Below are 57,671 nucleotides of genomic sequence, written 5' to 3' on the forward strand. Positions count from 1 at the left end.
TAACGGGCAGTAAGACCCCCACTGATTAAAAGTTTCACTTTATTAAAACGATTCGTATGTAACAAACTCACTAATCGGCTTTCGATATCCTCGTGGGCGAGTTTTAGTCGTATCACTTTTTCCTATCGTAATCATTAAAACAGGTACTATATGCTCCGGCATATTCAATTCACTTTGTACTGCTTTTTCATCGAAACCAATCATTGGACATGTATCATAGCCATAATATTTAGCTGCGTACATAAAAGTCATCGCGCTTAACGAAGCATTTCTAATCGCTTCATCCTCCATGAAACGCTCTCCTTTTCCTTCATATAAACCTTTCGTTTGCCTAATTGTATCTTCATATTCACATTCATCAATCATTTTTAAAACTTTCATACCGAAGTAAATATTTTCAACATTTTGGTATGCTTTTTTATCACCACAAACGAGCACTACCGCTGATGCACTCGATACTTTATATTGACCGAAAGCTAATTCTTTTAATCTTTCTTTTCGCTCTTGATCACGAATTACAACATAATGTGTGTGCTGCAAATTATAGCAAGATGGAGAAAGCTTAGTTAACTCAAATATTTTTTTAAAATCCTCATCAGGGATTTCTATACCTTGTATAAATTTCATTGCAGAACGTCTAGCAATTGCTAATTCTTCAAAGTTCACCATATATCCTCCTCGATAACTGTAAATTTAAATATATATTAATTTATACAAATAGATAAATCAAATAAAAACACTTTAAATCCGAATAATAATTATGATTAACAGCAAAAAAGACAAAAAGCTGAAACAATTAGTTCATACGAAATTCACACGAATCTATTACTATAGAAACTGTACATAGTGAACTTATTAACAATCACGTTTATTTATATAAAATCTTACTCGAAAGGAGTTGAAAGTATGAAAACTAAATATCGCTTTATGATCTCATCATTTGCTGCTTGCGCTTATATGATTTGGTATTTAGTATAATAACGACCTCACTTGCAAATAGGAAAAGGTGTGTATATAAATGGAATATAATCAATCAACAGTTAACTACTGGAAAGCTTTTGTATTACCATATACATTTGCTTTAGAAGAGTTAAAAACTAAATTTGAAATTATGAACCGGGAAGCTCAATTTCTAGAGGATTACAACCCGTTTGAACATATAAAAACAAGACTAAAACAACCTGAAAGTATTATTAAAAAACTAGAGCGCAAAAGCTTATTACCAACAGTTGAAAATGCTCAAACACATTTACAAGATATTATTGGTATTCGTATTACATGTTGCTTCGTAGAAGATATCTATCATTTGAAAGAAGTCATTCAAAAACGCGAGGATATGGAAGTCATAGAAGTAAAAGATTATATCGCTAACCCAAAACGAAACGGATATAAAAGTTTACACATGATCATTAAATACCCTTTGTCACTAAATTCTGGTACAAAAGATGTATTTGCAGAAATTCAGTTACGTACACTGGCAATGGACTTTTGGGCAAGTTTAGAACACAAACTTTATTATAAATATGAAGGAAAAATACCGGAGTATTTAAAAGATGAACTACATGATGCAGCAATGAAAGCTGAAGATCTGGATAATAAAATGGCCACAATTCGTCAAGATATTGATGATATTGAGGCATGTTCAAATCAAATTATGCTACCACTATAAAAAAAGGTTCTCGCCAATGAGAACCTTTTTTATATCATTTTTTGGAAGTACGACTCCACACTTATTAAAGTTTCACGTTATTTTTTCTCTATTGTTCGAACCTCTTCAATCTTCCATTTACCCTCTTCTTTTCCAAGGGCATACTGTACTTTCTTTTGAAGAGTAATACTGTCGTCTACTTCCTTTTCTTTCGTTTCAACAATAACATACCCTACTTTACTAACTTTCATATCTATATGTTCCAATTCAATTTTCTTATTTCCCTTTTGAAATGCGGCTTCTTTTTGTGTTTTTAAGTCCTCAGCACTAGGCATCTTCTTTGAAAATAACTCCATATGTTCTGCAAGATTTTTTTCATTGGTCGTTCGCACAAATGTATGAATAACATCTTGAATAGATTTCTCTTCTTCTTTTGTTATTTGTACCTTTTCCTCAGTTTTTTTAGTAGTAGATTTTTGTGCTACATTATTCTCTTCTTGTTGACATCCAACTAGTAATACTACAAATGCTAGAAGGAATCTTAATTTCGCAAATATTTTTTTCATATTTCCAACTCCTAAAAAGAAAAGCGAGGCAGTTCGCCTCACTTTCGCTCTTAATTAGCGTCTTCCTTTATTCGGATCACCACCGCCAACAATATCAAAGACACGTTTCGCTATATTTGTATTCTCTTGAACGCCAGAGAACAAGTATTTACCTGGACCAAATGCATACACGTTCACATCTTCCCCTGTATGTCCACCTGTTGTCCAGCCTGTAACCGAGCGCTTATTGAAAATATCTTCAATTGCATTATCAATCTTTGTTACATCTTTTGACGGAGCTATATCATTTACAGCTTGAATTTCTTCTGGAGTTAATTGTAAATCAATATACTTTTTCAATGTTTCTTCTACATTTGCACCTTTTGCAATCTCATTTGCCATAAAGTCTGGTGTGCGTTTTGCAGCTTTAATTGGATCTACTTTAAAGTTATACTCGCCATTGGCACCTAAAGATAAGCCACCCGTAGCGTGATCTGCCGTTGCAACAACTAACGTATTTTTATCTTTTTTCGCAAACTCAATCGCTGCTTTGAAAGCTTTTTCGAAGTCTTCCATTTCACTCATTGCACCAACAATATCATTATCATGTCCAGCCCAGTCGATTTGACTTCCTTCCACCATTAAGAAGAAACCATTTTTATTTTTGTTCAAACGCTCAATTGCTGCATTAGTCATTTCTTCTAATGAAGGTGTTTTCTCATTGCGGTCAATCATTTTATCTAATCCACCTGGTGCAAATAAACCAAGAATTTGATCATTTTTATCATTTAACAATTGATCTCGATCCGTTACATAGCTATAACCAGATTTCTTAAACTCTTCTGTAAGATTACGATCTTTTCTAACAAAGTTCTTTACGCCGCCGCCAAGCATAACATCTACCTTATGCTTCCCTTTAATTTTCTCATCAAAATAATCATTTGCAATTGCGTCCATATTTTTACGGCTAATGTCATGCGCACCGAAAGCAGCTGGTGTTGCATGTGTAATTTCAGAAGTTGCAACGAGTCCCGTTGATTTCCCTTTTTCTTTCGCTTGCTCAAGAACTGTTTTCACTTCCGCTTTATCATTATCAACTGCAATTGCAGCATTATATGTTTTAATTCCTGCTGACATAGCTGTTGCTGCCGATGCAGAGTCTGTAATATTTTCATGTTCATCTTCTGGGTATGTTTTTTGTGTTCCTACAAGATGCTTATCAAATTCTGTAGATTCCATTTCAAAGGTTTTTGGATTATCTTTCATATAACGGTGAGCCGTCATATATGAAGGGCCCATACCATCCCCAATTAATACGATAACATTTTTAATCTTTGCATTGCTTCCGTTCTCATCTGCATTAACCTCACTAGAACGAGTAAAATTCCATGTTGCTACCGAAGTAACTGCTAATGATGCCACAACTGCAAATGGCCATGCTTTTTTCACAAACTTTTTCACTGTCTTGTCCCCCTAATTAGGTTATTCATTTCCCACTATCAAATTTAATGGAAGACTATTAAGAGAAAATTAGCTGTATGTAAATTTTTTGTTAACTTATGTAAATATCAGTTATAATTTGTATAAGTTTGTCTTTTTGTATCAATCATTCCGCCCTTTACAATTTAAATATAAACAAGTTGGATTTCATTTAACGTAAATCTCTTTTTTTACATTTTGACTCTATGTTTATGAAAATAAATAGAAATGCGGTGAGCCTTTATGAAAATAGTAAAGCTAAATGAATCTTTTATTTTTGAATTACTTAATCTTTGCAAATCTGTTGGATGGTTACACGATGAAATTTTTATGAAAAAACAATTCGAAATGTATCTTTCTATCGGCACACTTGTAGGTTACATTCATGAAAACAAACTCATTGCGACTGGAGGAGTATTTCCCTTTACAAGTAACTTCGCTTCCATTGGTATGTTAATCGTTCACCCTAATTTTCAAGGACGCGGAATAGGGCGCATGTTGCTAAATCATTGCTTGGAACAAATTCATCCAAAACAACCCATTGCACTTATTGCGACAAAAGCTGGCGAACCTCTATACACATCATGCGGATTTCAAACAGCAACAACGATTCATCGTTTTGAAAAGCAAACTATTAAGACGTACCCTTCTCACTTACAACAAGTACAAGAAGAAGACCTTATATCTGTTACTTCTCTGGATCAAATTGCAACTGGTATGAATCGTTCTCTACTTTACTCTTTGCTATTACCAAGGGCCGTACACTCTTTTAAAATTGAAAGAAATAACTGTATAGAAGCTTTTTCATTATGCATACAAAAGGGCAATATATTATGTATCAATCCACTTATCGCCAAGCAAGAAGAAGATGCTATCCAATTATTAAAAAAGATATGTGAATGTTGGAATGGTATAGTACGAATTGATGTTCCACACTCACAATTTACATTTCGTCAATTTCTTCAAACAGAAAATTTCCAAGAAACGCTCCTTTCACCTCTTATGATAAAAAATGGTAGCCAACTTCCTGGAAATCGTAATATGCTATTTGCTATGATAGATACAGCGTTATGTTAGAAAGGAGACACCTAATTGAAGCGATTTAGCTATTTTATGGTAGGTTGTCTTACTCTTACACTATTAGTAGGATGTAGTGCAGCAGAAAAGCCAGTAGAACAAGTAAAACAAGTTAAAAATACAATTACAGCGAAACTAGCTACCGAGGAAAAAATGGTAGAAATAGATGGTCAAACCATTTACTTTAAAAAGATTGGTAATGAAAAACCACCTTTACTTATGATTCATGGCTTTGGAGGGTCATCAGATGGTTTTCAAAAGATTTACTCCGATCTAGCAAAAGATCATACAATTATTTCTGTAGATGCTTTAGGATTCGGGCGCTCATCTAAGCCAATGGATTTTTATTATTCTTTTCCAACTCATGCAAATTTGTATTATAAATTAATGAAAAAACTAGGGTATGATTCATTCGCAATACTGGGGCATTCCATGGGGGGAGAAATTTCTCTAAATTTAACATATTTATATCCTGAAGCAGTTACTCACCTTATTTTAACTGATGCTACAGGTGGCCCTCATACATTCGTTAATAAACAAGGCTCACCAAAACCACAATTGTCGACTGATTTAAATGCCGTTTCTTCTATTACAGATTATGATGAAAGCAAAGTGAAATTCAAACGTAATGATGAAGAGCATTATAATAAAATGAAATTATGGCCTAGACGTCTTAAAATTAATGCAAATGAAATAAAACAGCCAACTTTAATTATATGGGGCAGAAATGATAGTAGCGTTTCCTGGAAAGAAGGAGAAACGTATCATCAATTCTTAAAAAATAGCACTTTACATATTATTGAAAAAGGTTATCATGCACCATTTCGCCAAGAACCACAAGAATTTGTCGGGTATGTAAAAGATTTCTTTAAGAACAATCCGATTAAAGTTGAAAAATAACATAAACGGGTATCTCAAAATGAGATACCCGTTTTCATATATTAAGCAGCTTGCTTTTGGCGTTTTGGAGTTTTTGATCCTAATACTTTCGGGATAACGAAGCCATCCATTCCAAATTTCCCAGCGTTCATACCGGAAACAAGAACAAACATAGATAAGATAACCATCTCAGGGTTCACACCAATTGACCCACTAAACATATAGGAAAAGTTCATTACAAGACCAAAAAAGACCGCTGTTTTTGTTAAACAGCCTACAATTAAACCAATTCCGACTAAAATTTCTCCCCATGTTACAAGTGTATTAAACAAATCTACATTTGGAATTGCAAATTCTTGTAAGAATGATGCCCACCAAGATTGAACAGCCGGTTGTGCACCTTTAGATTTTTCAATTGCCCCTTGCAAATAACCTGTTGCATCGAATCCTTTTCCTTGTAGTTTACCTATTCCAGCCATTAACCATGTGTAACCAAGATATACTCGAATTACTGCTAATGCAAAAGAAACTGCTTTGTTTTCTCTTAAAAATTGAATAACCATATCTTCCTCCTAAAGTTGTAATTAAGTTAGTTACAGATAATATAATAACATTAGTTACTTATTTTTCAAACGTTAATTATGAATAATCTGTGACATGCGTATGAAACATTAAAAACTAACGTTTATATAGTAACTTTTATTACCTGTAAAAACTTGAACATATCATACCACAAGTGATAACCATTTTCATTGAAAAAAATGTAAAAAAAATGTGAGTTAAATGTGAAACACGTTTATTCGAATATAGAATAAACGTGTTTCACACTAATTATAGAATCGAAATGTATGTGTCTCCTCATCAATTAAACTCGCTTCTTGAAACGCTTCTTCTAACGTTTTCCCATGGTTAATAACCCCATAAAATAAGCGTATAGTAAACATAAGTGCTGCATTTCCATCTACATAATCAATCGATCCAATATATGATTTCGCACCACTATGTAAAAAAGATTTTGCTAGATTTTGCTCCCCTAACGTACACCCGCTATTTACAATATGTGTATTATGCAATTTTGCATATTTATAAATTTCTTCTGTACCAAAATACCCTCTCGGTTCATCTTGTTCATATACTTCTTCGCCTAACTCTTCCATGACAAACTTCCCTTCTTCACCATGAAAGCAAAAAATAATATAATTAATATTGTTAAATAAGTTCTTTCCAGAAAGAACTTCCACAAAATCTTTCGGTCTACCAATCCAATATGTCACAACCCTTGCACCAAAATATTCAAGAGATGCTCGGATTGATTGCGCCTCTAAATCCGAATTAAAACCAACTACTAATGCAATATTCAACATACAACCCCCATCCTATAATCAGCCCTTATCAATCAGAATTTTATGGGATAAATCCATTTCATATATGCCCGTTTCTTTCAAAAAATCTGATCTAGTTAAAACGACTTTCTGTAAATATTGCCTATATGCTGTAATTGTTCCATCGTGAGATACAATGCAAATTCTTTCAGCACCCAGTTCATAACACCAAAGAAGAAATTTATCTACTATTTGCTGAAAACTATTCTCTGAAATAGTGTTTATACCTTCCTTCCATAACTGATTATTTGAGCTTTTCTCTATCGAAAAATGCGGAAATAACTTTGTTATCATTCCCTGATCTACTATATAATCGCACGGTAATGTTTTCGCTCCTTCTCGATAAGGAAAAATACGTGGGGATACATATGGATGGACTAGTTTTTGACAAGCAACTTTCGCACTCCATATTGTCGCCGTTTGCAAAGTTCTAAGTGTAGGACTAGCAATTAATATATCCGTCTCTTGCAATGGCACATTGCATTGAAGTAATTTAGCTTGAGCCTTTCCTACTCTCGTCAATGGTGGGTCAAACACTTGTAAACTTTCTGGTAAATCCGTTGTATGTTCACCTTCACCATGCCGAACAAAAACGATTTTCATATTCAGCCTCCTCTTACTATAAAATCCTCACACATATTTCTTCCCTATTGCATTCTTTATTCCTGCTGTATAAAAACCGATATGTAAAAAACATTTGACACTAATCTTTGTAAAATATTACAATATTACATGTAAAATACTTTTTACACCGAAAGGAGAATTACATATATGAAATGGATAATTGTCTTTATTGGAATGATTGTATGGGGATATATAAACGGCTTCTTTAGTAGTGATCAAACTGCTAATCCCTGGATTACAGATGATGAACGTGAAACAAAAATTAAACAAAAAGCAATTACGGCAAGCTGGTCCGGTGTTTTTATGTTTTGTCCCATTAGCCTCTTAAATAAATGGTTAGGTTTAAGCACAAACGATAAATCACCGTACTTACCAGACCCTATCGCAGCTATTTTAAAGGAAAATGTAGAGTTACAAGTTTTACTCATGCTATTTGTTATGTATGGAATATTTTACTTACATTATCGAAGAAAATTAAGTGCCTAACTTCTAACTCATGATTATCCTCCTAAATGGTTATAGTAATTAGGACGAAATGAAAGGAGCGATAGAAAAATGAGTAACTCGAATGAATTTTTAGATACACTACATGAAAAACAAGCAAAAGATGAACAAAATAGAAAGCGCCAAGGGAACGGAAACCCAGCGAAAAAAAAGCCAAATAAAACGCATAAATAGCAATAAAAAACTGCCTAAAATGATCTTTTAGGCAGTTTTTTATTGTTATTTCACCGAGATGACATTTTCCCAATTCCATTTCTCATAATACCACGCTGGTACATCTATATTTTCAATCCACTTCTTTTCCTGTTTCCCATCTTTATGAGCAAGCCATACATCCGCTTTCTTACGGTCTGAACGTATCCAAATTAATTGATTACTCTTCTTCATGAAGATCGGGTGGTAATCCCCTTGCCTGTTCTTTTTCTTTGTGATTTGATGCTGTGCATTACTTGTACTATCGACCTCATACAAAGATGGTAGTGGCCTTTTTTCTGGTGGAGTTTCTATCCCTGCCTCCTTTGCTCGTGAAACGATAATTACTCTATCGTTCTTCCATACAAAATCCCAATCAACATATCCTTTCGGCGTAAATATGTTCTGCTGAAGTGCTGGCAATTCCTTTACTTTTAAATGCTTATTTTCTAATGCAACTCTTCCGCTCCCTTCAATATAAGCTAATATATTTTTTGATGGTGCCCATTGAAACCATTGTGCGTTTAGTAACATTTGATCTACTTTTTCAAACCGACTGCCATCTGCACGAACTAAGCAAAGCGTATTACTATCAGCTGACCATGAAGCTGTCGGTACTGCTAAAAATGAAATCCACTTTTGATCTGGTGACCACTTAAAGCCACTTGCTACTAGCGCTAGGAAATCATCATGTTCATTTGGCAATGCATACAAATGCTTCATTTTGTGAGGATTCATATGTGCATCTTTTTGCACTTCATATAGCTGAGCCCCTGTCCATCCTGTTGGAAGTAAGTGCGCTTCAGAGGATACAAGAAAGTTCTTTCCATCGGGGTACCATTCATAATCCCCTACACCAGCCGATACATTTTCAAAATCTGCATTCTTTTTTTCTACATCAAATGTATTTAATGTACCTGTAAATATAAATGCAATTATATTTTCTGTTGGTGACCATTGATAATTCGATGCTTCTGAGTGAAACGGCGTAACTTTCTTTCCATCTTTCAGCCGATATAACTCAAGAATATTTTGTTTCTTCCCTTTTACATATGCCAGCCATTCTCCATCATGTGACCACTTTGGCCCTGTTATGTTCTCTCCTTTTGTAAGTTGTTTTTCTTTCCCCTCAACTTTAATCCAAAGGTTATGATGACGAATAAAAGCAACTTTCACACTATTATTTTCTGCGCTAGTAATAGTGATAGAACACAAAAACATAAACAACACTACACTACCACTTACTATTAGCCTTTTCATACCATCACTCCATTTCCCTCATAGCATTCCTCACTTTCTTCCTACAATATGTGAAAAATATCGATTCGACATAATCAGAAAAAATTTCCCAAGAAATTTTCAATTCATAGAGGATTGGTATGAATTATGTCGAAAGTATAGTTTAGCCAACATTTATATTTATAAGTTATAACTAAAATGTAAGATTTTATTTCTGAATATTGGCGCTTTTTATCAGGGGGGAGTATCAATGAAAAAAACTACATCTACACTATTAAGCATGGCGCTTGTCTTTTCTAGTTTTGGAGCTTTAAGCGCTCATGCTGAATCACTACAAAAGGAGAAGCAATTTAGTCCATAATTAAAAACAACGATTGAACAGTGGAGAGAACATAAAATTGCTCAAAATGTTGAAACGAAAACAACAAAAGAAATATCAGTAATTGTAGAATTGCAACATGCACCTCTCGCTGCTCAAAGTAATATTCAGCATGCTCCAGATTTACAAAATAGTAATGCTCAGTCTTATCATGCTGAGCTAAAAAAAGCACAAGAAGATACGACTAAGAAAATAAAAGAAAAAGCACCTGGTGCAAAAATTAAAGAAGTGTATAATACGTTATTTTCCGGATTCTCTATTTCAGTTCCTGGAGATCAAATTACCTCTCTTGCCTCTTTACCTGAAGTAAAAGCAGTCTATCCGAACTTAACATATAAATTGCATGAAACATCAAAAAGTACTACTAACGAAGAAGCACCAAATATCGGTGGACCGACAATTGGTGCACCTGAAGCGTGGAATTTAAAAGATCCATCTGGCAAACCGCTTGATGGAAAAGGCATGAAAGTAGCCATTATCGACTCTGGCGTAGACTATACACACCCTGACTTAAAGGCAAATTATATCGGTGGATATGACACGGTTGATGAAGATAGCGATCCAATGGATGGTAACGTACATGGTACTCATGTAGCTGGAATTATTGCGGGTAATGGAAAAATTAAAGGCGTTGCTCCAAACGCTTCTATTCTAGCCTATCGTGTAATGAATGACGGTGGAACTGGTACAACAGATGATATTATCCAAGGGATTGAGCGAGCGATTCAAGATGGTGCGGATGTGTTAAACCTCTCCCTTGGGCAAGATTTAAATGTACCTGATCAGCCTGTAACATTAACGTTAGAACGAGCAGCGAAACTTGGTGTTACTACTGTCGTTTCAAATGGAAATGACGGACCAAAACCTTGGTCTGTTGATGCTCCCGGTAACGCAAGTAGTGTCATTTCTGTTGGAGCATCTACGGTTTCTATCCCGTTTCCAACATTCCAAGTAGCTGGTTCCAGCAAAACATATCAAGGGTTACCGTTATCAAAATCCGATTTTCCAATAGGAAATGATTCCCCTCTTGTATATGTTGGTTATGGCAATCCAAGTGATTATGCAAAACAAGATGTGAAAGGGAAATTCGCACTTATTTTACAAGGTACTTCTAGTACATTAGTAAAAGCAGAACAAGCGAAGCAAGCTGGGGCACTTGGTGTGTTATTAATCTCTAACGAAAAAGAAATTAATATGGTGCCGGAATATTTTTCACGTGAACATCTGGCTATCCCAGTAATGCAATTATCAAATACAAATGGGGAAGAATTAAAAACTTTAATCACAAAACGAAAGAAAAATATAAAAATTGGACAACCAAAGCAAACAGAACTTATCGGTAACTTTAGTTCAAGAGGACCATCACAAGGAAGTTGGCTAATAAAGCCTGATGTTGTTGCACCTGGAGTACAAATTACTAGTACAGTACCGCGAGGCGGCTATGAATCGCATAACGGAACAAGTATGGCTGCTCCGCAAGTAGCTGGAGCGGTTGCCCTCTTGCGTCAAATGCATCCGGATTGGACGACAGAACAATTGAAAGCGGCTCTTGCTAACAATGCAAAAACATTACATGATGTCAATGAAAATACATACCCTGTTATGGCACAAGGATCTGGTTTAATTAACATTCCGAAAGCAGCTCAAACAAATGTATTAGTAAAACCTAACAATGTCAGCTTTGGTCTTATTAAGCCAAATAGCGGAAAAGTAAAACTGACGCAAAATGTTACATTACAAAACCTTTCTAGTAAAAAGAAAAGTTTTTCAACTCGTGTGGAATTACTAGATGCCAACACAAAAACAAAAGTAAAAGCTTCTGTCCCTTCATCGATTAGCATACAACCGAATAGTAGTACCGAAAAACCATTTACTATCACGGTAGATAGCTCACTACCACAAGGTGTGTATACTGGAAATGTATATGTAAAAGAACAAGGGGCAAAAGAAGAAATTCGAATTCCATTCACATTTAGTATCGATCCTAAAGATTATAAACGTATCGATGGACTTGAAATTATTAATTCTACTTTTAGCCCAAATGGCGACCACGTACTAGATGATAATCTCATCAACTACTATTTAGTTGCGCCTGTGGATGATGTAACATTACATGCAAATTTAGTTACGAAAGAACGTGTAACGTATCAAGGGATTATCCATCAAGCTAAAAATGCAACTCCTGGATACAAACCTTTCAAATGGAATGGTACAAAAGCAGATGGCACTCCTTTAGCTGACGGGCTATATCAAATCGAAGCAGTTGCTTCTAATTCTGGTGGAGAAACAAAACAAACAGCTGCTGTATTTCTTGATCGAACTGCACCTAAGTTAACACACGAAGTTGACCAAGAAAATCTCGTAATTAGAGGAAAAGTTGATGATATTCTACTAGATTGGATGTCAGAATCTGGTTGGATAGCACCTGGTATTCCAGTGAGAATGCAATATGAAATTAACGGAAATGGTGTATGGGAACAGGCATTCCTGAACCCTTGGGAGAAAAGCTATGACATTTATTTCGATCGCACTCAATTACACGAAGAAAAAAATACTATTCACATTGTAGCAACTGATGCAGCTGGCAATACCTCTAATTTAACTGTTAATTTAGAAGTGAAATAAAGTGAAGCCTTAATCAGTAGAGATTTTGTTCATCCCCACTGATTATTAGCCTTCACCAATCGGGGGTTACGGGCAGTTATTCTCCCACCGAATTTTGAGGTAGGAATTTTACTGCTCATTAACACGGGATAAAAAATTTTTGTTGACAATTTTTTTAATATAGTTTTATAATACAAAACATAGTTTAGTTGAACGAATTATATATCGGCTTTGAAGGAATGCTAGTAGCGACTTATATCACTGTCCCAGAGAACTGATGGTTGGTGCGAATCAGTACATATACAAGCGTGAATTACAATTCTGGAGCTTCTTTCCCGTAATGCTTTTTATGCATGAAGAGAAAGACGGATCTTTCCGTTATCGTAAAGTGAGTGGTAAACAATTAGTTGTTTACAAATAGGGTGGTACCGCGATTTTTATCGTCCCTATCGGATTTTCCGATAGGGACTTTTTTGCATCCATCCTCTTACACAATTTCATATATACGCGTTGAAAGAATCGCAGTAGTATCTTATATCCCTGTTACAGAGAGCTAATGGTCGGTGGAAATTAGCACATATATAAGTATGAATTACAATTCTGGAGCTTCTTTTTCGTAGTGCTTTTATGCATGAAGGAAAAGACGGAATTTTTCCGTTATCATTAATTGAGATGTAAGTATATTTTCACTTACAAATAGGGTGGTACCGCGATTCTTTCGCCCCTATCGGATTTTCCGATAGGGGCTTTTTCTATTTATCACAGAAACATATGTTAAATAATTCCGAATCTTATGATAAAATTTTATAAGCGCTTACAAAAAATGAAAGGGGGTGATACAAGCTATACGAAATCAATATTCAATTTTATTGAAAAAAAGGAGGATGTCTAAATGACAAAGAAAACAGAAATTCCATCGCATTTAAAACCATTTGTATCCACACAACATTATGATCAATACACACCGGTGAATCACGCTGTGTGGCGTTATATTATGAGACAAAATCATAGCTTCTTAAAAGACGTTGCTCATCCAGCCTATGTGAACGGACTACAATCATCTGGTATTAATATAGATGCAATTCCAAAAGTAGAAGAAATGAATGAGTGTTTGGCACCAAGCGGCTGGGGCGCTGTAACAATTGACGGACTTATTCCTGGCGTAGCATTCTTCGATTTTCAAGGACACGGATTACTACCGATTGCAACAGATATCCGGAAAGTAGAAAATATCGAGTACACACCAGCTCCAGATATCGTACATGAAGCCGCAGGACACGCACCGATTTTACTTGATCCTACATATGCAAAATATGTGAAACGTTTTGGGCAAATTGGTGCAAAAGCTTTCTCTACAAAAGAAGAACATGATGCATTTGAAGCTGTTCGTACATTAACGATAGTAAAAGAAAGCCCTACTTCTACTCCTGATGAAGTTAAGGCTGCTGAAAATGCTGTAATTGAAAAACAAAACTTAGTTTCTGGTTTATCGGAAGCTGAACAAATTTCACGTCTTTTCTGGTGGACAGTAGAATATGGATTGATCGGAAATATAGATGATCCAAAGATATATGGTGCTGGTCTCCTTTCTTCTGTTGGCGAAAGCAAACATTGCTTAACAGACGCTGTAGAAAAGGTTCCATTCTCTATAGAGGCATGTACAAGTACAACTTATGACGTAACAAAAATGCAACCACAACTATTTGTTTGCGAATCATTTGAAGAATTAACAGAAGCACTTGAGAAATTCTCTGAAACGATGGCCTTTAAAACTGGTGGTAAAGAAGGATTAGAAAAAGCAATTCGCTCTGAGAACTATGCAACAGCTGAGCTAAATAGTGGATTACAAATTACAGGTACATTTAGTGAGACAATTGAAAACGATGCAGGTGAATTAATTTACATGCGAACAAATTCGCCAACGGCATTAGCGCTTCATAATAAACAGTTAGCGAATCATTCTACTTCTGTACACAATGACGGATTTGGAACACCGATTGGATTACTTACTGAAAATATTGCATTAGAAAATTGTACAGACGAACAACTACAATCATTAGGAATTACAATTGGAACTATCGCTGAGTTTACTTTTGCAAGTGGTATTCATGTAAAAGGAACAGTAACAGATATTGTGAAAAATGATAAGAAAATTGCTCTTATTTCCTTTATCGATTGCACAGTTACTTATAACGCCCGCGTTTTATTTGATGCTTCATGGGGCGCATTTGATATGGCTGTTGGCTCACAAATCACTTCAGTATTCCCAGGTGCCGCAGATGCTGCAGCATTCTTCCCAATGGATGAAGAAATTCAAGAAATTCCTGCTCCACTTGTGCTGAATGAACTTGAACGTATGTATCAAACAGTTCGAGATATTCGAAGTGAGGGGATTTTACACGACGCGCATATCGATCAATTAGTAGCAATCCAAGAAGTATTAAATAAATTTTATGCGAAAGAATGGTTGCTGCGCCTTGAAGTATTAGAGTTACTTTTAGAGCATAACAAAGGGCATGAAACATCTGCAGCATTACTACATCAACTTTCTACTTTCACAACTGACGAAGCTGTAACACGCCTTATTAACAATGGTCTTGCGTTACTTCCAATAAAGGATGTGAAAAATGATGCTAAGATTAACTGAAGAAGAAGTTCACGAGGAATTATTGAAGGTAGATAAATGGATGGTAAAAGATGAGAAATGGATTGAACGAAAATATATGTTTTCCGACTACTTAAAAGGAGTCGAATTTGTCTCTGAAGCCGCCAAACTATCAGAAGAACATAATCACCATCCATTTATCCTTATCCAGTATAAAGCAGTTATTATTACTTTGTCATCTTGGAATGCAAAAGGTTTAACGAAACTAGATTTTGAGCTTGCAAAACAATTTGATGAACTATTTTTACAAAACGAAAATGCAATTATAAGAAAATAAAAAAGAGAAGCCTTTTTAGGCTTCTCCTTTTATTTGGAAATGGATACAATGTCCAAATGGATCCTCGACTTGTAATATTCCATCTTTGTACGTAGCAATCTTACCAATATTTTTTAAGCTTTCACATACTTGCTCTTTTTGTTTTTCATCCGCTAATACAATTGTGAAATATTTCAAACCAACAGAACCTGGCATTTGCGGTGGTACCCCTTCACCTTGCCATGTATTTAAACCGATATGGTGATGATAGCCACCTGCTGATACGAACAACGCTCCATTACGAGCTGGGATTGTTACTTCAAAACCAAGACCATCAACATAGAAACGTTTCGCTTCCTCTAAATCAGCTACATGGAAATGAATATGCCCCATCACAGTACCAGCTGGAAATCCACTCCATGTACTTCCTTGCTGCAATAATTCTTCACCAGCTAACGGGTTACTAACAAATGGGAGCTCTCCATTCTCATCACGCCAAACTTCTTTTTGTCGATCATGATAAATTTCAATCCCGTTTCCATCTGGATCAGCTAAATAAAGAGCTTCACTAAAGTAATGATCGGCCCCGCCATGTAGTGGATATACCATTTCTACAAGATGACGAAGAACATTCGCTAAATCCTGCCTACTTGGTAATAAAATTGCGTAATGATATAACCCTGTTCTTCCTCTTTGCTTCGGAAAAGCTTCTTTCTTTTCTTCAATGATAAGAAGTGGTTCATCATTTTCATTCCCAAATGTAACGACTGCTTTTTCTTCTTTTAGCACCTTCATACTTAGTACTTCCGTATAAAACTCTAGTGATTTCTTTACATTAGATACGTATAAATGAACAACATCCAGTGTTGTATCGGGATGAAGTTGAAAACTCATCTTGTTAGCCCCCCATTTAAATTAGTTCTTCTTTGACATTTTTTCTTTTAAGAAATTATCTACAAAACCATCAGCTTTTGCAACAAATAAGTATGCACCCATTGCTAATAATGCAAGTTCTAATTCGAAACCAGGATTTTTTCCATCTCCCAATAAACCAGCTGACCATTTCACTTTTACGATTGCTCCAACCATAACAAGTGCAAATAATAATCCAATATATCTTACACCTAAACCTAGAATTAATAATAGGCCTCCAACTAATTCAAATGTTGCTACACCGTATGCAAGTCCTCCTGGTAAACCAATGCTTGTAAACCACCCTGCAATATTGTCAATTCCTGATTGGAATTTTGTTAAACCGTGCATGAAGAATGTTACCCCTAACACGATACGAATAATTAAGTTACCAATATGTTGATTCATTTCTTTCTCTCCTTTATAGTTTTCTTATACAAAACTTTTATTTACATTACAAAACATACACTAATTTTTTTTATTCGTCAATTCATTTTCACTGGGAAAAAATATATTTTTTTTGCTATGATACAAATAGTTGTTTACAAAAAGGAGCTTGATTTTATGAATATTGGTTCTGCAATACGTGAAATTCGTCAACGTAGGGGCATAACAATCGCACAAATTTGTGAGGGAACAGGTCTTTCTAAAGGATTTATGAGTCAGGTTGAAAATAATAAAACATCACCATCTATCTCAACTTTAGAAACGATCTCCAATTTTTTAAACGTTCCCCTTCCCTATTTATTGTTAGAGCAAAAAGATCGATTAAAAATTGTCAAAAAAGAAGAACGGAAATACAGTGTATACGGCAAAGATGAGCAAAGAATTGAACATGTTGCGGAGCAAGGGGGCCTTCGCCTATCTTTAGTAGAAATCCCTACTGGATTCCCGAAAGAAAACTCACCAAATGCCCATGAAGGGGAAGAATGTCACCTTGTATTACGCGGAAAACTAGAAGTTCAGCACGGTGAAGATATTGCAATTGTAGAAGAAGGTGATTCTTTCTCATGGAATGCATGCGTTCCTCATATTGTTCGTAATATAGGAGAAGAAACTGCATTATTACTCATCTCTAGTTATGCAGAAAATCGAAAACGTGTTTACTAAATAATAAAAAAGAAGCCTGCTAAACAGGCTTCTTTTTTATCCCCTTATAATTCCATAACTTGTCCCCACTAGTACAGTCTTTTCGTGTTGATTGCGATAAACTGACTCGATTGAAACTTTTTTATAACCTTCCATTTGCTCAACATTTGTTAAAGTTAATTCACAAGTGATTGTATCTCCTGTGAAAACTGGTCTAATAAACTCACTTACTAATTCTCTTGCTATGTAATGTAATTCTTCGCCTACTTTCGTTCCAATGCTAGCAGTCAATAAACCATGGACCATTAATCTTCCATTTTCATCATATTCCACATGGTGTCTACCTTTATCTCCGGTAATATTTGCAAATTCAAACACCTCTTCCTCAGTAAATCTTCTTTCATATTTAAATACATCCCCAACTTTTATACTCATTTTTATCCCCCTAATAATAAACAGAATTTTCTTTTATTTTATCATAAAACGATCCTCAATCCATTCTCTATTATCAAATCCTCAAAATTACCTCGCTAAACTTTTACTTTTCATTCATTTATCGGTGACCATCTCTTTTCGCGACTTGATATCCATAATACGCACATGTTCCATTTCTCGATAGCTCTCTAACTTCAAATCCACAGCTTCTATAAAAATCAAAATTGTTCGCAGAAGTATGTGCAAACCAGTCACCATGTGGTAGCTTTTGCAAACAAAGAGCGACAAGTTTCTTACCTAATCCCTTCCCTCTATATTCACATTTCACAACTAAATTTACTATGTTCGCGACCATGATTCCATCAGAAATGACTCTAACCATGGCAATCATCTCTTCTTCATCCCAAATTGTGAATGCCCATGTTGAATTTTCAAATGCTATCGTGAATTTTTCAATTTGCCAAGAAGGGATATTATCATTGCTCCAACCGGCATCTTCGAATAAAGTCTTAATTGCATATGCAGGTACACCATTCGTCCCCTCACGAATAATAAGTCCATTATGATAAATGTACATGTAATCCCTCCTTTATTTTTATATACCATTCTTCAAAAAATGCAATTAACCTTTTTTCATCCAACGCGCCTAATGGAATAAACGAGAACATCCATCCCATGAAATGAAGTTGTTTTCTCATAACTAAGCCCCGTTTTTCTAGCAACAAAGATTGAGGCGGGGTGGTCCGGATTAATAAGAGAAATCAATTTATTCATTCGTAACGCTTGGAAGCCATAGTCTCGAAATGCTGCCGCTGCTTCTCTCGCATAGCCTTTTCCCCAATACTGAGGTAATAACCAATAACCAATTTCAATTTCCTCTTTTCCATCTATCTGCTGCTTTACTAATCCTGCATGACCAATCCGTATTCCCGTTTCCTTTTCAATTAATACAAATAAACCGAGGCCGTTTTTATAGCTAGGAATTACCCACTCTTCCAAACTTTTTTTACATTGCATATATGTTTTTAAATTCCCATTTCCAATATAGCGCATTACTTTTTCGTTTCCCCATAGTGAAGCGTAGAACTGTAAATCATCCATTGTATATTTACGAATTTGTAAACGGTCTGTATGAAACATTCCTTCACTCCTTTCTACTAATTTCTTCTTAATTTCACAATCATATTTTGTATGCACAATAAGTGTTACCATTTATTATAAATGAATCAACCACATAACACAGAATATTCAATCTTATAGAAACAAAAAAAGCAGTAGACAAATATTGTCCACTGCATCCATATCATAACTAGCATAAAGAAAACTACAATTGAGGGGGGTGTAGGATTTTCAAATATACTAGATACTTATCCCGTTCTAACGGGCGGTAAACTTTCCAATTGTTTCAAGTGAAAAGTTTACCGCACATAAGAACTTCCTTCGTTCATTAAGATAGTATTGCTAAATAATCATATACACGCTTAGATTTCTCTCCACCCATTCGTGCATGTTGAAGAAGAGAAATACCATGAGGACCAGATGCGCGCAATGCTTCTGGTTGAGCTACTAAAATAGCTTGTACAACTTCTAATTCACCAAGCATAGCTGCTGCAAAAATATCCATCCGAGCACCCTTTTCTAGTAAATAAAGAGCAATATCTTTACGACCTACATGTGCCGATGCGCCTAACGCACTTTCCCAATCTGATCCACCCCAATTATAAGAGGCGTGAAGTAAGCTTGGTGATTCAACCAATAGCTCTTGTACTTTCTCTAAATCCCCGTGAGCTGCCATAACAAATTCTCTTACTAATTCAATGGTAATACGCTCTTCTGTTTGCATCGCTCTTCTCCCCTTTTAGAAATTCGTTTCGGTGTAAAAAAAGGCTTGTCACTTCCCTGAAAAATATCTACATCTATGCCAAATACATGTTGAAACATTTCATGGCATAGTACTTCTTCTGGTATACCATCATACTGAATTTTTCCTCGCTTTAATACAAGTAAACGATCGCTATATTGAGCAGCTTGGTTAATGTCATGTAAAACCATTATAATTGTCATTCCAAACTCCTCATTTAATCGTTTCACAAGTTCCATTACTTCCAACTGGTGAACGATATCTAAAAAGGTTGTTGGTTCATCCAATAATAAGACATTTGTACGTTGCGCTAGCGTCATCGCAATCCAAGCACGTTGCCGTTCCCCTCCTGATAAAGAATGTAAAAGACGATATTCATACCCTTCAAGATTTGTAACAGACAATGCCCAATCAACAATTTCTTCATCTTCTTTATTTAAGTGGCTACTCCATGATTTATGTGGACCTCTTCCGAACTCAATTAGTTCTTTCACTGTTAAATCTAATTGATGATCATGCATTTGTGGTAACATTGCTAATTGCTTCGCTACATCAGCACTCTTCATCATATGAATATTTTTCCCATCTAAAATGATGTCCCCTTCGCTTTGTTTCAGTAGCCTTGCTATTAAACGAAGCAAAGTAGATTTTCCCGATCCATTCGGACCAATTAAACTAACGATTTCTCCAGCCTTAATATGTACATTCATATTTTGCATTTGAAATCTTTCAGAGTGTGCGTAAAACACTTTGTTAACGGAAATCACTTTGTTTTCCTCCTCTATGAATTAAATATAAGAAGAACGGACCACCTAAGAAGGACAGTAAAATACCAACAGGCAATTCGATTGGGTCAAACCAACTTCGAGCTATTGCATCCGCAAAAACAAGTAATACCCCGCCGCCAAGGCATGATAAAGGTAGCAAATATCTATAATCATTTCCAACTAATAAACGTAGCATATGTGGTACGACAAGACCGACAAATCCAATAAGACCAGACACACTTACTGCAATTCCAGCTAATAATGTACTTACTACGATTAAATAAAACCGACTTTTTTCCACGTTATGTCCTAATAACTTTGCCATTTCATCTCCAAGCATTAACACTCGAATATGCTTAATACCAAAGAAAGCTAATATAATGGCGAATATTGCATAATAAATAATCATATTTAAATGTGCCCAACTTACACCACCAATACCACCCGCTAGCCACGGTAACACCGATTGTACTTTGTCACTATGTAATAACATTAATGCTGACGTTGCTGCACCAATTAATGCATTGATCGACACCCCTACTAAGATGATTCTTGAAGGTGGTGCCCCTTTTTGCCATGATAAAGCATAAATAACCATCGCTGTTATGAAAGCTCCTAAAAACGCCCCTAGTGGTAAAAAAGCTAGATGCTGTGGGAATAAAATCATGATGACAATTGCTACAAGGCCTGCCCCAGATGAAACTCCGATAATACCAGGATCTGCAAGAGGGTTTCTCATAACTCCTTGTAGCAGTGTACCAGATGCAGCTAAACATGTTCCTACTATAAACCCAATGAGCACTCTCGGTATGCGAAGATCCCATACAATTCGATGAACTGTCGAACCTTCATCTTGTATACCCGTTAGAATATCTCGTACAGAAAAGGATAAACTTCCTGCGAAAAGACCGTAAAAGAGACCTAGGATTGTTAATACAACTAAAGTAACTGCTATTATCCATCTTTTTTTCGCAAAAGGATGTTCCTTTTCTCTTACTACTTCACTACTTTCCATAGTATCATTTCCTTACATCTTGTATACTTTTATACATAAAGTCCATTGCTTCTGTAACTTTTGTACCAGGATTAGATCCAAATAAATCAGGTGGCAAAATAACTACGCGGTTTTGTTTTACTGCCTCTAAATTTTTCCACGCTTCATTTTTCATCATTTCGCCTTCGAATGCTTTTTTCACACTTTTTGGATCTCCGTGTGTAATTAAATAAATCACATCTGGATTCGCCTCAATAATACGTTCTACACTTAGCTGTGCATATTGCGGATATTCTTTCGTTTCTGGAAAATCAGAAGCAATATTTTTTCCGCCTGTTTTTTCTAAAATATCACCTGATAAAGATGTTGGTAATGCCGCTAAATAAGTTCCTGGTGCGCCATACACTAGCAATGCTTTCACATCGCTCTTTTTCTCATATTTCTTCATTTGATCATTCATTTTTTGATTAATTTCTTTTGCTTTATCTTCTTTCTTCATTACCGTTCCATATAATTCAATATTTTTTTGAATATCTTGTACAGAATTCGCAGAAGAAATGATAACTTGCGTTCCTTGTCCTTCAACCGTTGGCACATTCTTTTGGAATCCATTGTTAGCAACAAGTACATCGGGCTTTAAACTAGCAATTTGCTCAAAATTCGGTTGATGTGCATTCCCAATTACTTGTGCTTTCTTTAGCTCATCCGGAAGAGTTAATTTCGTATCCGGGCGACCTACTATTTTTCCACCTAAAGCATGAATAATATCCATGTCCCCCATACTTAATGTTGCAAAACTTTCTGGCACTTTATCGAATGTTACCTTTCTTCCTGATAGGTCGGTAATTTCGATTTTCTCTTTTCCTTTTTCTGTTTTGGTTGCAGACGCTTTTTCGTCCCCTTTGGCACTGCAACCTATTAACAAGAAAAAAATAGATAAAATCGCTGTAAATAGCGTAATAGATTTTTTCATTCCTTCACCTCTAATTGATAATGATAATCATTAACTACTATTCTACTTTAATTGATAAGGATTATCATTGTCAACACGAAAGGCATATATTTTCCTACAAAAAAACAAAAAGCGCGACAAAAAGATTTTTTCTTTTCGCTGCGCTCTAGTTAACAATATTATTCACATTCATTTTCCTCTAGCTGGTCACGCATCACTTTCACACGCTGAAAGAAAAAGAACGATAAGCTTAAAAATATAACGATGCTCCCCATCATAACAAAAAATTGGATTGTCTCTTTTGCTCCACTCGGAATCAATAAGCCAACCATTAACAATGTACTTACAGCGAGAAGCATTTGTCCAAACCGAGTATAATCTTCTATTTTTCCTTTTAATTCTTTCATTATATTCTCACTCCTCCATTTCACTGTATCATATTCTATGAAACTGAAAGACCAGTAAATACAGCCATTCTGGGAGATGTTTTCCAATAAAAAAAGAGCCGCTTTTACTGCGGCTCTTTTTTTATCATTATTCACCTTTATATGCTTCCATATAAATTTCTTTCAGCTCTGAAATAAGCGGTAACTTTGGATTAGCAGTTGTACATTGATCTTCAAAAGCTCTTTCTGCTAATACTCCAACAACCTCTTCAAATTGCTCTTTATCGACTCCTTGTCCCGCAATACTCATATTAATATTTAAGCTTTTTCCAAGCTCAATAATTGCTCGGACGAGTGATTCCACCCCTTCTGCTGCCGAACTTGCTGGAAGCCCGAGCATTCTCGCTATATGTGCATATCTTTCATCTGCCACAAAGTGCTCATATTTTGGGAACAATGCGTGTTTTCTTGGCTTAATAGCATTATAGCGGACTACGTGCGGCATTAGAATGGCATTTGCGCGTCCGTGCGGAATATGGAATTCTGGTCCAATCTTATGTGCTAAGCTGTGATTAATACCGAGGAAAGCATTTGCAAATGCCATCCCTGCAATTGCAGAAGCGTTATGCATTTTTTCTCTTGCTTCTTCATCATTTCCATCTTTATATGCTCTCGGTAAATATTTGAATACGAGATCAATAGCTTTTAATGCTAATCCATCTGTATAGTCATTTGCCATAACAGACACATACGCCTCAATTGCATGTGTCAAAACATCCATACCAGTATCTGCTGTTACATGTGGTGGTACTGTCATTACAAATTGTGGATCAACAATTGCTACATCTGGTGTTAATTCATAATCTGCGAGCGGATACTTTATATTATTTTTCTTATCTGTAATAACCGCAAATGGTGTCACTTCTGATCCCGTTCCTGATGTCGTTGGAATCGCAACAAACTGCGCCTTATTTCCTAATTCCGGATATTTACATGTACGTTTTCTTATATCTAAAAATTTCTGTTTAATGCCATAGAATGTCGTTTCTGGATGCTCATAGAATAACCACATTCCTTTTGCTGCATCCATAGCTGAACCACCACCAAGTGCGATAATTACATCTGGCTTAAAGCTTTTCATCATTTCCGCACCTTTAAAAACAGTTTCATCTGATGGATCTGGTTCGACCTCAAAGAAAACTTCAACTTTCACATCATTTGCATGCTTGTTTAAATAGTGCGCGACTGTATCGACATAGCCATGTTCAACCATTCCGGGGTCCGTTACAATAAATGCACGTGAAATGTTAGGCATATTTGCTAAATAAGCTGTAGCATGTTTTTCAAAATAAATTTTTGGTGGCAGTTTGAACCACTGCATATTCTTTTTTCTATTTGCCAGCCTTTTTATATTTAATAAATGAGTCGCTGTTACATTTTGGGAAACTGAATTCTTTCCGTATGAACCACAACCAAGTGTAAGTGATGGAATAAATCCATTATATATATCCCCTATTCCACCTTGTGATGAAGGTGCATTTACAATGAGACGGCAAGCTTTCAGACGTAACCCAAATTGCTTTTGCACATCTTTATTTGTAGAATGGATAACTGCTGAATGTCCTAAACCACCGAGGTTCAACATTTCTTCGCAATATGTAAATCCTTCTTCTAATGAATTTGCCTTCACACAAGCTAATACTGGACTCAGTTTCTCACGGGATAACGGATATGCTGCTCCGATACCTTGAATTTCAGCTACAAGCATTTTTGTATGTCCAGGAACAGTGATCCCAACTAAATCGGCAATATACTGTGCTGATTTCCCTACAATATCACTATTTACTGCACATGTATTTTCATTTATAACGAGCTTTTCTAATTTTTTTCTTTCTTCTTCTGTTACAAAGTAACAACTGTTTTCAATCATTTCTGTTTTAACATCATCATAAATTTCTTTATCGACAATGATTGCTTGTTCCGATGCACAAATCATACCGTTATCAAATGTTTTTGATAAAATTAAATCATTAACAGCTCGTTTTACATGTGCTGATTTTTCTATATAACACGGTACATTACCAGGACCAACGCCTAACGCTGGTTTTCCAGTAGAGTAAGCTGATTTCACCATACCAGCGCCTCCAGTTGCTAGAACGAGTGCTACACCATCATGGTTCATCAATTGTTTCGTCGCTTCAACAGACGGTCTTTCAATCCATTGAATACAGTGTTTTGGTGCACCAGCTTTCATCGCTGCATCATATACGGTTTTCGCTGCTGCCACAGAACATTTTTGTGCGGAAGGATGAAATGCGAAAATAATTGGATTTCTTGTTTTTATCGCAATTAACGCTTTAAACATTGTTGTCGACGTTGGATTCGTTACTGGTGTTACTCCAGCTACTACACCGACAGGTTCCGCGATTTCTATTATTTCTTCATGAGGATCTTCGTGAATAATCCCTACCGTTTTATCTTGCTTTATACTATGCCAAATATATTCAGTGGCAAAAATATTTTTAATGCATTTGTCTTCATATACACCACGGCCAGTTTCTTCAACTGCCAATTTTGCTAGCGGCATATGTTGATCAACACCTGCTAATGCCATTTCATGAACAATGTTGTCAATTTCCTCTTGTGTAAAACTTTCTAATGCTTGTAAAGCTTGTTGACCATTATTTACTAGCGTATCAATCATCTTTTTTACTTCCTGCATTTCATTTACAACTTTCTCTTTGACTACCATGTGAATTTCCTCCTATTCTACTATTACGGTCCTTATATGTCCCTGTAGGTCAAAATAAGTCCCAATTAACACAAAAAAATAGAGATGCTTTCCTACATGAATTTCATTGTTTGTGAAAATTTTCACAAGTTTGTTCGTGAGTAACGTTTCCTGAATTCAATATACATGAAATCATTTCGTTTGTGTATGTCTATTTTGTGAAATGTTTCACAAAATAGACGTAATAAAAAAACGCACTGCTAATATAGAGCAGTGCATTTTTTATTATGCTAGCGCTTGTGCTAAATCTTCAATTAAATCTTCACCATCTTCAATACCGACAGAAATACGAATTAATGTATCTGTAATTCCTAATTCTTTGCGGCGATCAGCTGGGATTGATGCATGTGTCATTTGAGATGGAATAGAAATTAAACTTTCTACCGCTCCTAAGCTTTCAGCAAGTGTAAAGTATTGTAGTTTCTCAAGTACTTTATTTAATGTTTCTTCACTATCTACATCAAATGAGATAATAGCACCAAACCCGTTTGCTTGTTCTGTTGCTAATTCGTGATTTTGATGTGATTCAAGACCTGGGTAATATACTTTATTTACTTTTGGATGATTATTTAAGAACTCAGCAATAGCACGTGAATTCGTTTCATGTTCTTCCATACGAATTCCTAATGTTTTTAAACCGCGAAGTAGTAAGAAGCTATCTTGTGGCCCAAGAATACCTCCTGTTGAGTTTTGTACAAAGTGAAGATCTTCTGCTAGTTGTGGGCTATTTACAACTACTAAACCTGCAACTACATCACTATGACCTCCTAAATATTTCGTTGCACTATGAAGCACAATATCTGCTCCTAAAGAAATCGGCGACTGCCAATATGGCGTCATGAATGTGTTATCAATAATTGTTAATAGATCTTTCTCTTTAGCAAGAGTAGATATTTTCTTAATATCAGTAATTTTTAGTAGTGGGTTCGTTGGTGTTTCCACATAAATTGCTTTCGTATTTGGACGAATCGCTTCTTCAACTTCCTCTAAGTTTGTTGTATCTACAAATGTATGCTCAATACCGAAACGGTTTAATACTTTCGTAATAACGCGGTATGTTCCGCCATAAACATCATCTGTTAAAATAACGTGGTCACCTTTTGAGAACAACATAATTGTCGCTGTAATAGCAGCCATTCCTGAACCAAATGCAAATCCAGCATGCCCATTTTCTAATACAGCAATCATTTCTTCTAAAGCTGCACGTGTTGGGTTACCTGTACGTGAATATTCATATCCTTGATGCTTACCAACTGCTTCTTGTTTGTACGTACTTGTTTGATAAATCGGTACGTTTACAGATCCAGTTGAAGGTTCTCCTATGCGAATACCATGAATTAACTTTGTCTTTGCTCTCATTTTTCATTCCCATCCTTTGTATATGTCTTTACTTAAATAGCGCTCACTGCTATCAGGAAAAATCGTTACAATATTTGTACCTGGTGCTGCCTTCTCTGCCTCCAGTAAGCTCGCATGAAATGCTGCTCCTGAAGAGCTCCCAACGAGAAGTCCTTCTTTTTGCGCTAATTCTTTCACTCGTAAAAATGCATTTCGATCAGAAATCGTATGAATTTCATCAAAATAAGATGTCTTCAAAAATGGCGGGATAAATTCCAGTCCAATTCCTTCGGTCTCATGTGAACCAGCCTTACCACCATTTAAAATAGATCCTTCTGGCTCTACGATAACTGTTTTAATATCTATATTTTTTTCTTTCAAATAAGATGCAGTCCCCATAAACGTACCGCCAGTTCCTGCTCCAGCAACAAATATGTTAATCTCTCCATTCAATGCGTCCCACAGTTCAGGTCCTAGTGTTTTAAAATATGCACGAGGATTTGCCTCATTTGCGAACTGACTTGGAGAGTATGAATTCGGTAGTTCATTTACTAACTCTTTTGCTTTAGCAATTGCACCGGTCATTCCTTGCTCAGTCGGTGTATGCACGACCGTTGCACCTAGTGCTTTCATTAATTCTTGTTTTTCAATACTAAATTTCTCTGGTACACAAACAATAACACGTAAATCATGTTCTAATGCTGCAAGTGCCAGTCCAATACCAGTATTCCCAGCAGTCGGTTCAATAATTGTTCCACCCCGGGTAACAAGCCCTTTTTCTAGCGCATCTTCGATTAATTCTCTTCCTAAACGATCCTTAACGCTTCCGCCTGGGTTATAAAATTCAAGCTTTGCAAATAAACGGACTCCTTTCGGAAGTGAAAAACGAGTAATTTCTACAATTGGTGTATGACCAATTAACTCATGAACTCCACGATATACATTCATCGTGTTCTCCCCCTTGTTTGCCAATAAAGAAAAGGCAACTGTATGTATTTTCTTTATATGAGACAGTTGCCTTTTTGTTACATTACTTTAACTCTTCTAACACTTTTACGATAAAGTTTGTAGAATGAAGAGCTGCTTGATCTAAAAACTGATCAAATGAAACATTTGATTCTTTACCAGCAATATCAGAAAGTGCGCGAATGATAACAAACGGAATTTCATATTGGTGGCATACTTGTGCAACAGCTGCTGCTTCCATTTCTACCGCATAAAGATTTTCAAATTTATCACGAATGGCTGCAACGCGGTTCGGATCACTCATAAATGAATCACCTGTTGCAATCATACCTTTTACAACTTGAATATTTTCTTCAGCCTGCATACATTTCTCAGCTAATGCAACTAACGCCTCATCAGCTTTAAATCCAGGCGGCATTCCTGGTACTTGACCATATTCATAGTTAAATGCTGTTACATCTACGTCATGGTGACGAACTTCAGTGGAAATAACTACATCACCAACGTTTAGAGAATGATGGAATCCACCAGCTGAACCAGTATTAATTACTTTTTCAGGCTTATATTTTTCTAATAAAATTGTCGTTGACATCGCTGCGTTTACTTTACCAATACCAGACTTTAACAAGATTACTTCATGCCCTGCTAATAGCCCTTTCGTAAATTCACAACCTGCAACCGTTTCTGTCTCTGCTTGTTCTAATTTATCACGTAAAATACGTACTTCTTCTTCCATTGCTCCAATTACAGCAATTCTCAATCTAATCCCTCTTTCTATTGCTTAGTTGCCTCCATTACCCAAACGAAATGATTTAATCTCGTGAACGTTACATGGAAGCCATTGTTTTCAAAAATAGTCTGCATAACTGGAATACGTGTATAGTATTCCGTTTGCAAATCGTTTGCTAACTGGTGGAAACCTCTTTGTTTTGCTGTTTCAACAGTTTTATCATATGCATCTTGATCTGCAAATATCGTATCAGCAAACACTATTTTACCACCTTTGTTTAGCAATTGACTATACTTCGCAATCGCTACATTTTTTTCATCATCTGTTAAATGATGAAATGCATAGGTGCTTACAATGGTATCAATTGAATTTGGAACTTCAAACGAAAGAAAATCACCGTCTGTAATTGAAAATTCTTTTGGCAATTTCTCTTTTGCAATCATGCGCATTTCACGCGACGGTTCTATACCGTAAACTGTGCGGCCAGCAAGTAATAATTTATTTGTTAAATTACCTGTACCGACACCAAATTCTAATACATTACCAAATGACTTGTTAACTACATCCTCTAGAATGTCCTCATAATGGGCGAAAACTTCTTTATATTGTATATCTTCGCCTTGTACAAATGAGTCGTACGTATGAGCCCACTCATCAAATAAACCATTAAATTCTGTACCCATAAAAATTCCCCTTTTTCTTATCGGTTTTATCAGTATGATATTCCCTCTTTCTAAAAATGTCAATTGAAATGTACATGGTATTTCCTTCTTTTCTTTGTTACACTATAGTTGATTACATAGGAGAGGGGCCGTCTTCATGTCATTTACCTTTGAAATGTTAGAAGATAAAGTAGAGTTTTTTGAAGCGGGAGACTTAGCTTCTTTAGAACGAAAAATTAGTGAACAAATTGATAATAATAAAGCACTTATGCTTGAAGTTCATCACATCTCACATCAAATGGTTATGGATCCTGAAAGCAAAAGACCGTATTATAGCGCGGTTGTTCATTTTAAATTAAAGAAATTGCGTTAACAAAAAAGAGAAGCTCCTAAGGAGCCTCTCTTTTTTAGTTTAGAGTTTGAACAAGTACTGGTTTCCAGCCCTCATTGTCTACCCAATCAATATTTACATAATATCTTTTCCCACTTTGCTTATCTTGAACATCACCATAAGCTTTGCTCTTTCCAGTTTTGTCTCTTCCAACAAAATGGAATACTAATTGCTCTTTCGGTACTTCAACACCTGCAGCAATTGCACTTTGCATCTCATTCCAATCTGATGAACCCTGTTTAAACGTCATCGCTGGTGATGAACCTTGTTCTGTTCCTACAGCTTTCCAAGAAGGTTTTGTATACGCCTCTTTTGCCTTAGATACAGTTTTCTCAGCTGATACTTTCTCGTTAGCTTTCGCTTCTTCTTCAGCTTTTTTCTGTTCTTCTTCAGCCTTTAGCTTCTCTTCTTCAGCTTTTTTCTTAGCTTCTGCTTGCTCTTGTTCTTTTTCTTTTTTCTTAGCAGATTCTTTATCTTCTGATTTCCCAGCTTTCTCATTCTTTGTTGTTTGTTGAGAGACTTTCTTATCAGTAGAAGATGCTTGCTCTTTCGTACTAGGAACGAACAATTGATATGCTACAATAGCTACTAATAGTAATACAATAGCGATTGCAATATTTAAAACACCGTTTTGACGACGTTTTTGTTGTTTCTGTTGGAATCTTGATCCTCCTGCCATTCTCCAAACCTCCATGCAGTTTTTCCTAATTGCTATTGTAACATTAAATCTAGAAAGGTTGAACATTTACAATGATATTTTCATGAAATGAAGACATTTCACTATAAATTGCAAGATTACTTTTCATTCTCCAATTGATAGATTGCTCCTACCATATCTTTAAAAATAGGTGTAACTTTATTCACTTTGCTATCAGTCTCTAGATCAACAACAACTAAAGCATATCTTGGATTCTCATACGGAAAATAACCTGCAAACCAGCGATTCACCCTCGTCCCTTTCCCTGTTTGCGCTGTCCCAGATTTTCCAGCGACACTTAGTGGCAACGAACGGAATGCCGTTCCTGTTCCTTTCTCCCTTGTTACAACGCCTCTTAATAACTCTTGTAATGTTTTCACTGTTTCATACGAAAGCTGTTTTCCATTTAACGTATGGCTCTCAAATGTAAAAAAATCCGCTCCATTTTTATATACTATTTTTTCAACTGCTTTCACTTCCATCTTTTCTCCATTCCTCGCAATCGTCGCCATCATATTTGCAATTGCTAGAGGTGATATACGTACATCTTTCTGTCCAATTGCTGTTTGTTCTACCGCTTTTTTACTATTTTTATTTTCTTCATTCCCCCAAATAGTAGTACCCTTTTCTTCTGGCATTTGCTCAAAATGAGGTGTATGAAATACAGAACCTTTCCATCCAACCTTTTCATTTGCTCCTAAAGCTGCTACGTATGTTTCTAGCACCGTCTTATCCTTTTGTAATAGCTCGTTACCTAACTCGGAAAATGTCCTGTTACAGCTCCTAGCAAAGCTCTCTTTAAAGTTAAGTGTACCCATCCTAACTTGCGGGTCGTTTTCACCATATAAATCTTTATTACAGTTAAATGTCCGATTAAACAAATTTACTTTTTGATCAATGACTGCAGCTGCAACTACTGTTTTAAAAACAGAGCCTGGAAAATGTGGCGTTAACATTTGATTTTCAAGTGTAGTTTTATATAAATTCTCATCCCTTACTTGTAAAGACGGCTTACTAGCCATCGCTAATATTTCATTTGTCTTTACATCAAGTAATACTAGTCCCCCCTTCTTTATTTCATTCGCTTCAATCACTTCTTCTGCTTTTTGCTGCAACTCTTTATGTAAAGTAGTTTGAATCCTAACTGGATAAAATGGATTTCCTGGTGAAGTGTATTTCGCTTGCTTTCCGAAAATTGGTTCTCCTTGCCTATCTACTTGATATAATACTTTTGCCTCTCCATCAGTCAATAGAAATTCATCAAATGATTGCTGTAATCCTGAAATACCTATCGGCGTTTGTTTTGAGATTCTTTTCAATTCTCCATATCGCTTTTGAAACTCCCTTTCGTTCTCCCCTACATCACCAATTAAATGATTTATCTCTCCAGTTTGTTTTAATCGCACTTCAGCTGCTACAATACCTAATACATGTAATTCATTTACCTTCTCCATCTGTTCTCGTGTCACTCGAAATGGAGCAGTTTCTCCTTGTAGTGTAAATGCATTTTTATTATTTTTCATTTGTCTTCTAATCTCTTGTCTCGACACACCAATGATATGCGCGATTTTCTCTAACATGTCATTTTTTATTTGTAAAAATGGAAAAATAATTAAAACAGGATATTTTTCCTCACCTATTTTTTTACCATTACGATCTATAAACTGCCCACGTCCATCGTCTACTGTAATGGATTGTGTGCGTTGCGTAACACTTTTTTCAATTAAATTTATTTTGCGATCAGTAAATGATTCTGTATCTATAATTTGAATTTGGATTAAACGACAAAGCAATACAAACATAACGCTCATAAAACAAATTAAAACAATTGTAATTCTCCGTTTTATTTTCATAAAAAACACCTCGTCTATTGTAGTTTAGACGAGGTACTATTTTATTTATACAATCTCCAAAACAAAAACAGATATTATATAAGGCTATTATTGTTTCTTTGGCTTCTCTAAAAATTTCATAAGAAGCGATCTAAATTCAGTTTCATTCACTCCAGTGTTTTTAGCAACTTCAATTACAGTGGTTGTTACATTAGCCGCTATTTTTAAATAATCCTTACTAAGATTATCCATTTCATTTCTTTTTTCTTTTGCATTCTCAACTGTTACAGAATCAATACAAGTAATCATCTTATCTACAATATGTAAATAATTATTTTGTGCATCTATTATTTTTTGAATATCATCTTTATTACTTACTTTCGATTGTTTTAAATATGTATATGCTTGATTCACTTCATCTTTTAAAATTTTATCATTATTCTTCGCCTGTTCTTGTAACATATTCTTCATATCATCTATTGTTTTTTGATCCATCGAATCTCGCAATAAATAATCTGGATTCCCAATTGCGTAATCATACTTAATCGTTACATCTTGAAATATTTTCATGACAATTGCTAATTGATACGCTACATCAAAATCATTAAATTCCTTTTTATCTTGTGGATTTTCTAAGGCTTTTGAACTCTCAGTTGCTTTAATATCCTTTTTTTCTTCTTGCTTCACTTTTTCTCCCTTTGATGATGTAGTTTCTTCATTCGTTCCGCATGCAGCAAGTCCTAATATGGAGATACTACAAACCAATCCTGTAAAGATTTTATGTTTCATAATTAGCCCCTTTTCCCTTTTAAAACCTATGGTCTCTAATTATGATATCAAAGCTTAAAGTGTTTTTTTGACATTTTTTGTCGAATCACTCTAAGGTTTACACAATTTTTTTCATTCTATAGAAAAAAAAGATTCTCCCGATAGGAGAATCTTTTTTTTATTTTACAGAGACAATCTCTACTTGCATTTCTCCGCCTGGTGTTTGGATTGTTACTTTCTCACCAATTTGCTTACCTAATAAGCTTTTTGCGATTGGAGAATCGTTAGAAATTCTTCCTTCGAATGGATCAGCTTCCGCGCTACCTACGATTGTATACGCTTCTTCATCTCCGTTTGGTAATTCTTTAAATGTTACTGTTTTACCTAATGTAACAACAGTAGATACTTCGCCAGTATCTTTAATGATAACTGCGTTACGAATCATATTTTCTAATTGTGTAATACGTCCTTCTACGAACGCTTGCTCATCTTTCGCTGCATCGTACTCAGAGTTCTCAGAAAGATCCCCGAAGCTACGTGCGATTTTAATACGTTCTACTACTTCTTTACGTCTTACTGTTTTTAATTGCTCAAGTTCGTTCTCTAGTTTTTGCTTACCCTCTTGCGTCATAGGGTATGTTTTTTCTGTTGACATATTTTCCACTCCTTTTATATACCAATCCCCTGAAAAAAAGAGGAGTTCCATATGAAAACTCCTCCGCTTCCATTGTTAGCGGAGGTTTCTAGTACCCTTGCACTAGCGGAGTTGTCACATACAACCCCGTATTTCCAATTCTTCTTTATATAAAGAAGATATGTATGGAAAGTTGATATAAATATGCCCTCACCTATATATAGATGAGGTTGCATGTTTCATTGTATTCGATAAGAAGGGAAAAAATCCCTTCCTACCGTATATCTTTTACTATGCTATTACAAATTTACTTTTTGTTCAAGAATTGTTGCAATTTTTGTCACCATAATATCAATTGCAACGTGGTTTTGTCCACCTTCAGGGATAATAATATCCGCAAATTTCTTAGAAGGCTCAATAAATTGATTGTGCATTGGACGTACAACATTTACGTACTGATCAATAACTGAATCCATCGTACGACCTCGCTCTTTAATATCACGTTGCATGCGGCGCAGAATACGAAGGTCAGCATCCGTATCAACGAATAATTTAATGTCCATTAACTCGCAAAGACGTGGGTCTTCTAAAATAAGAATTCCTTCTAAAATAATTACATCTTTCGGCTCAACCGGAATAATTTCTTCTGAACGCGTATGCAATGTATAGTCATATACAGGCTTATCAATTTGCTCATATGCAAGCAACTGCTGCAAATGTTCAATTAACAGATCATTATCAAACGCAAGCGGATGATCATAATTTGTTTTTAAACGCTCTTCCATTGGTAAATGGCTTTGATCTTTGTAATAATAATCTTGCTCTAAGATTAAAATAGAATGACCTTTAAAATGGTCAAAAATCGCTTTCGTTACACTCGTTTTACCTGATCCCGAACCACCAGCAATTCCAATTACAACAGGCTTATTCGTCCCCATTCGACTATCACTCTTTCTTATTGAAGTATGCTTTTGCGCATCATATTATTCACATACACTCGTTGATCCACTTTGAATTTCACGATTTGCAACGGATGTCTCGCTGCATCTAATTCGTTTCCATCCTCATCCCAAATTTTCTCCACCGTTTGCGTAAAGTTTTCTATTTCTGGTCCAAAGAACTCCACTTCATGTCCTGGTTTGAAATGATTACGTTGCTCAATCGTTACGATGCCCGTTTCTTCATTATAATCTAACACTAAACCAGCAAAATCATACGTTGTTTTCTTACTATGATTTCCAAACATTTGCTCTTGATGTCCTGGAACCCCTTCAAAGAATGCAGGAGCTGTATCACGATTTGCACATTTATCAAGCTCATCTAACCATTCTTGTTTAAACTCAAAGTTATCTGGATCCGCACAATACGCATCAATTACTTTACGATATACAGTTGCTACAGTCGCTACGTAATGGATTGATTTCATACGTCCTTCTACCTTTAAGCTATCGATTCCGATTTCAATCATTTTTGGAATTGATAAAATTAAATTTAAATCTTTTGGACTCATCGCAAAGTGAGCATCTCCTTCTTGGAATAGAGGAAGCTCTTTTGCATCTTTATGTTGTGATACTGTTTGAACTAAATCATAATCCCAGCGGCAAGATTGGCAACAACCACCACGATTAGAATCACGCGCTGTCATATGGTTACTTAATGTACATCTTCCTGAATATGCGATACACATTGCACCATGGACGAACGCTTCAATTTCAATATCCACTTTTTCTTTAATTTCTTTCATTTCTTCATAGCTTGCTTCACGAGCTAATACAAGACGATGTAAACCTTCTTCTTTCCAATACTGTGCTGCTTTCCAGTTGGATAGTGATTGCTGTGTGCTTAAATGCACCTCAACAGAAGGCGCTACGCGTTTACAAGTCTCAATGATAAGCGGATCAGCAACGATAATTCCCGTTACGCCAGCTTTTTCAATCCCTTTTAAATATTCCTCTAGCCCGTCCATATTTTCATTATGTGCAAAGATATTTGTTGTTACGTATATTTTTGCTCCATACTTCTTTGCAAACTCAACGCCTTCTGCCATTTCTTCTAGCGTAAAGTTACCTGCATTCGAACGAAGACCAAATTCTTGTCCACCTAAATATACAGCATCTGCCCCGTAATGGATAGCTACTTTTAATTTTTCTAAGTTACCCGCAGGGATTAACAGTTCAGGTTTCTTCACAATAACACGTTTGCCATCGATCACTCGTGAAATTTCTTGTACAGTCATTTCCTACACCCTCCTCGTTTAGTAAACCGTTTCTTTAAAGAAGAATCCTGTATCTAACGGACGATTTACTGGTTGCATTTCTTCTATTTCTTTATATAGATCATCTTTCACGTCATAATATGCATCACGATCTTCTACGCATAAATCAATCGCTTGACGATATTTCTTCGTTACTTCAATAATGTATTCAGAGCTTTTTAGTACACCGTCGATTTTTAAGCTATCAACTTCAGCATCGATTAGTTCCTCTAATTCATCGATGAAACAAATGTCGTTCGGACTCATAATGTGAGTACCATTTTCATCTTCATAAATTGGATATTTATTGTTACGCTCTGGGTCATATAAGAACATATTCTCTTCATATTTTTTCTTTTCAATGTCAAGATTACGTCCTTGATACTCAAAGTAGTTTCCTACTAATGAACGCTTCGATTGGAACATACAAGTCATACCGTGAATTTGTACTTCCAGTTCCACTTCAGCATTTTCTTTTAAATCAACAATTTCATCTAAGCTAAGCTCACGAGCTAATACAGCACGCTTTGATCCTCTTTGTCCCCAGTAATTACAAGTGAACCAGTTTGTTGCTGTCGTTTCTGTATTCCAGTGCAACTGCATATTTGGTGCTACTTCACGAACAGCCATTAATACCGCTGGATCTCCGAAAACAATTGCATCTACATTTACTTCGTTTAAAAATGAAACGTAATCTGTTAATTCTTCTACTTTATCGTTGTGGAACATAGCGTTCATGGCTACGTATACTTTCACACCATTTTCATGTGCAATCTTTACAGTTTGTTTTACATCTTCACGTGAAAACTCCCCTGCTAAACGTAAACCAAACTTTTGCTCACCGATCATTACCGCATCTGCTCCTGCTTTCGCAAGTTGTTCGATATCCGCCACCGCTCTTGGCGTTACTAACAATTCAGGTTTCTTCATACCTTGGTCACCCTCTCTTTTTACTAACAGCTACTCCATCACCAATTGGGAAAATCGTTGTATCATATCCTTCATGGTTCATAAGCCACTCATTGTACGTCTTAATACGACGGATTAAACCACGTGTACGTCTGTTTTCAATTTTCTCTTTTGTCGTTACAAGACCGTGGTACATAACATTATCTGAAATAATTACGCCACCAGGATTTAATAACGGTTCATATAAGTCAAAAAAGCGACGATACTGTCCTTTTGCTGCATCAATAAAAATAACGTCAAATGTCCCGTGTTCTTTTACTTGTTCACCTGTCTCTAACGCATCACCGTAAATAACTGAAATACGATCTGTTACTGGGGAACGTTCTATATATTCAAGTGCTTTTTCATATCGCTCACGATTGCGCTCAACTGTCACAATACGTGAATTTGGAATAGCTTGCATCATACGAATACTAGAATAACCGATTGCTGTTCCAAGTTCTAAAATGCTTTTCGGTCCAATTAAACGTAAAAATTGCAGCATAAATTCCATTCCAAGTCGATCCATAATCGGCACATGATTTTCTGTTGCATATTCTTCCATTTCAAGAATTAATTTATCTTTCGGATCAATAAATGATAATAGGTACTCGTTAACTGCATCCTCCATAAATGGTCCTCCTTATTTACATGGAGAAGTGCCTCTATGACGTCTTTTCACACATAGAATGCAATAAAAATACAAGCCAGCTTTATCCTTAGCTTGTACGTCCCGTTTTGATATTAAAAACGATTCTTCTGCCAGTTTTTAACCCGATATATTTTACCACAAAAAAGAGGGATGTGCGACTTTTTTCGCTATCCCTCCCCATTTCACTATTTTTTCGTAATGTATTTTTGCTTTAATGCATTATGCTCTTCTAATGTTTTCGCATAGTACACTTCACCACTTGGTGCAGCTAAGAAATAATAATAATCTGTTTGCGCAGGTTCTAACGCAGCTTCTACTGAATGTTTACCAGAGTTTGCGATCGGCCCTATCGGTAATCCTTTTACAACATACGTATTGTACGGTGAGTTGACCTTTAAATCTTCGTATAATACACGTTGTTTATGCTTTCCAAGTGCATATAATACCGTTGGATCCGTTTGAAGCGGCATACCTTTTGCTAAACGATTATAAAAGACACTAGAGATCTTTTGACGATCTGTAAAACCAGTTGCCTCTTCTTCAATAAGTGAAGATAATGTTAAAAGCTGATGAACATCCCAATTCTTCGCTTTCATTTTCGCCTCATTTTGAACAATGATTGCATTTGTTTTCTCAAGCATTGGAATTACAATTTCTTCTAACGTCGTATCTTTCTTATAAAACGAATACGTTGCAGGATATAAATAACCTTCTAATGGGTATTTAATATTGCTATCAAAGATTTTATCCGTTAATAACTTCGGATACTTTTGCTGCATTTTTTGAATAAATGCTTTATCGTTTAATTGACGCGTAACATCATCTTTATTCCACTTTAGTTCTGTCGCAATCGTTTCTGCAATTTCAGTTACTTGCGCCCCTTCTTTAATCGTCACTTTATAAAGAGCCGGACGATGCACATTGCCAGATGACATTTGTTCGATCACATCTTCAGCATTCATTGAAGGATTTAATAAATATGTACCTGCTTGTAAACTTTTCGATTTAGCCTTTGTATAAAAACTAAAAACTGTACCGTTTTTTACAGCGCCTTTTTCTTCTAAAATTTCTCCAATTTTACTTGTAGATGATCCTTTCGGAATTTCTACTTCAATCTCTTTTTTATTCCCGCTATCAACTGGTCCTAATGCGGATGAAATATACGCATAGACTGAACCACAAACTAAAAGCAGTGCAATAATCGAAAATAAAAAGATGCGTCTACGCTTCTTTTTCACTTGATTCTCTATCAAAACATTTCCTCCTTACTTAATTGTAGACCGTATGTACACCTTTCTATACAGCACGATGTAAAAACGCTAAAAATTCACTTATCTTTTTTAATTGACACTTTATTTTTCTACAATCCGTCTCATTATACTACAAAGACTTACACAGTTTCGACAAAAAATCTTTCATTTTACATATAAATACAAAAAAAGATGGACTGTATGTCGTCCATCTTTTCAGTACTTATTATTCAGCTTCTTGCTCATCAGCTAGAGTGTTGAACATTTCTTGTACCATTTCCCACTCTTCTTCAGATTCGATTGGAAGTAAAGTTCCGCCCTCTTCTTCATTTTGCTCATAAGCCATTGCATCATAAATTTGGTCTCCATCTTCGTCTACTTCACCGATTGGAGAGAAGACTACGTATGATTTTTTTCCAAATTTTTCAGCGTCAAAAGTGAAAATAATTTCACATAAATGTTCGTTACCTTTTTCGTCTACAATTGTAATTTGATTTTCTTCCATTTTGGTCACCTCTTATTTACTATCTAAAAATCCTTGTAAGATTACGACTGCAGCCATCTTATCAATTACTTGCTTTCGCTTCTTACGGCTTACATCGGCTGAAATGAGCAGACGTTCCGCTGCCATTGTTGACAAACGCTCGTCCCACATTACAACGTCTAATTGTAACAGCTCTCGTAGGTTTTCTGCAAATTGTTGGCACGCTTCACCACGCGGGCCAATTGTACCATTCATATTTTTAGGTAAACCTACTACTATCTTGTCCACATTGTACTGCTTTACTAACTCAGAAATACGATCAAAACCAAAGTGACCTCGTTCTTCGTTAATCTTAATTGTTTCTAATCCTTGTGCTGTCCAGCCCATTTCGTCGCTAATTGCAACTCCGACTGTTTTTGTACCTACATCTAAACCTAATATCCGCATAAACTACTCCTCACGATGATGTTTCAAGTAAGACTTCACAAGCTCTTCAATTAACTCATCACGTTCAAGCTTGCGAATGATGCTACGTGCATCTTTATGGCGAGGTATGTATGCTGGGTCTCCACTTAATAAGTAACCGACGATTTGGTTAATCGGATTATAGCCTTTTTCTTGAAGTGCATCATACACAGTTAAAAGTACATCATTTACATGGACACTCTGTTTTTCATCTTGAATGCTAAACTTCATTGTTTTATCAAAACCGTCCATTTCAAGCACCTCACTTATATAGTAAGTATAGGGAGAAGAACTTCTCCTCTCCCTACCATTGTACACTACTATCTCTTTATTTTGAAACAGATTTAACGTACTCTTGTACAAATGCTAAAGCTTCTTCGACTTGAGCTGGGTTTTTACCGCCTGCTTGTGCCATATCAGGACGGCCGCCACCGCCACCGCCGCAACGAGAAGCTACTTCTTTCACAAGTTTACCAGCATGGTAACCTTGGCTAATTAAGTCTTTCGTTACACCTGCTAGGATGTTTACTTTATCGTCATTAACAGACGCTAATACAACAACTGCTGACTCTAATTTATTTTTCAGATCATCCATCATCGTACGTAAGTTATTCATATCTGCAACATTTACTTTCGCTGCTAATACATTCACACCATCAACTGTCATTACAGAATCAGTTAAGTTTCCAGCTTCGATATTGCTTAATTTCGCAGCAAGAGATTCATTTTCTTTTTGCAGTTGTTTCACTTCAGCAAATAGACCATCAACTCTTGTTAAAATATCTTTCGGATTTGTTTTCATTTTTCCTGCTGCTTCTTTTAATAAACCTACTTGATCGTTCATTAATTCGTATGCAGACTTACCAGTTACTGCTTCAATACGACGAGTTCCTGCACCGATACCAGACTCAGCAACGATTTTGAAAATACCGATAGAAGCTGTGTTATCAACGTGACAACCGCCGCAAAGCTCTAAGCTGTAATCGCCAACTTGTACAACGCGTACAACATCACCGTATTTTTCACCGAATAATGCCATTGCACCCATTTCTTTCGCTTCTTCGATTGCTTTTTGAGAAATCTCAACATCAATACTTTCCCAAATTTTCTCGTTTACCATACGCTCAATTTTTTCTAATTCGTCAGCTTGTACTTGACCGAAGTGAGAGAAGTCAAAGCGTAGACGTTCAGAAGTTACAAGAGAACCTGCTTGGTTAACGTGTGTTCCAAGTACGTCTTTTAATGCTTGGTGTAGTAAATGAGTTGCTGTATGATTTTTTACAACGCTACTACGATTTTTCGTATCGATAATAGCTTTTACAGCCGCATCTTCCGTTAATGTTCCTTCTTCGACAACAACTTTATGCAAGTTTTGGCCGTTTGGTGCTTTTTGTACGTCTTTTACAAGAACTTTCACGCCATCAGCAAGAAGGTAACCACGGTCTGCAATTTGTCCACCGCTCTCAGCATAGAATGGTGTTACATCAAGAATTAACTGTCCTTCTTCACCAGCTTGTAAGCTGTCTGTGTATTCGCCATTTTTCACAAGTGCAACAACGTTACTTTCTGTTGCAACTGTACCGTAACCAACGAATTCGCTCGCTACTTTAATTTCTCCAAGGACACCACCTTGAACTTGCATAGAATCAACGTCTTGACGAGCAGCACGTGCACGCTCACGTTGTTTTTCCATTTCATTTTCAAAGCCTTCATGATCAACTGTCATGCCAGCTTCTTCTGCATATTCTTCTGTTAATTCAATTGGGAAACCGTATGTGTCATATAGACGGAACGCATCTACTCCAGAAATAACAGTTGTTTTTTCTTCTTTTGCTTTTGCAATTACTTCAGCTAAAATCGCTTCACCATCATGAAGTGTTTCATGGAAACGCTCTTCTTCGTTCTTCACAACTTTCGCAATGAAATCTTTCTTTTCAAGTACTTCTGGATAGAAGTCTTTCATTACTTCTCCAACAACCGGTACTAATTCAAACATAAATGGACGATTGATGTTTAATTTCTTCGAATAACGAACAGCGCGGCGTAATAAACGACGTAATACATAACCACGGCCTTCGTTAGATGGAAGAGCACCGTCACCAACAGCGAATGTTACTGTACGGATATGGTCAGCAATTACTTTGAATGCCATATCTTTTTCTAAATCGCCATTACGATATTTTTCACCAGAAATTGTTTCTGTTGCACCAATCATCGGCATGAATAGGTCTGTATCGAAGTTTGTAGGCACATCTTGAACGATAGATGTCATACGCTCTAGACCCATCCCTGTATCGATGTTTTTCTTAGGAAGTGGTGTATATGAACCGTCTGGATTATGGTTAAATTGAGAGAATACAAGGTTCCATACTTCTAAGTAACGCTCGTTTTCTCCGCCTGGATATAATTCTGGGTCACTAAAGTCATTACCGTAAGCTTCTCCACGGTCATAGAAAATCTCTGTATTTGGTCCACTTGGTCCTTCACCGATATCCCAGAAGTTTTCTTCTAAGCGAATAATACGCTCTTTTGGAACGCCCATTTTCTCATTCCAAATTGTGAATGCTTCTTCATCTTCTGGATGGATTGTAACTGATAGTAATTCTTTATCGAATCCGATCCATTTGTCGCTCGTTAAGAATTCCCAAGCCCATGTAATTGCTTCTTCTTTGAAGTAATCACCAATTGAGAAATTTCCTAACATTTCAAAGAATGTATGGTGACGAGCTGTTTTCCCTACGTTTTCAATATCGTTTGTACGAATTGATTTTTGAGCATTTGTAATACGTGGATTTTGTGGGATTACACGTCCATCAAAATATTTTTTTAATGTAGCTACACCACTATTAATCCATAGAAGAGATGGATCTTCATGCGGAACTAGTGATGCACTAGGTTCTACTGCATGTCCTTTTTCTTGGAAAAAGTCTAAAAACATTTGACGAATTTGTGCGCCTGTTAGTTGTTTCATTGTATTTTCCTCCTTAAATATAAAAAACTCCCGTCCCTATAAAAGGGACGAGAGTTAACTCGCGATACCACCCTAATTATGAATTGATTACAATAACAATCAATTCATCACCTCATGGTGCCGTAACGTGGCAAGACGGCAGTGATTAGCTGCTCTCAGGATTAGCTTTCTGTTACCCTTCATTTAAAGCTTCTTTCAGCCATATGGAAGCTTCTCTCTATAAATGGACTGTAACGTACTTGTTCCGTCATTGATTTAATGTATTATATGACTAAATATAATAGAATTCTCTTAAGTTTGTCAATGTAGATAATCATTTATATTGGATTAATTACTTATTAATCATAAGTATTCTACTATTCATTCTTAACAGCCTTTTCATATAGTATGCATTTATTAATAAATCGGAATCTCCTTATAAGAATAATTTATATAAATTTCTAAATATTACCTTTGTTGTTATAATTAAATTATTGTTAATAAAATAAAGGAGCGATCACAATGACAACCTTACTTAGCAAAGCTAAAAACATATTAGCGACTGACGAAACGATATTATTTTACGCAGCATGTTCATTAGACATATTTATTTATCGTTCCGTCGCAAGGCCAGGATTGCTAATTTTAACGAACAAAAGGCTATTCTTTTATGGGCCAGATGTAAGTAAGAATCCAATATTTGAAGAGTACTCTTTCGCAAAAATTTCTAATCTAAAAGAACAAAAGCGTCTTTTCAACAATCAAATTGTATTTATGTATGATAACGAATGGAAAAAAATAAAACATATTCAAACAAATGATGTGAGCTCCCTCGTTCAAAAGATACACGAGCAGCTTTCTAAATAAATATATGATTAGCCCTCTATTTCTTACATAGAGGGCTTCTATACTTACACATCTTCTTTTTTCAAGAGCGGTCTCACATGAACAATGACAGTGCGAATAACTGCTAAAATCGGAACCGATATTAGCAACCCTACAATCCCAGCTACCTCTCCCCCAACTAGTAAGGCAAGCATAATAATAACGGGATGCATACGAAGTGACTTACCAACGATGTAAGGCGATAAAATGTTACTCTCCACAAATTGCAAAATCGCAATTGTGATCCCCGCCTTAATAAGTAAACTCGTTGATACTGTTGCTGCAATCATTAACGTCGGGATTGCTCCTAAAATAGGACCGAAGTACGGGATTATATCCGTTACCCCAATAATAATGCCAAGCAATAATGGATATTTCATACCGATAAACCAAAAAGAAAGAGCTGATACTCCCCCTAATACTAAACAAACAAATAACTGTCCTCGAATATAACTTCCAAGTGATTTATCAATTTCTTTCGCAAGCATTTGCCCCGTACCTCGCCATTTACTTGGGACTAGTTTCCAAAAGATATGATAAAACTCACCATAATCTTTTAATATGTAAAATACAATGAACGGTATTAAGAAAATAATGAGCAATGAATCGAGTACACCACGAGCTGTACTCATCACTTTATTTAAAAGCGCTTGAATCTTCGTTTCCACACCCACAAAAAGTTGTTTCACCTTTTCATGAATGAACGAAGGGAAATTCGCCGTTTGTTCTGTAACGCCATCCATCCACGAATCGTACATTTTTGTAAACTGCGGAAATTGTTCATTAATCTCTTGTAACTGTTTAATAACGACTGGTGTTCCTTTATAAATCCCATAACCAATTCCGCCAAAGAAAAGGATATAAATGAGCAAAATGGCAAGTGTACGGGGCATCCCTTCCTTATGAATTTTTTCAATTAAAGGGTGCAATAAATACGCAATAAAACACGCGATAAGAAACGGCGTGATTGCTACTTTAAATACAAAAATAATCGGTGCCCATAGCGGCTTAATTTTTAAAAAGACGAGCAGACAAAGAAAAACAAGTAACAATAATCCTAAACGATATATCCAAATGATTTTAAGATTCTTCACATGAAAAACCTCCTCCACCTTTATTTTGAAAATAAATGGGGTAGGTTATGTGCGAAACTTTTAAAATCTTTTCATACGGACCATACTGTTTTTTAAAGACGTACATATAAATAACATAACAAGGACAACCACCCCTGAGAATACAGCATGAATTAATATAATCAGGAGGGCTAATTATGGTTTTATTTATGCTTGGATTATCAGCACTTTTTATGATTCTTGAATGGATTTGTATCGGGTTCGGTATTTGGAAGGGGTTCTTTATTCATTCCTCACGTAAAGAAAAAGCGAAGCAATTATGGCAGTATGGAATACTTGGCGTTGGCTGCTACGGTCTATCTTATCTTTTCTCAGAGATCGGACTTTTTTATTTGCATATGGGTGCATAAAAAAACTCCCTTGTCTACAAGGGAGTTTTTCACTTTATCGAAATGATTATAAGTAAGACTTAATCATCTTACGTGCTTTTTTCATATTGCGTTTTGAAAATACATCTTGCTTACGAGCATATTGATATGCTGCAGCTCCAACACCTAATGCGATTAATGAATTGCGTAGATTCAAAGTAAATCCCCCTTTTCGTTATCCGATCGTTCTTTCATTCTCATCAAATAAATCATCAAGAGAGCTTAGTGAACCATCTTCCTCAACTTGATGCGTATGGATTTTCCCCTTTGAAACCGATAATTCGATATAACAATTCCAGCAATAAAATTGGTTGACACCTATTTTTCCAATGTCTTTCCCTTTGCAATTTGGACAAATAAACATATGGCTTTCATCTCCTTACAGTCTCCCAGATTCTATTCGCCATTATGTCCAAACTGCATTCATTTATACATTTTACTGGAGCCTTTCAACGCTATGCGTTTGAAAGTTTCACTATATAATTTCACCTTGTTACATGAAATCATACGGTGAAATGTTTTCCACGTCCATTTCCTCGCCATTAACTGTGACCATCTGTACTTCTCCTTGTGATTCTTGCAAGCGACTAGCTAAGGTTGTTTGACGCATTGCATCATCAAGGCGATTTACACCAGATTGGAAAGCTGCTTCCTCTCCGCAAATAATAAGGAACTTCTTACTTCTTGTAATGCCCGTGTAAATTAAATTACGACGTAACATACGGTTGTAACTTTTCACGATTGGCATAATAACAATCGGAAATTCACTACCTTGTGATTTATGAATGGAACAACAATATGCATGCGTAATTTGATTTAAATCAGGCTTCGTATACGTTACCTCAATTCCATCAAATGAAACGATAATCATATCTTGTTGCTCAACGTTTTCTTTCGCATAAAACACCGAAACAATTTCCCCAATATCACCATTAAACACTTGGCTCTCCGGCTGATTCACGAGTTGCAGTACTTTATCGCCTCTTCGGTACACAACATCACCGTAAGCAATTTCTTTACTCTTTTCCCTCTTCGGATTAAATACTTGTTGCAGCGCTTCGTTTAATACATTAATACCAGCAGGCCCGCGGTACATCGGTGCTAATACTTGTACATCTCTTGCGCTAAAGCCTTTTGTTTTAGCATTTTCACAAACTTTTTTCACAACCTCAACAATTTGAGCTCCTGTACAGCCGATAAATGAACGATCTTTTTGATTTTGTGCTAAATCTGGTGGTAGAGTTCCATTTTTTATCGCATGGGCAAGTTGAATCACTGATGAGCCTTCCGCTTGACGATAAATTTCAGTAAGCTTCACTGTCGGAACTGCGCCTGCATTTAATAAATCTTTTAATACTTGTCCAGGTCCTACAGATGGCAACTGATCTTCATCACCTACAACGATAACTTGAATGTTCGTCGGCAACGACTTAAATAGCTGATTTGCAAGCCAAATATCAACCATTGAAAATTCATCGATAATAAGGAGCTTACCTTGGACAGGATCCGTTTCATTACGCTGGAAAGATCCTTCTGGCGTCCAACCAAGTAAACGGTGAATTGTGCAAGCTGGAAGTCCTGTCGATTCACTCATCCGCTTCGCTGCTCTTCCTGTTGGAGCTGTTAATAGTATTGGAAATGGATTATCATCACTGTATTCATTCGGATTTAACGATAACCCGTGTAGTGATGCATACATTTCAACAATCCCTTTAATAACTGTTGTTTTCCCTGTTCCTGGTCCACCTGTCAATAACATCATCGGTTTATGAAGTGCCGTTTGAATTGCTTCTTGCTGAAACGGTGCATATTGTACGTTCAGTTGTTCTTCAATTTCACCTAACGTTTTTAACACTTCTGCTTCTGGAAATGAAGGTGTTTCTTCTTGATTCATAAGCCTGCGAATAGACTTTACAACACCTTTCTCAGAGTAGAATAACGTTGCTAAATACACTCGTTCTTCTTCTATGATGACTTTCCCTTCACTTTGCATCGTTTCAATACAACCTATAATATCTTCCTCAGTCACTCTTCCTTCTTGATTGTTTAAAAGTGACATCGTTTCTCTTACAAGTTGATCTTTCCTCATATAAACGTGACCAAGTTGTAATGAGACATTCTCTAATGTGTAAAAACATCCTGCGCGTACACGGTCGTCATGATTACCCGATATCCCTAACGCACGCCCTATATCATCCGCTCTTCCAAAACCAATCCCGTCCACTTCTTCGATAAGTTGATACGGATTATTACGAATCACTTCTAATGTCATCTCTTTATATTGCTGGTAAATCTTAATAGAAAGTTTCGTTCCAAAACCGTAGCCATTTAAAAAGCTCATTACTTTCTCTAGCCCTTGATGTTCAACAATTGTCTCATATATTTCCTGAGCCTTTTGTTTATTAACAACACCATTTAATGCCTCAGGGTCATCCATAATTTTAGAAATAGCATGTTCTCCGAGATGGTCCACAATTTTTTCAGCTGTACGCTTTCCTATCCCTTTAAATAAATCACTCGCTAAATATTGCACCATACCTGCTTTTGTTTGCGGCAATTCTTTTTTAAATGTTTCAACCATATATTGTTTTCCATACTTTGGATGGTCCTTAAAATGACCTGTCAATGTAAACACTTCATCTTCATGCATGCGGGGAAAATGACCGTTTATCATTACTTTCTTTTCGTCATACGTTTCATTCGTTTCAATGACTTTCATACTGACAACGGAATAGAGGTTTTCTTCGTTGTGGAAAATGGTATGAAGAACTTGCGCTTTTATAAACTTTTTCTCTTCCTCAAACAAATCCATTGCATGTTGATTTCCCATTTTTCCTCTCCTTTCCGGTATTTTCACTTTAATGAGCAGTACATCCCCCACCTTTTTAGATGAGGGATAACTACCCATTAAACTATATTTTTATCTTATTCAGCTTCTTGCTCTAATAAACGAACGCCATTACCCGCTAAAAAGTGATCTGGCTGAATTTCAATTGCTTTCTTAAATAAAGCGAGAGCCTTCTCATTATTTTCCTCAAATACGTACGCAACACCTAAATTGTAATACGCATCTGCATGCTCCTCATCCATTTCTAATACCTTTTCAAAATAAGGTTTCGCCTCTTGAACGTGTTCTAATCGCGCGAAGCAAAGTCCGCACTGGAATACAGCTTCTACATCGTTTTCATCTAATTCTGTTGCTCTTTGTAAGAATGGTAGTGCAAGACGATCATTTCCAAGCTGTACATGTGTGATACCTAACATAAATGTTACATCAGCTGATTGTAATCCAGCTTGCATTGCTTGTTCAAATACAGCTTTCGCTTCAGTAAATTGCTCTTGGCCATAATATACATTTCCTAAACCATAATAGGCTGCTGCAGATTTATCATCTAACTCTAATGCACGTTTATAAAATAAAATCGCTCGCTCGCTATCACCTAATACGTCTAATAAATTTGCAAAATTAATGTACCCAAGCGCATCTTTCGGATTTTCTTCGATTGCTTCTGTAAAATTTTTAGCTGCTTCTTCCCAGTTTCCTTCTTGCATATATTGAATACCTGTTTCAAGTTTGTTTGACATGTCCTTCACCTCTACAACAAATTATAACAAAGAATGTATTTTCCAAGCGAACGAAAATTCGCTTTATGTAAAAGAAACCTCTAACCGCTAATCGGCAGAGGCTTCTCATTTATCCTAAATAATCCAATTTCTTACCACTACGGTACACTTCATCAATTGTAGCACCGCCTAAGCACTCATCTCCATCATAGAAAACGACTGCTTGTCCTGGTGTAATTGCACGAATTGGCTCATCACAAAGAATACGAACTGTATTTTCATCAACGATTTGAACCGTTACTTTATTGTCTTCTTGACGATAACGGAATTTCGCCGTGCACTTAAATTCTGTTTCTTTTTCTTTGTTACTTACCCATCCTACATTCGTAGCAATAACTTCATCACCATATAGAAGTTCGTTATGGAATCCTTGATCAACATATAAAATGTTTTCTTTTAGATTTTTCCCAACAGCAAACCATGGATCACCATTACCACCAATTCCAAGGCCATGACGTTGTCCAATTGTATAATACATTAAACCGTCATGCTTCCCTTTCACTTCACCAGATAATGTTTGCATTACACCTGGTTGTGCCGGTAAGTAGTTACTTAAGAAATCTTTAAAGTTACGCTCACCAATGAAGCAAATACCTGTACTATCTTTTTTCGCCGCTGTCGCTAAGCCAGCTTCTTTCGCCATTTCACGAATTTGCGGTTTCTTTAATTCACCTAATGGGAACATTGTTTTTGATAATTGCTCTTGGCTTAATTGATTTAAGAAATATGTTTGATCTTTATTGTCATCAACACCGCGAAGCATTTTATATTCGCCGTCCATATAAGCAACGCGTGCATAATGGCCTGTTGCCACATAATCCGCACCAAGCGCAATTGCATGCTCTAAAAATGCTTTAAATTTAATTTCTTTATTACACATTACATCTGGGTTTGGTGTACGACCAGCTCGGTACTCATCTAAGAAGTACGTAAATACTTTATCCCAGTATTGTTTTTCAAAGTTTACTGCATAATACGGAATACCAATTTGGTTACACACTTCAATTACATCATTGTAATCTTCTGTTGCTGTGCAGACACCATTCTCATCTGTATCATCCCAGTTTTTCATAAAAATTCCGATTACATCATAACCTTGCTCTTTTAATAAAAGTGCTGCTACAGATGAATCGACGCCACCGGACATTCCGATGACAACGCGTGTTTCGTGAGGTAGTTTGTTCATCATGTCACCTCCCATGCTAATTTTGTGTTAATCGCTTCACGATTTTCACTGTTTCGTACGCCGCTTTTTCAATTTGCTCTTTCGTATTTCCAAGTCCAAAACTAAAGCGTACGGATGAACGTATTTGATCGGAGTCTTTTCCAAACATCGCTACTAATACATGTGATGGATCAATCGAACCAGCTGTACAAGCAGAACCACTTGATACTGCAATGCCAGCTAAGTCTAAGTTCACAAGGAAAGGTTCAATGTTCATTCCTGTAAAACTTACATTAAGTACATGCGGTAAGCGATGTTCTAAGTTTCCGTTTACCTCGAAAGTAATGCCTTCATTTTTGAAGACAGATACCATTATATCTTTAAACTCTTCATATTGGGCATTTTTTTGCTCACGAGTTTTTTCAGCTATAAGAATTGCATACTGAAGCCCAGCAATACTAGGCACATTTTCCGTACCAGCACGGCGTTTTCTTTCTTGCTCTCCGCCTATTAATAACGGTTCAAATTTCACATTTGCACCAGCGTATAAGAAACCTACACCTTTTGGCCCGTTAATTTTATGAGCTGAAATTGATAATAAATCAATACCAAACTCTTTCACATTAATTTCTACTAAACCGTAAGCTTGTACCGCATCTGTATGGAAATACGCTTGATGCTCTTTTAACAGCTTTCCTATTTCCACAATCGGTTGCATCGTCCCTACTTCATTATTCCCAAACATAACAGATACAAGAATCGTCTCTTCTGTTAATGCCTTTTGTATGTCAGAAACTTGAATGCGCCCTGTTTCATCGACAGGTAAATATGTCACTTCAAACCCTTCACGCTCTAACAATTCGCACGTATGCAAAATCGCATGATGTTCAATTTGCGTCGTTATAATGTGGTTACCTTTATGACGGTTCGCACGTGCTACACCGATAAGCGCTAAATTATCAGCTTCTGTACCACCGCTCGTAAATATAATTTCATTCGGATTCGCATGAATGCTGCGTGCACACACTCTTCTCGCCTCATCTACTGTGTGACGAGTTTGACGTCCATAAAAGTGAATACTAGACGGGTTCCCGAATATTTCTGTCATATATGGAATCATCTTTTCGACCACTTCTGGGTGAGTCGGAGATGTCGCAGCATGATCTAAGTAAATGCGTTCCATTAAATCTCCTTCTTTCCAAATCGTTTCACAAGGAATTAAATGTAAAACATATAGCCCCCGTGATTTTCTTCCTCATAACGTACTAAATCTTCTAACGTTGTACTATCTAACACTTCTTGCACCGCATCACGAACACGCATCCATAACTGGCGCTGCGCTGGCTCTTCTTCTTCTATCATTTCTACAACACTAATCGGTCCCTCTAATACACGGATTACATCCCCAGCTGTAATGTTAGCCGGTTGATCAGATAATACATATCCGCCATATGCCCCGCGCGTACTCTTTACAAGACGAGCGTTACGAAGTGGTGAAATTAATTGCTCTAAGTAATGCTCGGATAAGTCATGCGCCTGCGCAATTGATTTTAATGAAATCGGACCTTCACCAAACTTTTTTGCAAGATCAATCATAATTGTTAAGCCATAGCGGCCTTTCGTTGAAATTTTCATCTATTTTGCACCTCTTTTCAAATTTTCACTTCTATTGGTTATATCTTATTTATAAAAAGAACACAATTTAAAATCCTATGAAATTATAGCATAATATAGTATTATAAGAAATTTCAACTTGTGTATCAAAATGATAACATAAAATCACATTGAAAAACTCGGGAATTATTACAATTGAAAGAAAAATGAAAATATTACCCTTTATTTTTCCCATAAAACAGCATCCTATTTCAAATTTCGTAGAAAAAAATGATACGATAGAACGAGATTATATATTAAGGGAGACGGTCCAAATGAAACAACCACTCGCACATCGAATGCGCCCTATAAATATTCAAGAAATTATTGGGCAACAACATTTAGTTGGTGAAGGAAAGATTTTATGGCGAATGGTCCAAGCCAATCATTTTCAATCTATGATTTTATACGGTCCTCCAGGTACAGGAAAAACATCCATTGCCAGTGCAATTGCTGGAAGTACCGGTACCCCGTTTCGTCTATTGAATGCTGTTACTCACAATAAAAAAGATATGGAAGTTGTCGTACAAGAAGCGAAGATGCATCGACACCTCGTTTTAATTTTAGATGAAGTTCACCGTCTAGATAAAGCAAAGCAAGACTTTCTATTACCTCACTTAGAAAGCGGACTTCTTACTTTAATTGGCGCAACGACAAGTAATCCATTCCATGCAATAAACTCCGCTATTCGAAGCAGGTGTCAAATTTTCGAATTACACGCACTAACAGAAGATGATATTTTAATTGGGTTAAAAAGAGCTTTAGAAGATAAAGAAAAAGGCCTTGGAGAATATGCTGTAACGGTAACAGATGAAGCACTACATCACTTTGCAAACGCCTCTGGTGGTGATATGCGTTCTGCTTATAACGCACTTGAGCTTGCTGTATTATCTAGCTTTACTACAGACGATCAAGCGGCTGAAATCACACTCGAGATTGCAGAAGAATGCTTACAAAAAAAGAGCTTCGTTCACGACAAAGGCGGCGATGCTCATTATGACGTATTATCAGCATTTCAAAAATCAGTGCGCGGAAGTGATGTAAATGCAGCGCTCCATTATTTAGCACGCCTTATTGAAGCAGGTGATTTACAAAGTATTGGCAGACGCCTTCTTATTATGGCTTATGAAGATATTGGACTTGCTAGCCCACAAGCTGGACCACGTACACTAGCTGCAATTGAATCAGCTGAACGAGTTGGATTCCCAGAAGCACGCATCCCACTTGCAAATGCCGTTATCGAGCTATGCTTATCACCAAAATCAAATTCAGCTTATAAAGCACTTGATGCTGCATTACACGATTTACGCAACGGTCAAACAGGTGACATTCCAAGCCATTTAAAAGATAGTCATTACAAAGGCGCAGAATCACTTGGAAGAGGCATTGGATATTTATATCCACACGACCATCCAAACGGCTGGGTAAGGCAACAATACTTACCTGATAAAATAAAAAACAAGCAATATTATAAACCGAAAACGACAGGGAAATTTGAGCAAGCACTTTCTACTGTTTATGAAAGATTACAAACTTCGAATAAAACGAAAAATAAAGGGTAACATAAACGAAAACGTCACCATTATGGAGGCTTCGCTTATGAAAACACGTCAAGATGCATGGACAAAAGAAGATGATCTCCTTTTAGCAGAAACTGTTTTACGACATATTCGCAGCGGAAGTACACAAATAAAAGCATTTGATGAAGTCGGCGATACGTTGAACCGGACTTCAGCAGCTTGCGGCTTTAGATGGAATGCTGAAGTAAGGCCGAATTACGAAGATGCTGTGCAGCTTGCGAAGAAACAACGTAAAGAATTAAAGCGCTCTGAAGCTAAAATAGAAAAAAATCAGTTCACGAAAACGAAACAACTCGTAATCGATGCTGAGTTTTCTGAAGATATTACGCCAAGTAAACAAGAACTTACGATGCAAAATGTCATCTCATTTTTGCAAAACTTGGAGCATAATAACCCTTCACTCGCAAAGTTGCAAACTGAAAATGATGTATTACAAGCTCAGCTCACTTCTCTGCAAAAAACGAATCATGAACTTGAAACGAAATTAGCGGTACTCACAAAAAAACAACAAGCAATCGAAGAAGATTACGCGATGCTTGTTCGAATTATGGATCGTGCTCGAAAACTTGTTTCGGTCGAAGAGCAAGAAGAGCAAATTGCCCCGATTTTCAAAACCGATCAAAACGGGAATTTAGATATTATTTATTCTGCTGAGAATTAAAAACAGGGATGTCACTTTTTTGACTGAGTGACATCCCTGTTTGTTTTCGGTAAATCATATATATACATATCGGTAAATGAAATTATATCAACGATTTAATAAAGGATATCGATTTAACGACAAAGATTGACAATAACATTCCTCCTTTTCATACAAGGAAACTCCTAAAACGGATTAGATATTTTTTACTAAAATGTTATTATAAACATATAATTTTAAAGGGAGCTGGTTACTATTTCTTTAATAGTCTTCAAAATAACACTCGGTGTTCTCGTCCTAACTTTGGCTCTTTTCACCATTAACAGTTTAAAAAAGACGTCCGCCTATACATCAGATAAATATGATCATTACTTACTAGCGTTACTTACATTTGAACTAGTAGTAATGCAAATATCCATATTTCTTTAATACATATAAAAAAGCATATATCCAAAATGGATATATGCTTTTCTTTTATTCTTGCCCTACACGTTTCACTTCTACATTTTTAATACGTTCACGTACAACGTGACTTGCCATAATTAAGCCTGCCACAGATGGTACGAATGCATTTGATGAAGGCGGTAATTTCGCTTTACGAATTTTTGCATTTTCGTCTGGTACGATTTCTTTACGTACTTCTTCACGAATTACGATTGGGTTTTCGTCAGAGAAGACAACTTTTACACCTTTTTTAATACCCTCTTTACGAAGCTTCGTACGAATTACTTTCGCAATCGGATCTGTGTGTGTTTTAGAAATGTCCGCAATACGGAAACGAGTTGGGTCCATTTTATTTGCTGCACCCATACTGGAGATAATTTTAATTTTACGACGTAAACATTGTTTAATTAAATGAATTTTGAACGTAATCGTATCAGATGCATCCACTACGAAATCCAAACCGTGCTTAAAGAACTCTTCATATGTTTCATCTGTATAAAACATTTCAAGTCCAATTACTTCACACTCTGGGTTAATGTCTGCGATACGCTCTTTCATTAATTCTACTTTTGAACGTCCTACAGTAGATACTAAAGCGTGAATTTGACGGTTTACGTTTGTAATATCTACAACGTCTTTATCAACTAATACAAGACGTCCAACGCCAGAACGTGCTAACGCTTCAGCTGCAAAAGAGCCTACGCCGCCAATTCCTAAAATACCGACTGTACTATTTTTTAATATTTCAAGTCCTTCTTTACCGAAGGCTAATTCATTACGTGAAAATTGATGTAACATTCAGCTCTACACTCCTATTACAAAAATGGTCTACCATGTATTCTAGCGTTTTTCCGACTATTTGTATAGAAAAAGTTATAGAATTCCTAAAAATACATATTTCGAAAATGAAAACATAGACCAGAATTTCATTTCTTCCTAAATACACGTTTAAAAAGGAGGATTTAGAGAACCGAGCAGATCGAGGCGCTGAAGCCAGGAGGAGCGCAGTGTAGAAATACTACTCGAGCACCGGACTGGCGAAGCAACGATGAGATGCGACAGTTATCTAAACCGGACTTTTTAAACAACCTCTCAAAAAAAGTCTAGATGGTATTAGTATAACCATCTAGACCCTATTCTTACTTCTCTTCTTTTAAGCTTAATTTTAAGTTTAACTCTTCAAGCTGTGCTTCTGCAACTGGGCTTGGAGCTTCTGTTAATAAGCAGCTTGCGCTTGCTGTTTTTGGGAATGCAATTGTATCACGAAGGTTCGTACGGCCTGCAAGTAACATAACAAGACGATCTAAACCTAATGCGATTCCGCCGTGTGGTGGTGTACCGTATTCGAATGCTTCTAATAAGAACCCGAATTGCTCTTGCGCTTCTTCTTGTGAGAATCCAAGTGCTTTGAACATTTTTTCTTGTACGTCACGCTCGTAAATACGAAGTGATCCACCACCAAGCTCATAACCGTTTAATACAAGGTCATATGCTTGTGCACGTGCTTTTTCTGGTGCTGTTTCTAGTAACTCAACGTCTTCACGGAATGGCATTGTGAATGGGTGGTGAGCTGCGAAGTAACGATCTGCATCTTCATCGTACTCAAGAAGTGGCCAATCCGTTACCCATAGGAAATTATATTTACTTTCGTCAATTAACTCAAGCTCTTTACCTAGACGTAAGCGAAGTGCACCTAAGCTATCTGCAACAACGCTCTTCTTATCTGCTACGAATAGTAATAAGTCGCCAGCAGTAGCCTCTAATGTGCTCATTAACACATTTGCATCTTCTTCACTGAAGAATTTCGCAATCGGTCCTTTTAAGCCATCTTCTTCAACTTTAAGCCAAGCTAGACCTTTTGCACCGTATACTTTCACGAATTCAGTTAATGCATCGATGTCTTTACGAGAATATTTACTTGCAGCACCTTTTGCATTAATTGCTTTTACTTGTCCGCCGCTTTCTACAGCACTTGTAAACACTTTAAAGCCACAACCTGCTGCAAACTCAGATAAGTCTGTTAGTTCCATTTCAAAGCGTGTATCTGGCTTATCAGAACCGTAGCGAGCCATTGCATCAGCATATTTCATACGAGGGAATGGTGCACTAACTTCTACACCTTTTGCATCCTTCATAACTTTCGTCATCATACGCTCCATCATATCTAAAATTTCATCTTGTGTTAAGAATGAAGCTTCGATATCGATTTGCGTGAATTCCGGTTGACGATCCGCACGTAAATCTTCATCACGGAAACAACGTGCTACTTGATAGTAACGCTCAAATCCGCCGACCATAAGAAGCTGTTTAAATAACTGTGGTGACTGCGGTAGTGCATAGAATTCACCATCATGCACACGACTTGGCACTAAATAGTCACGAGCTCCTTCTGGCGTGCTTTTCGTTAAAATTGGTGTTTCTACTTCTAAGAACTCTTCTGTGTCTAAGAAGTTACGAATTGTTTTCGTTACGTCATGACGCATTTTGAATGTGTTAAACATTACTGGACGACGTAAGTCTAAATAACGATATTTTAAACGCACATCTTCTGATGCATCTGTATCATCAGCAATGATGATTGGCGTTGTTTTCGCTGCATTTAGTACATTTACTTTTGTTGCTTGTACTTCAATACGACCAGTTGCCATATTGTCATTAATTGCGCCTTCACCACGTTCAACAACTGTACCTTCTACGTGTAATACGTATTCGCTACGAATTGTTTCTGCTACTTCTAACGCTTCTTTTGATGTTTCTGGGTTAAATACAACTTGCACGATACCTGTACGGTCACGTAAGTCGATAAAGATTAATCCACCTAAGTCACGGCGTTTTTGTACCCAACCTTTTAATTGAACTGTTTGTCCAACAGCTTCTACTGTTACTTTTCCACATGCATGTGTTCTTTCAGCCACTGTAAGTTCCCCCTATATTAATTTCTCTGCTACGTATGAAGCAAATACATCTAACGCTACTTCTTCTTGTTCACCTGTTGCCATATCTTTTAAGTTAATGATGCCTTTATCTAGCTCATCTTCTCCTAATACAGCTACAAATTTCGCCTTTAGACGATCTGCTGATTTAAATTGTGCTTTCATTTTGCGATCTAAATAATCTTTTTCAACTGACAATCCAGCTTTACGAAGATCGAACGCAACTTTTGCAGCATGGTCTTTCGCTTTTTCGCCAAGCGCCACAACGTAACAATCAATGCTATGTTCAAGTGGTAATTCAATGTTTTCAGCTTTTAGCGCCATAATTAAACGTTCAATACTCATTGCAAAACCGATACCTGGCATTTCTGGTCCACCGATTTCTTGTACAAGTCCGTTATAACGGCCACCACCGCTTAATGTAGTGATCGCACCGAAACCTTCTGCCTCACTCATAATTTCAAAAACAGTGTGTTGGTAGTAGTCTAAACCACGCACTAAGTTCGGATCTTTTTCAAACGGAACATCCATCATCGTTAATAGTTCTTGAACTTTGTCGTAGTAT

General features: G+C 36.4%; 59 protein-coding genes, 1 pseudogene and 3 other annotated features (1 of these 63 cut by a window edge). Of the genes and pseudogenes, 14 read left to right on the top strand and 46 right to left on the bottom strand.

Features of this window, described 5'->3' with window-relative positions:
* Positions 1-42: 42 nt before the first annotated feature.
* Entirely contained in the window at positions 43-669 is a 627-nt protein-coding gene (locus HMPREF2590_RS07560) for a nitroreductase family protein (RefSeq protein WP_000245978.1), read from the bottom strand.
* 349 nt (positions 670-1,018) lie between these two features.
* Here HMPREF2590_RS07560 and HMPREF2590_RS07565 point away from each other — a divergent pair, with 349 nt between their 5' ends.
* The gene (locus HMPREF2590_RS07565; protein WP_000456230.1) at positions 1,019-1,669 is read left to right on the top strand and encodes a GTP pyrophosphokinase; all 651 of its coding nucleotides are present in this window, start codon (positions 1,019-1,021) and stop codon (positions 1,667-1,669) included.
* Positions 1,670-1,746: 77 nt separating this feature from the next.
* On the opposite strand, the gene HMPREF2590_RS07570 is transcribed toward HMPREF2590_RS07565, so the two are convergent.
* Both HMPREF2590_RS07570 and HMPREF2590_RS07575 read right to left on the bottom strand, forming a co-directional pair.
* Positions 1,747-2,214 carry a hypothetical protein gene (locus HMPREF2590_RS07570; RefSeq protein WP_000717906.1) on the bottom strand — a complete coding sequence of 156 codons (468 nt, stop codon included), beginning with the start codon at positions 2,212-2,214 and terminating at the stop codon, positions 1,747-1,749.
* Between the two features lie 54 nt (positions 2,215-2,268).
* Complete coding sequence (locus HMPREF2590_RS07575; protein WP_000714912.1) at positions 2,269-3,654, bottom strand: alkaline phosphatase; 1,386 nt, start codon at positions 3,652-3,654, stop codon at positions 2,269-2,271.
* Positions 3,655-3,915: 261 nt separating this feature from the next.
* On the opposite strand from HMPREF2590_RS07575, the gene HMPREF2590_RS07580 reads away from it, so the two are divergent.
* Positions 3,916-4,749: a GNAT family N-acetyltransferase gene (locus tag HMPREF2590_RS07580; RefSeq protein ID WP_000706696.1), complete on the top strand. Its 834-nt coding sequence runs from the start codon at positions 3,916-3,918 to the stop codon at positions 4,747-4,749.
* Between the two features lie 15 nt (positions 4,750-4,764).
* Complete coding sequence (locus tag HMPREF2590_RS07585) at positions 4,765-5,649, top strand: alpha/beta fold hydrolase (protein WP_000819810.1); 885 nt, start codon at positions 4,765-4,767, stop codon at positions 5,647-5,649.
* Between the two features lie 41 nt (positions 5,650-5,690).
* Here the strand turns inward: HMPREF2590_RS07585 and HMPREF2590_RS07590 are convergent, their stop codons facing one another.
* The 3 genes from HMPREF2590_RS07590 to HMPREF2590_RS07600 form a co-directional block, all read right to left on the bottom strand.
* A complete protein-coding gene (locus HMPREF2590_RS07590; RefSeq protein WP_000236592.1) occupies positions 5,691-6,191 on the bottom strand; it encodes a DoxX family protein in 501 nt (166 codons plus the stop codon).
* A gap of 264 nt (positions 6,192-6,455) precedes the next feature.
* On the bottom strand, positions 6,456-6,992 hold the full coding sequence (locus HMPREF2590_RS07595; RefSeq protein ID WP_000931929.1) for a hypothetical protein: 537 nt from the start codon (positions 6,990-6,992) through the stop codon (positions 6,456-6,458).
* An 18-nt stretch (positions 6,993-7,010) separates the two neighbouring features.
* A complete protein-coding gene (locus HMPREF2590_RS07600; RefSeq protein WP_000706242.1) occupies positions 7,011-7,613 on the bottom strand; it encodes a histidine phosphatase family protein in 603 nt (200 codons plus the stop codon).
* Between the two features lie 168 nt (positions 7,614-7,781).
* On the opposite strand from HMPREF2590_RS07600, the gene HMPREF2590_RS07605 reads away from it, so the two are divergent.
* Together HMPREF2590_RS07605 and HMPREF2590_RS07610 are read left to right on the top strand one after the other, a co-directional pair.
* Positions 7,782-8,120: a phosphoglycerate mutase gene (locus tag HMPREF2590_RS07605; protein WP_070861379.1), complete on the top strand. Its 339-nt coding sequence runs from the start codon at positions 7,782-7,784 to the stop codon at positions 8,118-8,120.
* A 69-nt stretch (positions 8,121-8,189) separates the two neighbouring features.
* Positions 8,190-8,312 (top strand): DUF4023 domain-containing protein, encoded by a 123-nt coding sequence (locus HMPREF2590_RS07610; protein WP_000071866.1) that lies wholly within the window; start codon positions 8,190-8,192, stop codon positions 8,310-8,312.
* 45 nt (positions 8,313-8,357) lie between these two features.
* Here HMPREF2590_RS07610 and HMPREF2590_RS07615 read toward each other — a convergent pair whose 3' ends face one another.
* Positions 8,358-9,590: a TolB family protein gene (locus HMPREF2590_RS07615; RefSeq protein ID WP_000825727.1), complete on the bottom strand. Its 1,233-nt coding sequence runs from the start codon at positions 9,588-9,590 to the stop codon at positions 8,358-8,360.
* A gap of 229 nt (positions 9,591-9,819) precedes the next feature.
* Here HMPREF2590_RS07615 and HMPREF2590_RS31015 point away from each other — a divergent pair.
* The 3 genes and pseudogenes from HMPREF2590_RS31015 to HMPREF2590_RS07635 all read left to right on the top strand — a co-directional run bounded on the left by HMPREF2590_RS31015 (position 9,820) and on the right by HMPREF2590_RS07635 (position 15,494).
* Positions 9,820-12,573 (top strand): annotated as a pseudogene (locus HMPREF2590_RS31015) (S8 family serine peptidase).
* A gap of 201 nt (positions 12,574-12,774) precedes the next feature.
* Positions 12,775-13,003, top strand: a binding site (T-box leader).
* A 50-nt stretch (positions 13,004-13,053) separates the two neighbouring features.
* Positions 13,054-13,281 (top strand) — a binding site (T-box leader).
* A 163-nt stretch (positions 13,282-13,444) separates the two neighbouring features.
* Entirely contained in the window at positions 13,445-15,199 is a 1,755-nt protein-coding gene (locus tag HMPREF2590_RS07630; RefSeq protein ID WP_000163199.1) for an aromatic amino acid hydroxylase, read from the top strand.
* Positions 15,180-15,494: a 4a-hydroxytetrahydrobiopterin dehydratase gene (locus HMPREF2590_RS07635; RefSeq protein ID WP_000979538.1), complete on the top strand. Its 315-nt coding sequence runs from the start codon at positions 15,180-15,182 to the stop codon at positions 15,492-15,494. Before HMPREF2590_RS07630 ends, HMPREF2590_RS07635 begins: the two co-directional genes overlap by 20 nt.
* 15 nt (positions 15,495-15,509) lie before the next feature.
* On the opposite strand, the gene HMPREF2590_RS07640 is transcribed toward HMPREF2590_RS07635, so the two are convergent.
* Together HMPREF2590_RS07640 and HMPREF2590_RS07645 are read right to left on the bottom strand one after the other, a co-directional pair.
* Positions 15,510-16,367 carry a VOC family protein gene (locus HMPREF2590_RS07640; protein ID WP_000009844.1) on the bottom strand — a complete coding sequence of 286 codons (858 nt, stop codon included), beginning with the start codon at positions 16,365-16,367 and terminating at the stop codon, positions 15,510-15,512.
* Between the two features lie 21 nt (positions 16,368-16,388).
* Positions 16,389-16,793 (bottom strand): DoxX family protein, encoded by a 405-nt coding sequence (locus HMPREF2590_RS07645; protein WP_001071553.1) that lies wholly within the window; start codon positions 16,791-16,793, stop codon positions 16,389-16,391.
* Positions 16,794-16,949: 156 nt separating this feature from the next.
* Here HMPREF2590_RS07645 and HMPREF2590_RS07650 point away from each other — a divergent pair, with 156 nt between their 5' ends.
* Positions 16,950-17,495, top strand: a complete 546-nt coding sequence (locus HMPREF2590_RS07650; protein ID WP_001020693.1) for a helix-turn-helix domain-containing protein — start codon at positions 16,950-16,952, stop codon at positions 17,493-17,495.
* Between the two features lie 36 nt (positions 17,496-17,531).
* On the opposite strand, the gene HMPREF2590_RS07655 is transcribed toward HMPREF2590_RS07650, so the two are convergent.
* The 13 genes from HMPREF2590_RS07655 to HMPREF2590_RS07715 form a co-directional block, all read right to left on the bottom strand.
* Entirely contained in the window at positions 17,532-17,909 is a 378-nt protein-coding gene (locus HMPREF2590_RS07655; protein WP_000025015.1) for a hotdog family protein, read from the bottom strand.
* 118 nt (positions 17,910-18,027) lie between these two features.
* Entirely contained in the window at positions 18,028-18,486 is a 459-nt protein-coding gene (locus tag HMPREF2590_RS07660) for a GNAT family N-acetyltransferase (RefSeq protein WP_000276114.1), read from the bottom strand.
* Between the two features lie 56 nt (positions 18,487-18,542).
* The gene (locus tag HMPREF2590_RS07665) at positions 18,543-19,121 is read right to left on the bottom strand and encodes a GNAT family N-acetyltransferase (protein ID WP_000258037.1); all 579 of its coding nucleotides are present in this window, start codon (positions 19,119-19,121) and stop codon (positions 18,543-18,545) included.
* Between the two features lie 235 nt (positions 19,122-19,356).
* Positions 19,357-19,752, bottom strand: a complete 396-nt coding sequence (locus HMPREF2590_RS07670) for an ankyrin repeat domain-containing protein (protein WP_001192763.1) — start codon at positions 19,750-19,752, stop codon at positions 19,357-19,359.
* Positions 19,719-20,537: an ABC transporter ATP-binding protein gene (locus HMPREF2590_RS07675; protein WP_000626525.1), complete on the bottom strand. Its 819-nt coding sequence runs from the start codon at positions 20,535-20,537 to the stop codon at positions 19,719-19,721. Before HMPREF2590_RS07675 ends, HMPREF2590_RS07670 begins: the two co-directional genes overlap by 34 nt.
* On the bottom strand, positions 20,524-21,552 hold the full coding sequence (locus HMPREF2590_RS07680) for a FecCD family ABC transporter permease (RefSeq protein WP_000445961.1): 1,029 nt from the start codon (positions 21,550-21,552) through the stop codon (positions 20,524-20,526). Before HMPREF2590_RS07680 ends, HMPREF2590_RS07675 begins: the two co-directional genes overlap by 14 nt.
* A gap of 4 nt (positions 21,553-21,556) precedes the next feature.
* Positions 21,557-22,504: an ABC transporter substrate-binding protein gene (locus HMPREF2590_RS07685; protein ID WP_000748454.1), complete on the bottom strand. Its 948-nt coding sequence runs from the start codon at positions 22,502-22,504 to the stop codon at positions 21,557-21,559.
* Between the two features lie 158 nt (positions 22,505-22,662).
* Positions 22,663-22,890 carry a YrhC family protein gene (locus tag HMPREF2590_RS07690; RefSeq protein ID WP_000661265.1) on the bottom strand — a complete coding sequence of 76 codons (228 nt, stop codon included), beginning with the start codon at positions 22,888-22,890 and terminating at the stop codon, positions 22,663-22,665.
* Between the two features lie 127 nt (positions 22,891-23,017).
* Positions 23,018-25,621, bottom strand: coding sequence for a bifunctional acetaldehyde-CoA/alcohol dehydrogenase (gene adhE, locus HMPREF2590_RS07695; RefSeq protein ID WP_000260498.1), 2,604 nt, complete (start codon positions 25,619-25,621; stop codon positions 23,018-23,020).
* Positions 25,622-25,885: 264 nt separating this feature from the next.
* Complete coding sequence (locus HMPREF2590_RS07700) at positions 25,886-27,019, bottom strand: bifunctional cystathionine gamma-lyase/homocysteine desulfhydrase (protein WP_001201908.1); 1,134 nt, start codon at positions 27,017-27,019, stop codon at positions 25,886-25,888.
* 3 nt (positions 27,020-27,022) lie between these two features.
* Positions 27,023-27,946, bottom strand: a complete 924-nt coding sequence (locus HMPREF2590_RS07705; RefSeq protein ID WP_001103882.1) for an O-acetylserine dependent cystathionine beta-synthase — start codon at positions 27,944-27,946, stop codon at positions 27,023-27,025.
* A gap of 82 nt (positions 27,947-28,028) precedes the next feature.
* Complete coding sequence (gene mtnN, locus HMPREF2590_RS07710) at positions 28,029-28,724, bottom strand: 5'-methylthioadenosine/S-adenosylhomocysteine nucleosidase (protein ID WP_001217024.1); 696 nt, start codon at positions 28,722-28,724, stop codon at positions 28,029-28,031.
* 14 nt (positions 28,725-28,738) lie between these two features.
* On the bottom strand, positions 28,739-29,377 hold the full coding sequence (locus tag HMPREF2590_RS07715) for a class I SAM-dependent methyltransferase (RefSeq protein ID WP_000536315.1): 639 nt from the start codon (positions 29,375-29,377) through the stop codon (positions 28,739-28,741).
* A 136-nt stretch (positions 29,378-29,513) separates the two neighbouring features.
* Between HMPREF2590_RS07715 and HMPREF2590_RS07720 the strand changes: the two genes are divergently transcribed.
* Positions 29,514-29,729, top strand: a complete 216-nt coding sequence (locus tag HMPREF2590_RS07720; RefSeq protein WP_000010984.1) for a YrzA family protein — start codon at positions 29,514-29,516, stop codon at positions 29,727-29,729.
* 34 nt (positions 29,730-29,763) lie between these two features.
* Here HMPREF2590_RS07720 and HMPREF2590_RS07725 read toward each other — a convergent pair whose 3' ends face one another.
* The 13 genes from HMPREF2590_RS07725 to alaS all read right to left on the bottom strand — a co-directional run bounded on the left by HMPREF2590_RS07725 (position 29,764) and on the right by alaS (position 42,702).
* Positions 29,764-30,426, bottom strand: coding sequence for a YrrS family protein (locus HMPREF2590_RS07725; RefSeq protein WP_000897099.1), 663 nt, complete (start codon positions 30,424-30,426; stop codon positions 29,764-29,766).
* Positions 30,427-30,542: 116 nt separating this feature from the next.
* Entirely contained in the window at positions 30,543-32,297 is a 1,755-nt protein-coding gene (locus HMPREF2590_RS07730) for a peptidoglycan D,D-transpeptidase FtsI family protein (RefSeq protein ID WP_000695155.1), read from the bottom strand.
* Positions 32,298-32,384: 87 nt separating this feature from the next.
* Positions 32,385-33,065 carry a hypothetical protein gene (locus HMPREF2590_RS07735; RefSeq protein ID WP_000680878.1) on the bottom strand — a complete coding sequence of 227 codons (681 nt, stop codon included), beginning with the start codon at positions 33,063-33,065 and terminating at the stop codon, positions 32,385-32,387.
* A 157-nt stretch (positions 33,066-33,222) separates the two neighbouring features.
* On the bottom strand, positions 33,223-33,699 hold the full coding sequence (greA, locus tag HMPREF2590_RS07740; RefSeq protein ID WP_000102591.1) for a transcription elongation factor GreA: 477 nt from the start codon (positions 33,697-33,699) through the stop codon (positions 33,223-33,225).
* A 278-nt stretch (positions 33,700-33,977) separates the two neighbouring features.
* A complete protein-coding gene (udk, locus tag HMPREF2590_RS07745; RefSeq protein WP_000537078.1) occupies positions 33,978-34,616 on the bottom strand; it encodes a uridine kinase in 639 nt (212 codons plus the stop codon).
* Between the two features lie 17 nt (positions 34,617-34,633).
* Positions 34,634-35,914 (bottom strand): peptidase U32 family protein, encoded by a 1,281-nt coding sequence (locus tag HMPREF2590_RS07750; RefSeq protein ID WP_000217974.1) that lies wholly within the window; start codon positions 35,912-35,914, stop codon positions 34,634-34,636.
* Positions 35,915-35,932: 18 nt separating this feature from the next.
* Entirely contained in the window at positions 35,933-36,862 is a 930-nt protein-coding gene (locus HMPREF2590_RS07755; RefSeq protein WP_000742811.1) for a peptidase U32 family protein, read from the bottom strand.
* A 7-nt stretch (positions 36,863-36,869) separates the two neighbouring features.
* Positions 36,870-37,511 carry an O-methyltransferase gene (locus tag HMPREF2590_RS07760; RefSeq protein ID WP_000389102.1) on the bottom strand — a complete coding sequence of 214 codons (642 nt, stop codon included), beginning with the start codon at positions 37,509-37,511 and terminating at the stop codon, positions 36,870-36,872.
* A gap of 206 nt (positions 37,512-37,717) precedes the next feature.
* Entirely contained in the window at positions 37,718-38,785 is a 1,068-nt protein-coding gene (gene mltG / locus HMPREF2590_RS07765; protein ID WP_000572136.1) for an endolytic transglycosylase MltG, read from the bottom strand.
* A gap of 223 nt (positions 38,786-39,008) precedes the next feature.
* Complete coding sequence (locus tag HMPREF2590_RS07770; RefSeq protein ID WP_000392247.1) at positions 39,009-39,287, bottom strand: DUF1292 domain-containing protein; 279 nt, start codon at positions 39,285-39,287, stop codon at positions 39,009-39,011.
* 12 nt (positions 39,288-39,299) lie between these two features.
* Positions 39,300-39,713, bottom strand: coding sequence for a Holliday junction resolvase RuvX (gene ruvX, locus HMPREF2590_RS07775; protein WP_001221193.1), 414 nt, complete (start codon positions 39,711-39,713; stop codon positions 39,300-39,302).
* Between the two features lie 3 nt (positions 39,714-39,716).
* Positions 39,717-39,983, bottom strand: a complete 267-nt coding sequence (locus tag HMPREF2590_RS07780) for an IreB family regulatory phosphoprotein (protein WP_000348590.1) — start codon at positions 39,981-39,983, stop codon at positions 39,717-39,719.
* Between the two features lie 76 nt (positions 39,984-40,059).
* Positions 40,060-42,702: an alanine--tRNA ligase gene (gene alaS, locus HMPREF2590_RS07785; protein WP_000811821.1), complete on the bottom strand. Its 2,643-nt coding sequence runs from the start codon at positions 42,700-42,702 to the stop codon at positions 40,060-40,062.
* Positions 42,703-42,742: 40 nt separating this feature from the next.
* Positions 42,743-42,962, bottom strand: a binding site (T-box leader).
* Between the two features lie 241 nt (positions 42,963-43,203).
* On the opposite strand from alaS, the gene HMPREF2590_RS07790 reads away from it, so the two are divergent.
* A complete protein-coding gene (locus HMPREF2590_RS07790; protein WP_000209579.1) occupies positions 43,204-43,548 on the top strand; it encodes a PH domain-containing protein in 345 nt (114 codons plus the stop codon).
* A 44-nt stretch (positions 43,549-43,592) separates the two neighbouring features.
* Here the strand turns inward: HMPREF2590_RS07790 and HMPREF2590_RS07795 are convergent, their stop codons facing one another.
* A complete protein-coding gene (locus tag HMPREF2590_RS07795) occupies positions 43,593-44,660 on the bottom strand; it encodes an AI-2E family transporter (protein ID WP_000793128.1) in 1,068 nt (355 codons plus the stop codon).
* A gap of 176 nt (positions 44,661-44,836) precedes the next feature.
* Between HMPREF2590_RS07795 and HMPREF2590_RS07800 the strand changes: the two genes are divergently transcribed.
* On the top strand, positions 44,837-45,049 hold the full coding sequence (locus tag HMPREF2590_RS07800; protein WP_000242535.1) for a hypothetical protein: 213 nt from the start codon (positions 44,837-44,839) through the stop codon (positions 45,047-45,049).
* Between the two features lie 46 nt (positions 45,050-45,095).
* Here HMPREF2590_RS07800 and HMPREF2590_RS07805 read toward each other — a convergent pair whose 3' ends face one another.
* The 7 genes from HMPREF2590_RS07805 to cymR all read right to left on the bottom strand — a co-directional run bounded on the left by HMPREF2590_RS07805 (position 45,096) and on the right by cymR (position 51,491).
* The gene (locus HMPREF2590_RS07805) at positions 45,096-45,224 is read right to left on the bottom strand and encodes a YrzQ family protein (RefSeq protein ID WP_001053553.1); all 129 of its coding nucleotides are present in this window, start codon (positions 45,222-45,224) and stop codon (positions 45,096-45,098) included.
* Between the two features lie 18 nt (positions 45,225-45,242).
* Positions 45,243-45,431 carry a hypothetical protein gene (locus HMPREF2590_RS07810; protein WP_000469281.1) on the bottom strand — a complete coding sequence of 63 codons (189 nt, stop codon included), beginning with the start codon at positions 45,429-45,431 and terminating at the stop codon, positions 45,243-45,245.
* A 129-nt stretch (positions 45,432-45,560) separates the two neighbouring features.
* Positions 45,561-47,897 carry an SF1B family DNA helicase RecD2 gene (recD2, locus tag HMPREF2590_RS07815; RefSeq protein WP_000528086.1) on the bottom strand — a complete coding sequence of 779 codons (2,337 nt, stop codon included), beginning with the start codon at positions 47,895-47,897 and terminating at the stop codon, positions 45,561-45,563.
* A gap of 95 nt (positions 47,898-47,992) precedes the next feature.
* On the bottom strand, positions 47,993-48,652 hold the full coding sequence (locus HMPREF2590_RS07820) for a tetratricopeptide repeat protein (RefSeq protein ID WP_000066407.1): 660 nt from the start codon (positions 48,650-48,652) through the stop codon (positions 47,993-47,995).
* 109 nt (positions 48,653-48,761) lie between these two features.
* Positions 48,762-49,877 carry a tRNA 2-thiouridine(34) synthase MnmA gene (gene mnmA, locus HMPREF2590_RS07825; RefSeq protein ID WP_001038010.1) on the bottom strand — a complete coding sequence of 372 codons (1,116 nt, stop codon included), beginning with the start codon at positions 49,875-49,877 and terminating at the stop codon, positions 48,762-48,764.
* A 16-nt stretch (positions 49,878-49,893) separates the two neighbouring features.
* Entirely contained in the window at positions 49,894-51,039 is a 1,146-nt protein-coding gene (locus HMPREF2590_RS07830) for a cysteine desulfurase family protein (RefSeq protein WP_000439893.1), read from the bottom strand.
* Between the two features lie 35 nt (positions 51,040-51,074).
* On the bottom strand, positions 51,075-51,491 hold the full coding sequence (gene cymR, locus HMPREF2590_RS07835) for a cysteine metabolism transcriptional regulator CymR (protein WP_000704116.1): 417 nt from the start codon (positions 51,489-51,491) through the stop codon (positions 51,075-51,077).
* 293 nt (positions 51,492-51,784) lie between these two features.
* Here cymR and HMPREF2590_RS07840 point away from each other — a divergent pair, with 293 nt between their 5' ends.
* Both HMPREF2590_RS07840 and HMPREF2590_RS07845 read left to right on the top strand, forming a co-directional pair.
* Entirely contained in the window at positions 51,785-53,071 is a 1,287-nt protein-coding gene (locus HMPREF2590_RS07840) for a replication-associated recombination protein A (RefSeq protein ID WP_000812902.1), read from the top strand.
* Between the two features lie 37 nt (positions 53,072-53,108).
* Entirely contained in the window at positions 53,109-53,750 is a 642-nt protein-coding gene (locus tag HMPREF2590_RS07845) for an RsfA family transcriptional regulator (protein WP_000857722.1), read from the top strand.
* 453 nt (positions 53,751-54,203) lie between these two features.
* Here HMPREF2590_RS07845 and HMPREF2590_RS07855 read toward each other — a convergent pair whose 3' ends face one another.
* The 3 genes from HMPREF2590_RS07855 to hisS all read right to left on the bottom strand — a co-directional run.
* Entirely contained in the window at positions 54,204-54,971 is a 768-nt protein-coding gene (locus HMPREF2590_RS07855; RefSeq protein WP_000903177.1) for a tRNA threonylcarbamoyladenosine dehydratase, read from the bottom strand.
* A 341-nt stretch (positions 54,972-55,312) separates the two neighbouring features.
* Complete coding sequence (gene aspS / locus HMPREF2590_RS07860; protein WP_000840905.1) at positions 55,313-57,088, bottom strand: aspartate--tRNA ligase; 1,776 nt, start codon at positions 57,086-57,088, stop codon at positions 55,313-55,315.
* Between the two features lie 12 nt (positions 57,089-57,100).
* On the bottom strand, positions 57,101-57,671 hold the 3' end of the coding sequence (gene hisS / locus HMPREF2590_RS07865; protein WP_000027081.1) for a histidine--tRNA ligase. 701 nt of this gene lie beyond the right edge of the window; 571 of the gene's 1,272 nt are visible here — the last part of the coding sequence; its start codon lies off the right edge, out of view; its stop codon occupies positions 57,101-57,103.

It is taken from the genome of Bacillus sp. HMSC036E02, assembly GCF_001836235.1.
In the GTDB taxonomy this organism is placed as follows: Bacteria; Bacillota; Bacilli; order Bacillales; family Bacillaceae_G; genus Bacillus_A; species Bacillus_A cereus.

Coding starts and splice junctions, on each gene's coding strand:
- HMPREF2590_RS07590 (WP_000236592.1), bottom strand. CDS start 6,191: ATGGTTATTCAATTTTTAAGAGAAAACAAAGCAGTTTCTTTTGCATTA.
- HMPREF2590_RS07855 (WP_000903177.1), bottom strand. CDS start 54,971: ATGTTACATCAATTTTCACGTAATGAATTAGCCTTCGGTAAAGAAGGA.
- HMPREF2590_RS07650 (WP_001020693.1), top strand. CDS start 16,950: ATGAATATTGGTTCTGCAATACGTGAAATTCGTCAACGTAGGGGCATA.
- HMPREF2590_RS07660 (WP_000276114.1), bottom strand. CDS start 18,486: ATGTACATTTATCATAATGGACTTATTATTCGTGAGGGGACGAATGGT.
- HMPREF2590_RS07605 (WP_070861379.1), top strand. CDS start 7,782: ATGAAATGGATAATTGTCTTTATTGGAATGATTGTATGGGGATATATA.
- HMPREF2590_RS07565 (WP_000456230.1), top strand. CDS start 1,019: ATGGAATATAATCAATCAACAGTTAACTACTGGAAAGCTTTTGTATTA.
- HMPREF2590_RS07635 (WP_000979538.1), top strand. CDS start 15,180: ATGATGCTAAGATTAACTGAAGAAGAAGTTCACGAGGAATTATTGAAG.
- HMPREF2590_RS07845 (WP_000857722.1), top strand. CDS start 53,109: ATGAAAACACGTCAAGATGCATGGACAAAAGAAGATGATCTCCTTTTA.
- HMPREF2590_RS07750 (WP_000217974.1), bottom strand. CDS start 35,914: ATGACTGTACAAGAAATTTCACGAGTGATCGATGGCAAACGTGTTATT.
- HMPREF2590_RS07830 (WP_000439893.1), bottom strand. CDS start 51,039: ATGGAACGCATTTACTTAGATCATGCTGCGACATCTCCGACTCACCCA.
- HMPREF2590_RS07580 (WP_000706696.1), top strand. CDS start 3,916: ATGAAAATAGTAAAGCTAAATGAATCTTTTATTTTTGAATTACTTAAT.
- HMPREF2590_RS07760 (WP_000389102.1), bottom strand. CDS start 37,511: ATGGAGGATGCAGTTAACGAGTACCTATTATCATTTATTGATCCGAAA.
- recD2 (WP_000528086.1), bottom strand. CDS start 47,897: ATGGGAAATCAACATGCAATGGATTTGTTTGAGGAAGAGAAAAAGTTT.
- HMPREF2590_RS07715 (WP_000536315.1), bottom strand. CDS start 29,377: ATGGGTACAGAATTTAATGGTTTATTTGATGAGTGGGCTCATACGTAC.
- HMPREF2590_RS07755 (WP_000742811.1), bottom strand. CDS start 36,862: ATGAAGAAACCTGAATTGTTAGTAACGCCAAGAGCGGTGGCGGATATC.
- HMPREF2590_RS07820 (WP_000066407.1), bottom strand. CDS start 48,652: ATGTCAAACAAACTTGAAACAGGTATTCAATATATGCAAGAAGGAAAC.
- HMPREF2590_RS07655 (WP_000025015.1), bottom strand. CDS start 17,909: ATGAGTATAAAAGTTGGGGATGTATTTAAATATGAAAGAAGATTTACT.
- HMPREF2590_RS07690 (WP_000661265.1), bottom strand. CDS start 22,890: ATGAAAGAATTAAAAGGAAAAATAGAAGATTATACTCGGTTTGGACAA.
- HMPREF2590_RS07730 (WP_000695155.1), bottom strand. CDS start 32,297: ATGAAAATAAAACGGAGAATTACAATTGTTTTAATTTGTTTTATGAGC.
- cymR (WP_000704116.1), bottom strand. CDS start 51,491: ATGAAAATTTCAACGAAAGGCCGCTATGGCTTAACAATTATGATTGAT.
- greA (WP_000102591.1), bottom strand. CDS start 33,699: ATGTCAACAGAAAAAACATACCCTATGACGCAAGAGGGTAAGCAAAAA.
- HMPREF2590_RS07615 (WP_000825727.1), bottom strand. CDS start 9,590: ATGAAAAGGCTAATAGTAAGTGGTAGTGTAGTGTTGTTTATGTTTTTG.
- mnmA (WP_001038010.1), bottom strand. CDS start 49,877: ATGAACAAACTACCTCACGAAACACGCGTTGTCATCGGAATGTCCGGT.
- ruvX (WP_001221193.1), bottom strand. CDS start 39,713: ATGCGGATATTAGGTTTAGATGTAGGTACAAAAACAGTCGGAGTTGCA.
- HMPREF2590_RS07670 (WP_001192763.1), bottom strand. CDS start 19,752: ATGCAAACAGAAGAGCGTATTACCATTGAATTAGTAAGAGAATTTGTT.
- HMPREF2590_RS07700 (WP_001201908.1), bottom strand. CDS start 27,019: ATGAGAGCAAAGACAAAGTTAATTCATGGTATTCGCATAGGAGAACCT.
- HMPREF2590_RS07720 (WP_000010984.1), top strand. CDS start 29,514: ATGTCATTTACCTTTGAAATGTTAGAAGATAAAGTAGAGTTTTTTGAA.
- HMPREF2590_RS07610 (WP_000071866.1), top strand. CDS start 8,190: ATGAGTAACTCGAATGAATTTTTAGATACACTACATGAAAAACAAGCA.
- HMPREF2590_RS07570 (WP_000717906.1), bottom strand. CDS start 2,214: ATGAAAAAAATATTTGCGAAATTAAGATTCCTTCTAGCATTTGTAGTA.
- HMPREF2590_RS07685 (WP_000748454.1), bottom strand. CDS start 22,504: ATGAAAAAATCTATTACGCTATTTACAGCGATTTTATCTATTTTTTTC.
- HMPREF2590_RS07560 (WP_000245978.1), bottom strand. CDS start 669: ATGGTGAACTTTGAAGAATTAGCAATTGCTAGACGTTCTGCAATGAAA.
- HMPREF2590_RS07600 (WP_000706242.1), bottom strand. CDS start 7,613: ATGAAAATCGTTTTTGTTCGGCATGGTGAAGGTGAACATACAACGGAT.
- HMPREF2590_RS07800 (WP_000242535.1), top strand. CDS start 44,837: ATGGTTTTATTTATGCTTGGATTATCAGCACTTTTTATGATTCTTGAA.
- HMPREF2590_RS07810 (WP_000469281.1), bottom strand. CDS start 45,431: ATGTTTATTTGTCCAAATTGCAAAGGGAAAGACATTGGAAAAATAGGT.
- alaS (WP_000811821.1), bottom strand. CDS start 42,702: ATGAAACAACTAACAGGCGCACAAATTCGTCAAATGTTTTTAGACTTT.
- HMPREF2590_RS07770 (WP_000392247.1), bottom strand. CDS start 39,287: ATGGAAGAAAATCAAATTACAATTGTAGACGAAAAAGGTAACGAACAT.
- adhE (WP_000260498.1), bottom strand. CDS start 25,621: ATGGTAGTCAAAGAGAAAGTTGTAAATGAAATGCAGGAAGTAAAAAAG.
- HMPREF2590_RS07735 (WP_000680878.1), bottom strand. CDS start 33,065: ATGAAACATAAAATCTTTACAGGATTGGTTTGTAGTATCTCCATATTA.
- HMPREF2590_RS07780 (WP_000348590.1), bottom strand. CDS start 39,983: ATGGACGGTTTTGATAAAACAATGAAGTTTAGCATTCAAGATGAAAAA.
- HMPREF2590_RS07630 (WP_000163199.1), top strand. CDS start 13,445: ATGACAAAGAAAACAGAAATTCCATCGCATTTAAAACCATTTGTATCC.
- HMPREF2590_RS07640 (WP_000009844.1), bottom strand. CDS start 16,367: ATGAGTTTTCAACTTCATCCCGATACAACACTGGATGTTGTTCATTTA.
- HMPREF2590_RS07705 (WP_001103882.1), bottom strand. CDS start 27,946: ATGAATGTATATCGTGGAGTTCATGAGTTAATTGGTCATACACCAATT.
- HMPREF2590_RS07665 (WP_000258037.1), bottom strand. CDS start 19,121: ATGGTAACACTTATTGTGCATACAAAATATGATTGTGAAATTAAGAAG.
- HMPREF2590_RS07680 (WP_000445961.1), bottom strand. CDS start 21,552: ATGGAAAGTAGTGAAGTAGTAAGAGAAAAGGAACATCCTTTTGCGAAA.
- HMPREF2590_RS07595 (WP_000931929.1), bottom strand. CDS start 6,992: ATGTTGAATATTGCATTAGTAGTTGGTTTTAATTCGGATTTAGAGGCG.
- HMPREF2590_RS07725 (WP_000897099.1), bottom strand. CDS start 30,426: ATGGCAGGAGGATCAAGATTCCAACAGAAACAACAAAAACGTCGTCAA.
- HMPREF2590_RS07840 (WP_000812902.1), top strand. CDS start 51,785: ATGAAACAACCACTCGCACATCGAATGCGCCCTATAAATATTCAAGAA.
- HMPREF2590_RS07645 (WP_001071553.1), bottom strand. CDS start 16,793: ATGAATCAACATATTGGTAACTTAATTATTCGTATCGTGTTAGGGGTA.
- HMPREF2590_RS07790 (WP_000209579.1), top strand. CDS start 43,204: ATGACAACCTTACTTAGCAAAGCTAAAAACATATTAGCGACTGACGAA.
- udk (WP_000537078.1), bottom strand. CDS start 34,616: ATGGGGACGAATAAGCCTGTTGTAATTGGAATTGCTGGTGGTTCGGGA.